Annotated in this window: 49 protein-coding genes (1 of these 49 cut by a window edge); 31 read left to right on the top strand and 18 right to left on the bottom strand. The window is 65.8% G+C overall.

Features of this window, described 5'->3' with window-relative positions:
* Window positions 1–629, top strand: the 3' portion of a protein-coding gene (gene glf / locus QOL82_RS22110) for a UDP-galactopyranose mutase (RefSeq protein WP_283444485.1). It extends 526 nt beyond the left edge of the window; only the last 629 of its 1155 coding nucleotides appear in the window; the start codon falls outside the window, past its left edge; its stop codon occupies window positions 627–629.
* 24 nt (window positions 630–653) lie between these two features.
* Here the strand turns inward: glf and QOL82_RS22105 are convergent, their stop codons facing one another.
* Complete coding sequence (locus QOL82_RS22105; protein ID WP_283444484.1) at window positions 654–845, bottom strand: hypothetical protein; 192 nt, start codon at window positions 843–845, stop codon at window positions 654–656.
* A 139-nt stretch (window positions 846–984) separates the two neighbouring features.
* On the opposite strand from QOL82_RS22105, the gene QOL82_RS22100 reads away from it, so the two are divergent.
* Entirely contained in the window at window positions 985–1716 is a 732-nt protein-coding gene (locus tag QOL82_RS22100; RefSeq protein ID WP_283444483.1) for a ribonuclease activity regulator RraA, read from the top strand.
* A 22-nt stretch (window positions 1717–1738) separates the two neighbouring features.
* On the opposite strand, the gene QOL82_RS22095 is transcribed toward QOL82_RS22100, so the two are convergent.
* The 6 genes from QOL82_RS22095 to QOL82_RS22070 form a co-directional block, all read right to left on the bottom strand.
* Window positions 1739–4432 (bottom strand): bifunctional diguanylate cyclase/phosphodiesterase, encoded by a 2694-nt coding sequence (locus QOL82_RS22095; protein WP_283444482.1) that lies wholly within the window; start codon window positions 4430–4432, stop codon window positions 1739–1741.
* A gap of 243 nt (window positions 4433–4675) precedes the next feature.
* A complete protein-coding gene (locus QOL82_RS22090; RefSeq protein WP_283444481.1) occupies window positions 4676–6691 on the bottom strand; it encodes an AsmA family protein in 2016 nt (671 codons plus the stop codon).
* A 102-nt stretch (window positions 6692–6793) separates the two neighbouring features.
* The gene (locus QOL82_RS22085; RefSeq protein WP_283444480.1) at window positions 6794–9676 is read right to left on the bottom strand and encodes an insulinase family protein; all 2883 of its coding nucleotides are present in this window, start codon (window positions 9674–9676) and stop codon (window positions 6794–6796) included.
* 193 nt (window positions 9677–9869) lie between these two features.
* Window positions 9870–10268 carry a hypothetical protein gene (locus QOL82_RS22080; RefSeq protein WP_283444479.1) on the bottom strand — a complete coding sequence of 133 codons (399 nt, stop codon included), beginning with the start codon at window positions 10266–10268 and terminating at the stop codon, window positions 9870–9872.
* Between the two features lie 121 nt (window positions 10269–10389).
* Entirely contained in the window at window positions 10390–11814 is a 1425-nt protein-coding gene (locus tag QOL82_RS22075) for a DUF3482 domain-containing protein (RefSeq protein WP_283444478.1), read from the bottom strand.
* Complete coding sequence (locus QOL82_RS22070) at window positions 11811–13262, bottom strand: DUF2868 domain-containing protein (RefSeq protein ID WP_283444477.1); 1452 nt, start codon at window positions 13260–13262, stop codon at window positions 11811–11813. Before QOL82_RS22070 ends, QOL82_RS22075 begins: the two co-directional genes overlap by 4 nt.
* A gap of 132 nt (window positions 13263–13394) precedes the next feature.
* Between QOL82_RS22070 and QOL82_RS22065 the strand changes: the two genes are divergently transcribed.
* The 3 genes from QOL82_RS22065 to QOL82_RS22055 all read left to right on the top strand — a co-directional run bounded on the left by QOL82_RS22065 (window position 13395) and on the right by QOL82_RS22055 (window position 16841).
* On the top strand, window positions 13395–13796 hold the full coding sequence (locus QOL82_RS22065) for a DUF2946 domain-containing protein (protein WP_283444476.1): 402 nt from the start codon (window positions 13395–13397) through the stop codon (window positions 13794–13796).
* A gap of 84 nt (window positions 13797–13880) precedes the next feature.
* Window positions 13881–16232, top strand: a complete 2352-nt coding sequence (locus tag QOL82_RS22060) for a TonB-dependent receptor (protein ID WP_283444475.1) — start codon at window positions 13881–13883, stop codon at window positions 16230–16232.
* Between the two features lie 114 nt (window positions 16233–16346).
* Entirely contained in the window at window positions 16347–16841 is a 495-nt protein-coding gene (locus QOL82_RS22055) for a DUF3237 domain-containing protein (RefSeq protein WP_283444474.1), read from the top strand.
* Between the two features lie 18 nt (window positions 16842–16859).
* Here the strand turns inward: QOL82_RS22055 and QOL82_RS22050 are convergent, their stop codons facing one another.
* Window positions 16860–17411: a MarR family winged helix-turn-helix transcriptional regulator gene (locus QOL82_RS22050; protein ID WP_283444473.1), complete on the bottom strand. Its 552-nt coding sequence runs from the start codon at window positions 17409–17411 to the stop codon at window positions 16860–16862.
* 187 nt (window positions 17412–17598) lie between these two features.
* Between QOL82_RS22050 and QOL82_RS22045 the strand changes: the two genes are divergently transcribed.
* From QOL82_RS22045 to QOL82_RS21990, 12 genes are all read left to right on the top strand, one after another.
* A complete protein-coding gene (locus QOL82_RS22045) occupies window positions 17599–18840 on the top strand; it encodes a flavin-dependent oxidoreductase (protein ID WP_283444472.1) in 1242 nt (413 codons plus the stop codon).
* Window positions 18841–18909: 69 nt separating this feature from the next.
* Complete coding sequence (locus tag QOL82_RS22040) at window positions 18910–20088, top strand: ABC transporter substrate-binding protein (RefSeq protein WP_283444471.1); 1179 nt, start codon at window positions 18910–18912, stop codon at window positions 20086–20088.
* A 243-nt stretch (window positions 20089–20331) separates the two neighbouring features.
* Window positions 20332–21339, top strand: a complete 1008-nt coding sequence (locus tag QOL82_RS22035) for a sulfate ABC transporter substrate-binding protein (RefSeq protein ID WP_283444470.1) — start codon at window positions 20332–20334, stop codon at window positions 21337–21339.
* Between the two features lie 24 nt (window positions 21340–21363).
* Window positions 21364–21945, top strand: a complete 582-nt coding sequence (ssuE, locus tag QOL82_RS22030) for an NADPH-dependent FMN reductase (protein WP_283444469.1) — start codon at window positions 21364–21366, stop codon at window positions 21943–21945.
* 117 nt (window positions 21946–22062) lie between these two features.
* Window positions 22063–23058, top strand: a complete 996-nt coding sequence (locus tag QOL82_RS22025; RefSeq protein ID WP_283444468.1) for a sulfonate ABC transporter substrate-binding protein — start codon at window positions 22063–22065, stop codon at window positions 23056–23058.
* A gap of 9 nt (window positions 23059–23067) precedes the next feature.
* The gene (gene ssuD / locus QOL82_RS22020; protein WP_283444467.1) at window positions 23068–24222 is read left to right on the top strand and encodes an FMNH2-dependent alkanesulfonate monooxygenase; all 1155 of its coding nucleotides are present in this window, start codon (window positions 23068–23070) and stop codon (window positions 24220–24222) included.
* A 10-nt stretch (window positions 24223–24232) separates the two neighbouring features.
* Window positions 24233–25069: an aliphatic sulfonate ABC transporter permease SsuC gene (gene ssuC / locus QOL82_RS22015; RefSeq protein ID WP_283444466.1), complete on the top strand. Its 837-nt coding sequence runs from the start codon at window positions 24233–24235 to the stop codon at window positions 25067–25069.
* An 11-nt stretch (window positions 25070–25080) separates the two neighbouring features.
* Window positions 25081–25827: an ATP-binding cassette domain-containing protein gene (locus tag QOL82_RS22010; RefSeq protein WP_283444465.1), complete on the top strand. Its 747-nt coding sequence runs from the start codon at window positions 25081–25083 to the stop codon at window positions 25825–25827.
* Window positions 25828–26270: 443 nt separating this feature from the next.
* On the top strand, window positions 26271–27152 hold the full coding sequence (locus QOL82_RS22005; RefSeq protein WP_283444464.1) for a TauD/TfdA dioxygenase family protein: 882 nt from the start codon (window positions 26271–26273) through the stop codon (window positions 27150–27152).
* 46 nt (window positions 27153–27198) lie between these two features.
* Window positions 27199–28245: an ABC transporter substrate-binding protein gene (locus tag QOL82_RS22000; RefSeq protein ID WP_283444463.1), complete on the top strand. Its 1047-nt coding sequence runs from the start codon at window positions 27199–27201 to the stop codon at window positions 28243–28245.
* Window positions 28245–29102: an ABC transporter ATP-binding protein gene (locus tag QOL82_RS21995; RefSeq protein WP_283444462.1), complete on the top strand. Its 858-nt coding sequence runs from the start codon at window positions 28245–28247 to the stop codon at window positions 29100–29102. Before QOL82_RS22000 ends, QOL82_RS21995 begins: the two co-directional genes overlap by 1 nt.
* Window positions 29099–29971 (top strand): ABC transporter permease, encoded by an 873-nt coding sequence (locus QOL82_RS21990; RefSeq protein WP_283444461.1) that lies wholly within the window; start codon window positions 29099–29101, stop codon window positions 29969–29971. The genes QOL82_RS21995 and QOL82_RS21990 overlap by 4 nt, the downstream gene beginning before the upstream one ends.
* Window positions 29972–30054: 83 nt before the next feature.
* On the opposite strand, the gene QOL82_RS21985 is transcribed toward QOL82_RS21990, so the two are convergent.
* Together QOL82_RS21985 and QOL82_RS21980 are read right to left on the bottom strand one after the other, a co-directional pair.
* Window positions 30055–30552 carry a hypothetical protein gene (locus tag QOL82_RS21985; RefSeq protein ID WP_283444460.1) on the bottom strand — a complete coding sequence of 166 codons (498 nt, stop codon included), beginning with the start codon at window positions 30550–30552 and terminating at the stop codon, window positions 30055–30057.
* Between the two features lie 311 nt (window positions 30553–30863).
* Complete coding sequence (locus tag QOL82_RS21980; protein ID WP_283444459.1) at window positions 30864–31712, bottom strand: oxidoreductase; 849 nt, start codon at window positions 31710–31712, stop codon at window positions 30864–30866.
* A gap of 261 nt (window positions 31713–31973) precedes the next feature.
* Between QOL82_RS21980 and QOL82_RS21975 the strand changes: the two genes are divergently transcribed.
* Entirely contained in the window at window positions 31974–36113 is a 4140-nt protein-coding gene (locus QOL82_RS21975) for a chemotaxis protein CheB (protein WP_283444458.1), read from the top strand.
* Window positions 36114–36148: 35 nt separating this feature from the next.
* Here QOL82_RS21975 and QOL82_RS21970 read toward each other — a convergent pair whose 3' ends face one another.
* Together QOL82_RS21970 and QOL82_RS21965 are read right to left on the bottom strand one after the other, a co-directional pair.
* Window positions 36149–37477 (bottom strand): M20/M25/M40 family metallo-hydrolase, encoded by a 1329-nt coding sequence (locus QOL82_RS21970; protein ID WP_283444457.1) that lies wholly within the window; start codon window positions 37475–37477, stop codon window positions 36149–36151.
* A gap of 152 nt (window positions 37478–37629) precedes the next feature.
* Window positions 37630–38982 (bottom strand): MFS transporter, encoded by a 1353-nt coding sequence (locus tag QOL82_RS21965; RefSeq protein WP_283444456.1) that lies wholly within the window; start codon window positions 38980–38982, stop codon window positions 37630–37632.
* Window positions 38983–39136: 154 nt separating this feature from the next.
* Between QOL82_RS21965 and cyoA the strand changes: the two genes are divergently transcribed.
* The 8 genes from cyoA (at window position 39137) to QOL82_RS21925 (ending at window position 46793) form a co-directional block, all read left to right on the top strand.
* Entirely contained in the window at window positions 39137–40201 is a 1065-nt protein-coding gene (cyoA, locus tag QOL82_RS21960) for a ubiquinol oxidase subunit II (RefSeq protein ID WP_283444455.1), read from the top strand.
* Complete coding sequence (gene cyoB / locus QOL82_RS21955) at window positions 40185–42188, top strand: cytochrome o ubiquinol oxidase subunit I (RefSeq protein ID WP_283444454.1); 2004 nt, start codon at window positions 40185–40187, stop codon at window positions 42186–42188. The genes cyoA and cyoB overlap by 17 nt, the downstream gene beginning before the upstream one ends.
* Window positions 42181–42816, top strand: coding sequence for a cytochrome o ubiquinol oxidase subunit III (gene cyoC, locus QOL82_RS21950; RefSeq protein WP_283444453.1), 636 nt, complete (start codon window positions 42181–42183; stop codon window positions 42814–42816). The genes cyoB and cyoC overlap by 8 nt, the downstream gene beginning before the upstream one ends.
* The gene (gene cyoD / locus QOL82_RS21945; RefSeq protein ID WP_283444452.1) at window positions 42813–43226 is read left to right on the top strand and encodes a cytochrome o ubiquinol oxidase subunit IV; all 414 of its coding nucleotides are present in this window, start codon (window positions 42813–42815) and stop codon (window positions 43224–43226) included. The genes cyoC and cyoD overlap by 4 nt, the downstream gene beginning before the upstream one ends.
* Window positions 43223–44020, top strand: coding sequence for an SURF1 family protein (locus QOL82_RS21940; RefSeq protein ID WP_283444451.1), 798 nt, complete (start codon window positions 43223–43225; stop codon window positions 44018–44020). The genes cyoD and QOL82_RS21940 overlap by 4 nt, the downstream gene beginning before the upstream one ends.
* Window positions 44001–45365 (top strand): ATP-binding protein, encoded by a 1365-nt coding sequence (locus QOL82_RS21935; protein WP_283444450.1) that lies wholly within the window; start codon window positions 44001–44003, stop codon window positions 45363–45365. Before QOL82_RS21940 ends, QOL82_RS21935 begins: the two co-directional genes overlap by 20 nt.
* Window positions 45355–45891, top strand: coding sequence for a response regulator transcription factor (locus QOL82_RS21930; protein WP_283444449.1), 537 nt, complete (start codon window positions 45355–45357; stop codon window positions 45889–45891). Before QOL82_RS21935 ends, QOL82_RS21930 begins: the two co-directional genes overlap by 11 nt.
* Window positions 45892–46007: 116 nt before the next feature.
* Window positions 46008–46793, top strand: a complete 786-nt coding sequence (locus QOL82_RS21925) for an enoyl-CoA hydratase/isomerase family protein (protein ID WP_283444448.1) — start codon at window positions 46008–46010, stop codon at window positions 46791–46793.
* A 27-nt stretch (window positions 46794–46820) separates the two neighbouring features.
* Here the strand turns inward: QOL82_RS21925 and QOL82_RS21920 are convergent, their stop codons facing one another.
* Window positions 46821–47345 carry a hypothetical protein gene (locus QOL82_RS21920; RefSeq protein WP_283444447.1) on the bottom strand — a complete coding sequence of 175 codons (525 nt, stop codon included), beginning with the start codon at window positions 47343–47345 and terminating at the stop codon, window positions 46821–46823.
* Between the two features lie 164 nt (window positions 47346–47509).
* Between QOL82_RS21920 and QOL82_RS21915 the strand changes: the two genes are divergently transcribed.
* On the top strand, window positions 47510–48148 hold the full coding sequence (locus QOL82_RS21915; protein WP_283444446.1) for a class I SAM-dependent methyltransferase: 639 nt from the start codon (window positions 47510–47512) through the stop codon (window positions 48146–48148).
* A 588-nt stretch (window positions 48149–48736) separates the two neighbouring features.
* On the top strand, window positions 48737–49030 hold the full coding sequence (locus tag QOL82_RS21910) for a hypothetical protein (protein ID WP_283444445.1): 294 nt from the start codon (window positions 48737–48739) through the stop codon (window positions 49028–49030).
* A gap of 7 nt (window positions 49031–49037) precedes the next feature.
* On the opposite strand, the gene QOL82_RS21905 is transcribed toward QOL82_RS21910, so the two are convergent.
* Window positions 49038–49478 (bottom strand): hypothetical protein, encoded by a 441-nt coding sequence (locus QOL82_RS21905; protein ID WP_283444444.1) that lies wholly within the window; start codon window positions 49476–49478, stop codon window positions 49038–49040.
* A gap of 869 nt (window positions 49479–50347) precedes the next feature.
* On the opposite strand from QOL82_RS21905, the gene QOL82_RS21900 reads away from it, so the two are divergent.
* Window positions 50348–51844, top strand: a complete 1497-nt coding sequence (locus QOL82_RS21900; protein WP_283444443.1) for a hypothetical protein — start codon at window positions 50348–50350, stop codon at window positions 51842–51844.
* Window positions 51845–52051: 207 nt separating this feature from the next.
* On the opposite strand, the gene QOL82_RS21895 is transcribed toward QOL82_RS21900, so the two are convergent.
* The 3 genes from QOL82_RS21895 to QOL82_RS21885 form a co-directional block, all read right to left on the bottom strand.
* The gene (locus tag QOL82_RS21895) at window positions 52052–53275 is read right to left on the bottom strand and encodes a type II toxin-antitoxin system HipA family toxin (protein ID WP_283444442.1); all 1224 of its coding nucleotides are present in this window, start codon (window positions 53273–53275) and stop codon (window positions 52052–52054) included.
* Complete coding sequence (locus QOL82_RS21890) at window positions 53272–53595, bottom strand: helix-turn-helix domain-containing protein (protein ID WP_283444441.1); 324 nt, start codon at window positions 53593–53595, stop codon at window positions 53272–53274. The genes QOL82_RS21895 and QOL82_RS21890 overlap by 4 nt, the downstream gene beginning before the upstream one ends.
* 168 nt (window positions 53596–53763) lie before the next feature.
* Complete coding sequence (locus QOL82_RS21885) at window positions 53764–54180, bottom strand: carboxymuconolactone decarboxylase family protein (RefSeq protein ID WP_283444440.1); 417 nt, start codon at window positions 54178–54180, stop codon at window positions 53764–53766.
* A gap of 149 nt (window positions 54181–54329) precedes the next feature.
* On the opposite strand from QOL82_RS21885, the gene QOL82_RS21880 reads away from it, so the two are divergent.
* Complete coding sequence (locus QOL82_RS21880; protein ID WP_283444439.1) at window positions 54330–54974, top strand: hypothetical protein; 645 nt, start codon at window positions 54330–54332, stop codon at window positions 54972–54974.
* Between the two features lie 146 nt (window positions 54975–55120).
* Here the strand turns inward: QOL82_RS21880 and QOL82_RS21875 are convergent, their stop codons facing one another.
* Window positions 55121–55636, bottom strand: coding sequence for a septal ring lytic transglycosylase RlpA family protein (locus QOL82_RS21875; protein ID WP_283444438.1), 516 nt, complete (start codon window positions 55634–55636; stop codon window positions 55121–55123).
* Window positions 55637–55843: 207 nt separating this feature from the next.
* On the opposite strand from QOL82_RS21875, the gene QOL82_RS21870 reads away from it, so the two are divergent.
* Window positions 55844–57016: a GGDEF domain-containing protein gene (locus QOL82_RS21870; RefSeq protein ID WP_283444437.1), complete on the top strand. Its 1173-nt coding sequence runs from the start codon at window positions 55844–55846 to the stop codon at window positions 57014–57016.
* The last annotated feature ends 285 nt before the right edge of the window (window positions 57017–57301 follow it).

The raw sequence follows: 57301 nt of genomic DNA, 5'->3' as shown, positions 1-57301 counted from the left end.
TGCGCTTCAACTACGACGACAACTACTATGCCAGCAAGTACCAGGGCATGCCGCGGGATGGCTATACGGCGATCGTGCAGAAGATGCTGGACCATCCGAATATCAGGCTGCACCTGAACACCCGGATGAACCGCTCGGACGCAGCCGGCTACGACCAGGTGTTCTACAGCGGCCCGATCGACGCCTGGTTCAACTACAGCGAGGGACGGCTGGGGTACCGGACGCTGGACTTCGCCACCGAGCGGCATGACGGCGATTACCAGGGCAATGCGGTGATCAACTACGGCGACGTGGACGTGCCGTACACCCGGATCTCGGAGCACAAGCATTTCTCGCCGTGGGAAACGCACGAACGCACGCTGATCTTCAAGGAGTACAGCCGTTACTGCGAGGAAAACGACACGCCGTATTACCCGATCCGCCTGGCGAAGGAAAAGACCCAGCTTGGGCAGTACATCGAGAAGGCGCAGCAGGAGCGCAACATCACCTTCGTCGGCAGGCTCGGCACCTACCGCTACCTCGACATGCACGTGACCATCGCCGAGGCGCTCGACGTGGTCGAGCGCTTCCTCGACGCCGCCCCGCGCGGCGAGGCGATGCCGGCATTCATGGTCGATCCGCTGGGCTGACGCGATCCGGGCGCCGGCCCGGCCTCAGGCGCGGCCGGACTGGCGTTCGCGGCGGCGTTCGAGCATTTCGTCGCAGTCGTGGACGTCGGCCTGGCGCCGTTCCGCGGGCAGGTACATGACGCCGTCGCTGCTCATTGCAGACAGCGCCGGCGGCTCGTCCGTCAAATGCTGGCGTCGCCGGGCGGGATCGAATCGCAGTATCTTGCAAACGTTCATTCGCGTGTCCTGAACATGAAGAAAATCCAGTATAGACGGCCTGCCGCGCGCTGCCTGTGACATTTTGTATCGGGCAAATGCACGAAAACTGTTTTGCTGGCATATTTCCGTGTTGACCACCAACCAGGAAAGGCATGTCATGGGTATCGAACCAATCCCGCTGGACGAGCGTGTCGTCAGCGTGCTCTCGGGCATCACGACGGCGACGCTGACGACCGTGCTGTTGAAGAAGGGCTTGCGCAATGTCTGGATGCGCGGCGCGATGCCGCTGCGGCCAGGCCATGGGCGACTGGTCGGGCGCGCGTTCACGCTGCGCTTCGTGCCGGCGCGCGAAGACCTGGCGACGCCGGCGTCCTGGAGCGCGCCGATCTCGACCCGGGCCGCGATCGAGGCCATGCCGGAAGGCTGCATCGCGGTGGTCGACGCAATGGGCACGACCGATGCCGGGATTTTCGGCGACATCCTGTGCGCGAGGATGAAGAAGCGCGGCGTGGCCGCGCTGGTCACCGACGGCGTCGTGCGCGACGTCGCGGGCGTGCTGGAAACCTCGCTGCCGGTCTGGTGCCAGGGCACCGCGGCGCCGCCGTCGGTCGCCGGGCTGACCTTCGTCGGCTGGCAGGAAGCGGTCGGCTGCGGCGGCGTCGCGGTCTTTCCGAATGACGTGGTGGTGGTCGATGCCGATGGCGCGGTGCTGATACCCGCGGCGATGCTGGACGACGTGGTCGCTGCCGCGGTGGAGCAGGAGATGCTGGAAACCTGGATCATGGGCGAAGTCGACGCCGGCGCGTCGCTGCCCGGCCTGTATCCGCCCAATGAAGAGAACAAGGCCCGCTACGAGGAATGGGCGGCCGTCAGGCGGCAGAAAGGCTGAGCACGCCGCTGCGGCACGACCGTCACGCGTTTCCGTAGGCGGTCGGGAAGGTGCGCGGCGGCAGCACCGGCTGGCTGTCGCCGGCCGGCAGCGGCCGGGAGATGAAGAAGCCCTGGACTTCGTCGCACTGCAGCGTGCGCAGCAGCCTGACCTGCGCCAGGTTCTCGACGCCCTCGGCCACGACCCGCATTCCCAGCGCATGCGCCATCGTCACGATGGCGGTGAAGAACACCATGCCCTCGGCCGATGTCTCGATGTTGGCGGTGAACGCCTGGTCCACCTTCAGCACGTCGAAATCCAGCCGGTGCAGCTGCGACAGCGATGAATAGCCGGTGCCGAAATCGTCGACCAGGATCTTGATGCCCTGCTTCTGCAGCTGCGACAGGGTGCTGGAGACCGCGGCATCCTCGTCCATGACGGACGACTCGGTGATTTCCAGTTCGATCAGCGAGGGCGGCACCTTGTGCCGCGCCAGCGCTTCGCCCAGCACGCTGCCGACATCGCCGTTCCTGAACTGCTGCGGCGAGACATTGATCGAGACCGGGACCAGCGCGGCGTCATGCTCCGACCAGCGCGCGATCTGGGCGCAGACCTTGTCGATGACGAGGGCGCCCAGTTCGACCACCATGCCGGTGTCCTCGGCCAGGCCGATGAACTCGGCCGGCTCCAGCAGGCCGCGCTCCGGGTGCTGCCAGCGCACCAGCGCTTCCATGCTTTGCGTCATGCCGCTCAGGATGTCGACGCGCGGCTGGTACACCATCAGGAATTCGTCGCCTTCGATGGCGCGCCGCAGTTCAGCCTCCCGGTCCAGCCGGTCGCGCAGCGCATTGTAGAACTTGGCTTCGTAGAACTGGTAGCCGCCCTTGCCATTGGTCTTGACCGAATACATCGCGATGTCCGCCTTCTCCAGCAGCGTCGAGGTGTCGGCGCCGTCGGTGGGGAACAGCGCGATGCCGATCGACGTGCCGACCTGGTGCACGCCCTGGCTCAGCCGGAACGCTTCCCCGAAAGCCGCGCCTATCCGCTCGGCCACATGGGCCGCGTCCATCCGGTGCTCGACATTCTCGATGATGACGACGAATTCGTCGCCGCCGAAGCGGACCACCTTGTCATGCGGCCGCACCGCTTCCTGCAGCCGATGCGCGGCATGCATGAGCAGTTCGTCGCCGGCCGCATGGCCGGCGGTGTCGTTGACCTTCTTGAAACCGTCGAGGTCGATGAACAGCAGCGCCAGGCGCTGCCCCTCCTTCTGCGCATGCTGCAGGGCGTCGGGCAGGTAGCCCTGTATCCAGTGCCGGTTGGGCAGGCCGGTCAGCACATCCTCGTTGCCGCGCCGCTTCAGTTCGGCCACGTGGGCCTTGGCGGCGCTGATGTCGCGCAGCCTGACTGCGAGATTGTCGCCGGAGCGGATGATTTTCAGGTGCGCCCAGCGCAGCCGCAGCGCGGCATTGCCAGGCACGTCGATCTCGTTTTCGTAGACGCCGTTCTCGGACGCCTGGTGCAGGTAGTCGATGAATGCGGCGGTGTCGAGACTGCCGCGGAATGCGGAAATGCTCTTGCCTATCAGTTCCTGCGGCCTGGCATTGAAAAATTCCGCGCCGGGCTGGTTGCAGTCGATGACCATGAAGTCGAGCACCAGGCCCTGGCGGTCGCGCACCGGCTGGATGATATAGAAGCCTTCGCTGCCTTCCTCGGTGGCCAGCCGGTAGGTGGCCTGCGCCATGCCCAGCCGGTGCTTGCGCCAGGCCAGTTCGGCGCTCAGCCCAGACGCCAGCGCTGTCAGCAGCGCCAGCGCGGCGCTGGCCCATGTGCCGTACCAGATCGCGGAGTGGCGGCCTGCATGGTACTGGGCCAGGGTGTCGGCTTCGTCCAGTCCGATCACGGCGACGATCTGGTAATTGGGCACCGGATGCCAGCCGATGAAGCGGGCGCGTCCGTCGTTGAACTGCTGCGCGGGAAGACGCATGCTGCCGCTGGCCTGCGACAGCGCCGGGATGCTGGTGAATCCATGTTCCTCCGGCCCGATCAGGCGCGTGCCGATGCGCACCACTTCCAGCGTGCGGTCGCTGTCGAGCATACCAAGCAGCCCGTGCGTGCCGAGCACGGTGGGGTCATAGTTCGCGGTGAAGAAATGATTGGCGACCGATATCAGCACGACGCCGGAAAACATGCCGTCGGCAGCGCTCAGGCGGCGCGCGATATGCATGACATTGCGCTGTTCCAGCAGGCCGTAGCCGGGCGCACTGACGGACAGCGGATCGGCGACCGTGTTGCGCAGCGCGATGAAGAAATCGCGGTCGTCCACCGGCGCGGGCGAAATCGTCGGGGCGGTCGATGTCAGCGGGATGCCGTCGCGATCGAACAGCGTGACTTCGTACAGTCCGGCCGGCGAAAAGAAACCCTCGGTACGCAGCTTGTGCAGGTCCAGCGCGCCCTTCGCCAGCTGCCATTCGAGGCGGACGTGGCGCGCGACCTGGTCCATTGCGTCGAGGCTGCGGGCCAGGCGGTCGGCATGGGTGCGCGCGAGCGCGCCGGCTTCCCGCAGCGCCCGTTTCTCCACCGCTGACTGCGCTTCCTTCAGGTTTGCCAGCAGCACGCCCCAGCCGATCAGCGCGACCGCCATCGAGAACAAGAGCCAAGTGGTGAATACGCTCGGCGTGCGGCGCACGAACCTCAGCTTGTCGAGCAAGCTTGCCTGCCATGCTTTCTGCTGCAATCGGTCGGCGCGCACTGTCTGGTCCCGTGCAATTGCGTTGCACGACGGTGAAGGGCTGCTGGTTCAGGGCAGCCCGTCCGCCCCGTTTCAGCAATGAGGGGCAGACTCGCGGTCCGCCCGGTCTAACCATACTGCACTTCGCGCTGCCGGCATGCCTCCGGCATCGGTACGACTCTGCTTACCGCAATATAACGGCAGCGCGAGACCTCCGCGCCGCCGCTGCTGCATTCCGTGCTGCCGCGCTCACGGCACCGCTTTCTCATGCGAGTTGGCAGCGGCGCCGCGCTGGCCGGCAGGCGGCGCCACCGGCGCCTTGCGCGCTTCGGCCAGCAGGCTGTTGCAAGGGCTGTCTTCTGTGGGGCCGGCATGCGTCAGCGCGGCCAGGCCGGCCAGCGGCACCGCGATCGTGCCCAGCGCCACCGCGGCGCCTGCGCGCAGCGCGATGGCGGTCTTGTTGACGCCGACGTCCGGATCCTTGAACGTGCCTTTCACATACAGCGGCGAGCGCAGCGAAAAGAGCCGCAGGCCCTTGCTGCGCGGGCGGATATCGAGGTCCAGCGTTTCCTTGGCCAGGCTGATGTTGCCATCGATCTGCACGATCGCATCCTCGGTGTCGAGGATGAACAGCTGCGGCTCCATCAGCCCCTGCCGGATATTGATGTCGGTGGCCAGGCAGTTGAGCTTGACCTGCTTGTCGCCGAAGAGCTTGTTGACCACCACCCGGCCGGCATTCAGGCCCATTGCCTCCATCACGAATTCACTGACGGTGCCGTCGCTCACGAGCGCCTTGACTTCGCCGTTGGCGCCCGCGGCCAGCGCGGCGAACGAGTTGCCGGTGGCGCTCGCCTTGGCGTCGCCGTTGAGCTGGCCGAGGCTGGCGCGCATGGACTCGACCTTGGGGAAGAGTTCGTTGAGCTTGAGGCCGCGCGCCGACACGTTCATGGTGGCCTTCGCCAGCTTGCCGCTGCCGTCGATCTTCAGTTCGGTGGCGATGCGGCCGCCGGCGACGCCGAAATTCAGCGGCGCTAGGGACAGCACGCCCTTGTCCATGACGATGTGGGTGTCGAGATGGTCGATCGGCAGCCGGTCGGAGTGGATGATCTGCTTGCCGCTGAACTTGACGTCGGCATCCATCTTGCCCCAGCGGTCGGTGTTGAACGGCGAGACCGGCAGCACCTTGCCCGGCGGCTGCTTCACTTCGCCCGATTTCTGCTTCTTCGGTTCGTCGCCGGCGCCGACCACCGCGCCGAGGTCTTTCCAGACCAGCTTCTGCGACACGACTTCCCCGCGCAGGATGGGGTGCGGCTCCCGCTCCAGGTATTCGAGCGTGCCGGCGATGTCGCTGCCGCCAACCTGGCCCTTGAAGTTTTCATAGCGCAGCCGCAGGTTGTTGCGGCCCAGCGTGCCGACCACGCGGCCCTCGGTCGAGAACTTCGGCGTACGTGGCAGCAGCACGCCGCCCAGTGGGAACAGGTCGGCCATGCTGGCGCCGAGGATGGACAGGCGCACGTCGAGCGCGCTCGGGTTGGCCGGGTCCGTCAGCGTGCCCTTCGCGGTGATGGTGGTTTCGCCGACGACGACCTTCGCCTCGATCGGATAGGCGACGCCCTTTTCCTGCAGCGACAGCAATGCGCCGCTATGGGCGTTGCCGGTGATTTTCTCGTCGTTGAAAGTGCCGTTGAGCGCCCAGCGCATGCTGTTGTCCGGCTCGGTGTCGACCCGTGCGGTCAGGTCGGCGCGCTTGAGCTGGTCGACATAGCGCACGGTGCCGGCCGTCATTGCGACGCTCTTCAGTTCGAATGACCAGTCCGACTTGCTCTCGCTTTTCGGGAAGTCCCAGTTCTTGCGGCTCTGGCGGTCCTGCTCCAGCACCAGCCGCGGCTCGGACATGATCAGCGAATGGACGCTGACGGTCTTGGTCAGCAATTTGAACGGGTTGATCGTGAAGTCGATCTGCGCAATGCGGGCCATTTCCGGTCCCGTCGATGCCCAGTCCGGGTTGCCCAGCATGACATCCTTGGCCCGCAGGTGCGGCCAGGGCACCAGGCTGCGCCAGCCCTGTTCCTGTCCCGGCCGCTCCCAGCTCAGCGACAGGTCGCCGTTCATTGCGAAGGTGCGTCCGGTTGCCGTCGATACCTTTTCCTCCAGCCAGGGCTTGGCGCGGTTCAGGTTGACCGTCGACAGTATGACCAGTGCAATCACGACGATTGCGACCACGGTCCCAAGCAAGCCGCCCGTTATTTTTAATATACGTTTCATGTCAATGTGACATCACCCTGTTTGTTTAGTTCGGCTTGCACTGATGCTGCAGGGCATTAAGCGGTCAGGGCATGCGCGTGCGCAAACCCTGGCCAGATTCACCTACGCGGCCTCGCCAACCATCGCCATCAGGTCGACCACGGCCAGTCCGGCCAGGTCCTGCGTGGTGTTGCCGGCGAATGCGGCCCGGCTCGGCGCCGTGTTCAGCAGGTGGCGCGCGGCGACGCCCTTGAGCTGCTCGGCGGTGCATTCCAGCACGCCGCGCCGGAACTGCACGCGCATGGCGTCGGTCACGCCCGCCTCGCGCAGCTGCCAGGCCTGCATCGCTTCCTGGTGCGGGCTGCGCGGCTTGTCGAGCTCGCCGATGACGCCGATGATGGCTTCCTCGATGTGCTCGCGGTCCAGCGCCGATTCGATTACCCAGGCGATGGCGCGGGCGAAGTCGTCATAGGTGCCGGCCAGCCGCGGGTCGCGGTAGGAGAGCATCGTGAACACGCCGCTGTGCGCGGCGTAGCGGGCGGTGCCGCCATAGGCGCCGCCTTCCTCGCGCAAGGCCTGGTGCAGCACCTGGTTGGTCATCAGGTTGGCCAGCACCGACAGCACCGGCGCATCGGCATCGCCGAGGCGCGGCACCGACCAGCTGGCGAAGCAGTGGTTGACCTGCGCAGGCGCCACCAGCGCGATGCTGGCGGGCGCAACCGGCGCACGCTCTGGCGCCACGGCCGGAACGGTGGCCGGGTCGGCGCCCGGCACGTCCAGCATCGCGGCCAGCTCGGCGCCATCGCTGCCGACGCCGGCGGCAATTACGCGCACCGGCGCGGCCAGCACCCGCTGGTGCAATGCGGCGAGACGTTCGCAGATGGCCTGCAGGCCATCGTCGCTCTCGATCTGCTGGCCGAGCGCGCTGTAGAAGCGCAGCGACGCGGCGCCGTCGACCGCATCCTGGAAGCGGCGGCGCAGTGAATACGGCAGTTCGGCGGCGATCACCGCATACTGGTCGCCCTGGTCCGCCAGGTCCTGCACCTGATTCTCGGCGATCTGCTCGATCAGGAACGCAATGCGATCGCTTTCATCGAACCGCGCGCTGCGGATCGAGGTCGACAGCAATTCGGCGATCGCCGCCTGCTCCTCGCGCACATTGCGGGACGAGAACGCCAGGTGGATGCGCAGCGATGCGCCGGCCCCCGCCAGCGACTCGTGCGCGTCGAGGTCGACCGAGAACGACGGGGCGAGCTGCTTGCGCCACGAGCCGGCCTGCGCGAAGTCCATCTCGCCGACGCCCAGGTCGGGCAGCAGTTCCGCGTACAGGTCGAGCCAGGGCCAGTCGGCCTCGTCGAACGCCGACACGTCGTAGACCACGCGGGCATAGCTGATGCCGTTCGACGCGATCTCCAGGCCCAGCGTGCGTCGCGTCCCGTCCGGCAGCTGGTGCAGCGGCCGCGGCAGCGGGCTCACGTCGTCCGGCCGGATGCGCGGCAGCACGTCGTTGTTGACCGGCCGGCGCTGGCGCGCCAGCAGCGACTCGGATTCGGTTGCAATGCGCGCGGCTTCGGCCGGGTCCATCGCTTCCTGGCGTTCGGCCAGGCGACGCTGTTCGACTTCGCTGCGGGCGTCGAAATAACGCGCGTCAGGCTCCACGGTGGCGGTCAGCCGGGTCGGCGACGCCAGCAGCTCGCGCACCATCGACTTGAAGAAATCCGGGTCGGCGATCTGCTCTTCCAGCTGCGCCAGCGTCGCTTCGCTGTCGAAGGCGGTCATGATGTCGCCGCCGGCCATCTCGAACGGCAGCGCCTGCAGCAGCTTGCGCATGCCGTACGGCAGCTGGCCGCCCTGGATCTCGCGCTGGGAGAAGCGCAGGTCGCGCAGCGCGGCCCGCAGCACCGCATGCGGCACGCCGGTCTCGGCGGTCTTTTCCAGCGTGCGCCAGATCAGGTCGCGGGCCTTGCCGACCTGGTCGCGCGTGAGGCCTTCCATGCCGAGGTGGAACACCAGCTGGCGGTGGCTCGGGTCCATCCCGTTGAAGGCCGAGGGCCTGCCGTAGCCGGCCGATTCCATCACGTGCAGCAGCGGCGCTGCGGCGTCGCCGACCAGGCCGGCTTCCAGCAGCTGCGCCCGGTAATACGCGGTCGCGTCGGCGGACTCGCCGGCCAGCCAGGCCAGCTGGATGCCGAATTCGTCATCCTTCGCGGTCGGCGACGGGATGCGGATGGTTGTCTCCCTGGGCGCATCCCAGGACGGGGCCAGTTCCGGCATCATGCGCCGGGCCGTGCCCTGCAGCCGGCTCAGCACGTGCTCGGCGATCACCTGCTGCACCTGCAGCGGGTCGATGGCGCCGGCGGTCATGAACACCGCCTGCGACGGATGGTAGTGGCCGGCATGGAATTGCCGCAGGTCCTCGTGGGTCAGCGACGGAATCGCCAGCGGGTCGCCGCCGGACTCGACTTCATAGGTCGTCCCCTTGAACAGGACCGAGTCCATGCCCTGCGCCAGCGCGCGCATCGGGTCGGCGAACGCGCCTTTCATTTCATTGAACACGACGCCGCCGTAGCCGAGCTTGCCGTCCTCCAGCGTGTAGCGCCAGCCTTCCTGCAGGAAGTCGAGGTAATCCAGTTTCGGAAAGAACGCGGCGTCGAGATAGACGCCCAGCAGGTTGAAGAAATCGGCCTTGCTGGTGCTGGCGAACGGGTACACGGTGCGGTCCGGGTAGGTCATCGCATTCATGTAGGTCGCGGTGGAGCGGCGCAGCATCGAAAAGAACGGGTCGCGCACCGGGTAGCGGTTCGAGCCGCACAGCGCCAGGTGTTCGAGGATGTGCGCGCGGCCGTCGTCCTTGTCGGGCACGGTGGGAAACGCGACCAGGAACACCATTTCCGCATCGTCCGTCGCCAGGTGGATGTGCCGGGCGCCGCTGGCCGGATCTTCGTATTCCTTCAGCACTGCCTGCATCGCATTGATGGGGCGGACCCGCTTTTCAATAAACGTCATTAACTATTCCTATCGATATCCAGTTTTATATAGCTTTTATAGCACAGATGCGCCAATGTTTTCCAGCGCAGCAGATGGCTGACAGAGTACATGAGGTTGTGGCGGGCAGTGGCGATACAAGGCCGCGCGGAAACGGTGCGGACAAAAGAAAAGGGCCTTGCGCAAGCAAGGCCCCGGATGACGTCGGCGTGTATCAATAGCCGTAATAGTAACGATGGTGATGTCCACGCCACGGGCGCGGGCTTTCAACGATTACCGCGGCGGGCTGCGGCTGGTAATACACCGGCGCCGGCTGGTAATACGCCTGCGGCTGCGGCGCGGGCTGGTAATACTGCGGCGGCGCTTCGTAGTAGGTCCGGGCCGGCGGGGGCGGCGGGTAGTAGGCCGGCGGAGCCGAATAGACCGGTGCGGCGGCCGCATTGGCGATCACGGAGCCGATGGCCAGCGCGCCAAGCACGCCAGCGGCGATGGCGACGCCGTTCCCGCCATGGCCGCCCCGGTGCCGGCCGCCGTCGGCGTAGGCCGAGGTTGACAGGGAGGTAGCCAGGACGCCAGCCAGGGCTATCGTTGAAATCAGGGTTTTGCTGCGCATGATGGTAGCCTTTCCGTGGAAACCGCCGATGGGTGCGGCGAGGACTTCACTATAGCGGCTGCATTTTTTCGCGGGTCGAATCTTATGCCTTGTTACAAGTTTTTGAATGGCAATTGGAAGGCTAGCGCGGATAAAGGCGCTCCAGCACGCGCGCCATGCATTGCTGCAGCAGCGCCGCCAGCACCGCCGGCTCGGCGCGCAGCGCGGCAGGCAGCGCCGCTTCATGGCTTGCGATTTCCCGTTCCACCTCGTCCTGCCAGAATCCCGGGGCCTCGCTCTCGACGAAGCCGCCGCGGCCGCGGCCGAAGTGGGCGACGGCCAGGTAGCGCAGCAGGCCGGCCACGACCAGCGAGCGCAGGAAGGCATCGGAGAAATGGACGGTGGACGCATTGCGGCCGGTGCGGGTGTTGAACGTCCAGGCCGCGCCGGCGAAGGTCAGCGCGCCGACGATGCCGCCCAGCAGCGCGCCGGCGCCGAAGCTCAGGCCGCCGGAGAGCAGGTCGGCCGACAGCCCGCTGGCGGCGCCCGACACCACCGCGCCAAGCAGGCCCGCCTGCCTGGCATCGACCGGCGTGCGCACCACGTAGGCCTTGCGCACCCGCTCGTTGATGGTCCGCGCCGCGCCGGCGTCGAGCTTGTGAAGGCGCAGCAGGCCGGCGGTGCTGGCCGCGATCGACTGCTCCAGCCGCGCGGTCAGCGCTGTCATCGCCTGGTCTTCGCGGCGGGCGCTGGCGCGCTCGCCGAGGCCGACCGCCTTTGCCACCGATTCCAGCATCGGCCGGCTGGCGGCGGACAGGGGCTCGCTGTCGCGCGCGGCGGCCGCGACCTGCTCGGCGACCAGCGCCATCGCCGCGTGGAAGCGCGCCTCGTTCTCCCGTTCCCATTGCGCCACGAGCCGCGCATGCGCCGGTTTCCTGTCGTCGGCCAGCCAGGCGCCGATGGCGTCGTAGAACACCCGCTCATGCACCCAGCAGCGCGCGAACGCGTCCAGCGCAAGCACCTCGCGGACCGCCGGATAGGCCGCCAGCCCGGTGCGCCAGCGTGCCTGTTCGAGCTGTTCCGCGGCGGCCGGGCGGGGCGGGCCCATCTGGTTCAGCAGCACCAGGACGGGCTTGCCCAGCCATTCCAGCACCTTCATCTCGGCGTCGAGATAGCCGGCGTCCTGCGGGTCCTCGGAGGAGTTGACCAAGTAGAGCACCAGGTCCGCCGCCTCGCGCGCGGTGCGCAGCGCCTGCTGGCTCAGCCAGAACGGCCGGTCGCGGTAACGGTCGATGACTTCGCGCAGCAGCCAGCCTATCGGGTTGTCGGCATTGGCCAGCCGTTTCGCCAGCCGCACCGAGTCGCCGAAGCCGGGCGTGTCCCACAGCAGCAGCGCATCGCCATTCGCGGTTTCCAGCAGCGTATGCGACTCGGAGGCGGTGGTCACATGCGGCGCATCGCGCACCTCGCCGATGTCCATGCCGACCAGCGTCCTGGCCAGCGTGGTCTTGCCGGCATTGGTGTGGGAAATCAGCACCAGCTGGATGCGGGCGGCGTCGTTGCTCATGTGGCGTTCATTCCCGGCGCCAGCAGGCGCTCGATGTCATCCCGGCGGCGCGCCGGGTCGGCGAGGTTGACGACCGCCATCGGCACCTGGCGCAGCGCGCAGAACTGGCGCCACAGCTCGGCGCGCTCCGCCGCGCGGCCGGCGCCCTGCGGACCGAGGCGTTCGAGGTAGCCGGACTCGTCTACCAGCGCGACGACCGTGCCGGCGCGCTTGAGCTGGTCGAGGAAGTCGCCGTGATTCTCCGGCTCCGGCGTGGCGCTGAGCGGGAACAGCGCCGCGCACAGCGCCCCTGCCGGCGGCGCAACGGCCGCGGGCGGCGCGCCATAGGCGGTGGATGCGTCCAGCACCAGGCCGGCCTGTTCGCCCAGCAGCCCGTGCGCGACCTCGGCCAGGCTGCCGCGCAGGCTGTCGCCGACCCGGTAGCTGTACGGGCGCACCCACAGGCAGGCGGGCGCATCCGGCGTGAGGCCGGCGCAAAGCCGCGCGAAATACGGCTGTCCGAGGTCCAGCGGAAAGGCGGCGGCGAGCCGCCTCTCGCGGCGCCAGGCCAGCGCCGCCAGCGCCAGCCGCGGCAGGATCACCAGCAGCAGCAGGGTCGCCGCATACAGGTGGACCCACAACGCGCCAGAGCTGCCCGGCGCCGCTTGCGGGTATTGCAGCGCGCGGACCTGGTCGAGCGTGAAGCCGGGCAGGCGCAGCAGCGCCATGGCCGGCTCGAAAATGAACGACAGCAGCCGATATACCTGCGACGCATCGAGGAAGGTGCTTTCCCATCCGACCTGGTATTGCGCCAGGATGCCGCGCAGGTAAAGCGAGGCGGCCGCGCCCAGCGCCAGCATCGCGGCGGCCAGGTGCAGCGAACGCTTCATCCGCGCCGCCTGCAGCGGCGCGGACAGCCGCAGCCATTCGGCGCCGAACTGCGCGAGCGCCGCGGCCAGCCAGGGCGGCGGCCGGCGCAATGGAAACGGCATCGCCAGCGCGGGCCAGCCGGGAAGGCGCGGCCGGGTCGCTCCGGGCCGAGCCGCCCGCAGCACCGGCCACAGCAGCAGGCCGAGGTAGACGACGAGGTTCCAGAGCAGCATCAGCAGCAGCGGCGCCGACAGCAGGTCCACCCGGTGCGGGTCGCCGATGCGGTCGACCATCACGCCGCACAGCAGCGCCGCGAACGGCAGCACGATCGCCGCCAGCCTGCCCCAGGGCCGCGGCCTGAAAAAGGCGGCGGTCGCCGGCTTGCGCTCGGCCAGCCTGGCGAGAACCTGCGCAGCGCGCCGGTGCAGGAACAGCGCCGGCGTCAGCGGCTGCTTCCTGTCGGTCGCATCCCACTGGGCGAGTTCGCGCGCGCTGCGGCTGGCGTGGCGCCTGTCGTCCTCGCTCAGCACGTCGCGCGCCTGGTCGGCGGTTTCGATCGCCTTCACCAGCAATACGTCGCGTGCAGCCGCTTCGTCCATAACGCCCTTGCCCTTGTTGATCGGACTTTATTGTAGTTTGATTAAGGGCGGCGGATCGCTCCGGATATGCCGCGCCATTGTCGACTGACAAAGTCGCCATCGGGCGCAATCCGGGCTGATATAATTTTTTCCATGCAGATGAACCTTTTCACGCGCCGCTTCGCGGCCTGGGCCGCGTGCCTGGCGATACTGATGTCCGCGCTCGCGCCATCGGTGTCCCATGCTCTGGCGCTGGCACGCGGTTCGGACATTGCGTGGATGGAGATCTGCTCGGTCGCCGGCGTCAAGCTGGTCAAGGCGGATGCCGCGGTGAAGAAGGCCGGTACGCCGGCGTCGCGCGACACGCTGGCGGAGGCGGCCCATTGCCCGTTCTGCAGCACCCATGCCGCGTCGTTCGCGCTGCCGCCGGCGGCAGCGCTGGTCTTCGCCGTCGATTCCGGCGCCCGCATCCGGCCCCTGCTGTTCTACCGGTCGCCGAGTCCGCTGCCGATATGGACCGACGCCCAGTCACGCGCGCCGCCCCGGTTTTCCTGATCCCTGCAAGAAGCTGCCGCCACGACGCCGCATCGCGCATCGTGTCGCAGCCCTCATCAATCGATCATGAATTTCGGAGCACCGATGAAAGCGCCGTCCAACCCGCATGTCAGAACGCAATCCATCCCGTATTGCAAACCCATCGCCGCGTCCCTGCTGGCCGCATTGTCCGCCGGCGCGTTCGCGCAGCAAGCCGCCGATTCCCCTGTCCGTGAACTTGGCACGGTGACGGTGACCAGCGGCCAGCCGACCTCGCTGCCGTCGCAGATACCCACCACGATGGAAGGCGTCACCGGCCAGCAGGTCGAGCAGACCGTCAATGCGACCGACAGTGAAGATGCGCTGAAATACTTTCCCAGCCTGCTGGTGCGCAAGCGCTACGTCGGCGACTACAACCACGCGGTGCTGTCGAGCCGCGCGTCCGGCACCGGCAACAGCGCGCGATCGGCCGTCTACGCCGACGGCATCCTGCTGTCGAATTACCTGGGCAACGGCGCGACCTATGCGCCGCGCTGGGGACTGGTCACGCCGGAGGAAATCGAGCGGGTCGACGTGATGTACGGGCCGTTCTCGGCCGCCTATCCGGGCAACTCGGTGGGCGCGGTGGTGGACTTCGTCACCCGCATGCCGCGGCAATTCGAGGCGCATGCAAAGGCCAGCTACTTCACCCAGCCATTCGACCTGTACAACACCCATTCCACGTTCAGCGGCCACCAGGCCAGCGCGTCGCTGGGCAGCAGGAACGGCGACTGGTCCTGGTTCTTCAATGTCAACCGCACCGACAGCGTCGGCCAGCCGCTGACCTTCGCCACCCGCACCCCCGGCACCGCGGCGCCGGCGGCAAACGCGCGTGCCGTGACCGGCGCCGTGCCCGAGTTCGACCGCAACGGCGCGCCGTGGCTGATCCTCGGCACCGCCACCCAGTACCACACGGTGCAGGACCATGCGAAGGCCAAGCTGGCCTACGATCTCTCGCCGACGCTGCGGGCCAGCTATACGCTGGGCTACTGGCAGAACACTTCCACCGGGCGCGCCGACAGTTACCTGCGCGACGCGTCGGGCGCGCAGGTCTACAGCGGGCCGGTCAGCATCGGCGGCCGGGGCTACACGCTGGGCGCGTCCGACTTCGCCGTCAGCAACGAGTCGCTGCAGCACGTGATGCACGGGCTGTCGCTGAAGTCGAACACGCAGGGCGTCTGGGACTGGGAAGCCGCGGCCAGCCTGTACCGCTACGACCGCGACCAGCTGCGCACGTCCGGCGTGGCCCTGCCGGCGGCGCTGTCCGGCGGCGCCGGCACGCTGCAGGACCAGGACGGCACCGGCTGGAGCACGCTGTCCCTGAAAGGCATATGGCGGCCGCAGGGCGTGAGAGGCGAGCATGTCGTCGACGTCGGCTACCAGCAGGATACCTACAAGCTGCGCATACTCCGCACCAACCTGGCCGGCGACTGGCGCGACGACGATGCCGGCACGCCGGCCAACGACGTGGGCGGCCGCACGCAGCTGCGCAGCCTGTATGCGCAGGACCGCTGGGACTTCGCGCCGAACTGGCGCGCGGTGCTGGGCGCGCGGCTGGAGAACTGGACCGCGGACCGCGGCTTCACCCGTTTCTCGGCGGGCAGCGCGGCCAATACCGCCTATGCGGCGCGGGACGAAAACTTCATCTCGCCGAAGGCCGCGCTGTCCTACCAGTGGAGCGCGGACACGGTGTTCAAGGCCTCGGCCGGCCGGGCGGTGCGCATGCCGACGGTGGCGGAGCTGTACGGCGCGACCTCCACCATCAATTCCCGCTTCGTCAACGACCCCAACCTGGCGCCGGAGAAATCCTGGACCACCGAACTCAGCGCCGAAAAGGACCTGGGCAATGCGCTGCTGCGCGTCACCCTTTTTTCGGAAAACGTGAAGGACTCGCTGTATTCGCAGACGACCTTCGATACGGCGGCCAATGCCAACATCAGCCGCGTGCAGAACGTCGGGCGCATCCGCACCCATGGCGTCGAGCTGGCGTTCAGCGGCACGGATGTCATCGCCAGGGGGCTGGACCTGTCGGGCAGCATCACGTACGCCGATTCGCGCATCAGGGAGAACAGCGGCTTCGTCGCGACGCCGGGCGACACGCTGGGCAAGGTGCAGCCGCGGGTGCCGTTCTGGCGGGCCACCGCGCTGGCCAGTTACCGCTTCACGCCGGCGCTGACGGGTACGCTGGGCGCCCGCTACAGCGGCACCCAGTACTCGACGCTCAACAATGCCGATACGAACGGCTACGCCTACATGGGCTCGAGCCGCTATTTCACGACCGACCTGCGGCTGCGCTACCAGGTGGCCAAACAGTGGACGGCGGCATTCGGCGTCGACAACCTGAACAATGACAAGTACTGGAACTTCCACCCGTATCCGCAGCGTACCTACGTGGCGGAACTGAAGTTCGACCTGTAGCCTGGCCGGCAATCGCCTTGCGCTCTTGCCATGGCCCGGAACTATTTTGCAGAATGGGGTTTTCGCCTTGACGGATGCAGGCGTCAATCTTTACCGACCACAGGAGACGCAGGCATGGACACCGTATCGAACATTCCCCCGGGCAGCGCGGCGCAGGCGCCGGCGCTGCGCCATCTGTGCCGCATCACCGCCCGCGTGTCGGCGCTGGTGACGCTGGGCGAAGGGCCTTACGGCGAACGGCGCTACGTGCCCATCGTCGGCGGCGAGGTGGAAGGCGAGACGCTGTCGGGCGAAGTGCTTGCAGGCGGCGTCGACTGGCAGATCCAGCGGCGGGACGGCACGCTGGACATCAGCGCGCAATACGTGATCCGCACCAGCGAAGGCGACCTGATCGAGGTCGAGAGCCGCGGCTACCGTCATGGACCGGCCGACGTGATGGCGCGGCTGGGCAGGGGCGAAGCGGTTTCGGCGGACGACTACTATTTCAGGACGACGCTGCGTTTCCAGACCAGCGCGCCGAAATGGCAAAGCCTGAACTCGGTGCTGGCGATCGGCAAGGCGATGCGTCGCCCGGATGCGGCGGTGCTGGAAGTCTTCCTGGTAGGCTGACCGGCGCCAGGGCCTTCGCTAGGCCTTCGGGCCGATGCACAGCTTGCCGAGCAGGTTGCGCAGCTGCTGCCGCTCGTCGGCGCTCAGCTGCTGGGCGACGCGGTCGTCATGCTCCCTGACGGCGGTCTTGTATTTCTTCAGCTGCCGCTGGCCGTCCGGCGTCAGGCGCAGCATGTACGACCGGCGGTCGCCCGAGTCCTGGCGCTCCACCAGGCCGGCCTGCTCGAAATTGTCGATGATGGACACGACGCCCGAGCGGGCGATGCCCATCACCTCGGCAAGCCGCGTCTGCGATATGCCGGGATTGCTGCCGATGATGACCAGCGAGGAAAAACGCTGCGGCGTGATGCCTTCGACGCCGAGCGTGGCGGCGAAATCGTCGTAGATCGAGAGCTGGGCGCGCCGGACCGCGTAGCCGGTCAGCTCTTCCAGCACGTCGTAATCGATCCCCTCGATCCGCGCATTGAATGAGGGCGCGCCCGCCTCGCCCTGCACGCGCCTGGCCTCGCCGGTCCTGTGCCGTTTTCCCGGCGTGTTTTTTTTCGGAATGGACGTGTCGGCAGGTTTCACGGAAAGGCTCTGGGAGAGGGGCTGTGCCGCATTGTAACCGCTGATTTTCCGGAAACGCCGGCGCGGCGCCGCCCGTTTGGCGTGCGTAAAACAGCGCTTGTGTTCTCTAAAATAACTGTTATACAGTGTAACAATACAAACTGGCGACGGCGCCCGGCGCGCTGTCCCGGAGTTCCTGGAGGAAGACATGAAAGTAGCAATCGCCGGCGGCGGCATCGGCGGACTGACGCTGGCGCTGATGCTGCACGAGCGCGGGATCGATGTGCACGTCTACGAAGCGGTCGGCGAGATCAGGCCGCTGGGCGTGGGCATCAACCTGCTGCCGCATGCAAGCCAGCAGCTATGCCGTCTGGGACTGGAAAGCGTGCTGGCCGCGCAGGGCGTGGAAACGTCGACGCTTGCGTATTTCAACAAGTTCGGCCAGGAAATCTGGCGCGAGCCGCGCGGCCGGGCCGCCGGCTACGACACGCCGCAGTACTCGATCCATCGCGGCGAATTGCAGATGTCGCTGCTGCAGGCCGTGCAGGAGCGGCTGGGCGCGGACCGCATCCATTGCGGCCACGCGTTCCGGTCCTTCGAGCAGGTGGCGGACACGGTGCTGTCCACGTTCGTGCGGCAGGCGGACCAGGCCGAGGTGCAGGTCGAGTCCGACGTGCTGGTGGGCGCCGACGGCATTCACTCCGCGGTGCGCCGCTTCATGTACCCGCAAGGCGACCAGCCGCGCTTTTCGGGCCGCATGCTGTGGCGCGCGGTGACGCAGGCCGAGCCCTTCATGGACGGCCGCAGCATGTTCATGGCGGGACACCAGGACCAGAAGTTCGTCTGCTATCCGATTTCCGAGCCGCTGCGCAAACAGGGGCGTTCCCTGCTCAACTGGATCGCGGAACTGCGGGTGCCCGACGGCGAACCGCCGAAGTCCGACTGGAACCGCAAGGTCGACAAGGCCGTCTTCAGCAAGCCCTTCGACAGCTGGAAATGGGGCTGGATCGATATCCCGGCGCTGATCGACGCCGCCGAGGTGGTCTATGAATTCCCGCTGGTCGACCGCGACCCGCTGCCGCGCTGGACCTTCGAGCGCGTGACGCTGATGGGCGACGCCGCCCACCCGATGTACCCGATCGGCTCGAACGGCAGCGCGCAGGCGATCCTCGACGCGCGCTACCTGGCCGACTGCCTGAGCGGCGAGGACGGGCTGCTCTACGCGCTGCGCGAATACGAGGCGGAGCGGCTGCCGCGCACCACCGGCATCGTGCTGCGCAACCGGATGAACGGGCCGGAGCAGGTGATGCAGCTCGCCGAGCAGCGCGCGCCCGATGGTTTTTCCGACATCGCCGACGTGGTGCCGCGCTCGGAACTCGAAGCCATCTCGCTGCGCTACAAGCGCCTGGCGGGCTTCGACAAGGACACGCTGGTGCAGGCGCAGCGTTAATCGACGGGGCGGGCCCGGATGCCCGGACACAGCGTTAAACAACAATGACAACGGAGACAGGAAATGAACATGATCAAGGAAAACACCGGCCCGCGGCGCAAGCTTGCGCTCGCCGTTTCGCTGCTGGGCATGGGGCTGGCAGGGTCGGCGCATGCGGACATCACCGTCGGCGTCATCCTGTCGCTGACCGGCGCGGCCGCGTCGCTCGGCAAGCCGGCTGAAAACACGGTCCGCGTCTGGCCCACCGAGATCGGCGGCCAGAAGGTCAGGCTGGTCATGCTCAATGACAATAGCGATGCGACCGAGGCGTCCAAGCAGGCGTCGAAACTCATTACCGAGGAAAAGGTGGACGTGATCGTCGGCCCTTCGATCACGCCGCCATCGATCGCGGCGATGGAAGTGGCCGGCCGCAACGGCACGCCCATCATTGCGCTGGGCGGCGGCAATGCGATCGTCGAGCCGCAGGAAGGCCCGCGCAAGTGGGCGTTCAAGATGGCCGCGCCGGAGTCGCTGTCGGTGGAGAAGGCCATCGAGCACATGAAGGCGCACAAGGTGAAGAATGCCGCGGTGATCGCGGTGACCACCAGCTATGGCGAAGGCTTCCTGAAGGCGTTCAGCACCCAGGCGCCGGCCGCCGGCATCAAGATCACGGCCACCGAGCGCATCGGCGCGCAGGATGTCTCGGCGACGTCGCAGGTGCTGAAGGTGATGGCGGCCAACCCGGACGCGGTCTACATCTTCAGTTTCGGCACGCCAGGCGCGACGCCGCATATCGAGCTGGCCAAGCGCGGCTACAAGGGCGCGATCTACCAGACCCACGGCGTGGCGAACGCGGACTTCCTGCGCATTGGCGGCAAGGATGTCGAGGGCTCGTTCATGGCGGTGGCGCCAGTGCTGGTGGCCGAGCAGCTTGCGGCCGGCAATCCGGTCCGCAAGCCGGCAATGGACTACGTGACCCAGTACGAAGGGAAATACGGCGAGAACACCCGCTCCCAGTTCGGCTCCACCGCATGGACCGCGCTCAACTGGCTGCAGGCGACGGTGCCGGTGGCGCTGAAGAAAGCCCAGCCCGGCACGCTGGAATTCCGGCAGGCGCTGCGCGATGCGCTGGAAGGCATGAAGGAAGTGGTGAGCCCGGAAGGCGTCTTCAACATGAGCGCGGCCAACCATAACGGCCTCGATGCCCGCGGGCAGGTGATGGTCCGCATCGACGGCGGCAAGTGGAAACTGGTGGACGACGCCAAGTAAGCAGGCGTCGAAGCCGCGGGAGCGGGGAAATCGGGCAGCCTTCCCACTTGCATGCCCGCAACCGGCCGCTCGCGGAGGAAGCGCGGCCCGCGTTCTCCCGCAGCCGCCGCTTCATGCACCCTTTTTCCCCAGCGCGGTCCTGTTAGTTGAAAACCGCATAAGGCCGCACGAAATAATTCGTTCGCTATCGCGAGCCCCTTCGATAACCTTCAGGTTCGGAAAACGAATTCATGAAGGGTTGTCATGTTGCTTAAGAAATTGTCCGGCCTTGCCCTCGTTCTCGCCCTGGTCGCGCCGGCGCTGCAGGCAGCCGAAGTCAGCCTGCTCAACGTGTCCTACGATCCGACGCGCGAGCTCTACCAGGACGTCAATGCCGCGTTCGCGAAGCAGTGGAAGGCCAAGACCGGCGACGACGTGAAGGTCAAGCAGTCGCATGGCGGCTCGGGCAAGCAGGCGCGCTCGGTCATCGACGGACTGGAGGCCGACATCGTGACGCTGGCCCTCGGCTATGACATCGACGCCATCGCCGAGCGCAAGATACTCGCGGCCGACTGGCAGAAGCGGCTGCCGCACAACGCCGCGCCCTATACCTCGACCATCGTGTTCCTGGTCAGGAAGGGCAATCCCAAGGGCATCAAGGACTGGAACGACCTGGTGAAGCCCGGCATTTCCGTCATCACGCCCAATCCCAAGACGTCCGGGGGCGCACGCTGGAATCACCTTGCGGCCTGGGGCTACGCACTGAAGCAGCCGGGCGGCAGCGAGGCGAGCGCAAAGGAATTCCTCGGCAAGCTGTACAAGAACGTGCCGGTGCTGGACTCCGGCGCGCGCGGCGCAACGACGACCTTCGTCGAGCGCGGCATCGGCGACGTGCTGATCGCCTGGGAAAACGAGGCGATCCTCGCGATCAAGGAACTCGGCCCGGACAAGGTCGAAGTGGTGGCGCCGACGGTCAGCATCCTGGCCGAACCGCCGGTCGCGGTGGTCGACAAGAATGTCGACAAGCATGGCACCCGCAAGGCGGCCGAGGCGTACCTGCAATACCTGTACACCGACGAAGCGCAGGAAATCATCGCGAAAAATTACTACCGCCCGGCGACCGAAAAGGCGGCCGCAAAATATGCGGCGCAGTTTCCCAAGGTGAAGCTGTTCACGCTGGCCGACGTCGCCGGCGACTGGGCAAAGGCGCAGAAAACGCATTTTGCCGACGGCGGCGTGTTCGACCAGATCTACCAGCCCGGCAAGAAGTAATCCGTTGACGATCGCGGAACCGACATGACCATATTGCTCCTTGCAGGCAGTCCGTCCGCGCCATCGCGCTCGACACGGCTGCTGCACCACACTGGCGAGAAACTGGCGCTGCTAGGGCATCGGACGCGCCAGCTGCAGGTGCGGGACCTGCCGGCCACCGCGCTGCTGCAAGCCGACTTCGGCCATGCCGGCCTGGTCGCGGCCTGCGCGCTCGTCGCCGACGCCGATGCGCTCGTGATCGCCACGCCTGTCTACAAGGCAGCATACAGCGGCGTGCTCAAGGCTTTCCTGGACCTGCTGCCGCAGGACGGGCTCAAGGGCAAGCTGGTGCTGCCGCTGGCCACCGGCGGCAGCCAGTCGCACATGCTGGCGCTGGACTATGCGTTGCGGCCGGTGCTCTCGGCGCTCGGCGCTCGGCATGTGCTGCCCAGTATTTACGCAACCGATGCGCAGGTGGTGTGGACCCAGCCGGGCGGGCTGACGCTCGACGCCGATATTGCCCGCCGCATCGCCGAGGGCGTCGACCTGCTGTCGGACGCGCTGCCGCTGCCGCCGCCGCCGGCTTCCCCCGCCAACGCCCTGGCCGGGCTGCGATGTAGCGCGTAAGCAGCGTCCGCTTTTCGCCGTTTCCCCTCCTGCCGTCTGAAGCCGTTTGAATGTCGGCCGCGCCGTGGCCGCATCGGGGGGACGCTTTGTCCAAATTTCACAAGATCGGGGATCACCATGAACAAAACACAGCAATCGCGTCTGGCCAAGCGCCGCACCCTGGCGCTGCTGTCGGCCGCCGCCGCAGGCGCACTGGCCGGCTCGCTGGGCACGCTCGCCCATGCGCAGGAAAAAGGCGTGCTGCGCATCGGCTATCAGAAGTACGGGACGCTGACGCTGCTGAAGGGACGCGGCACGCTGGACAAGCGGCTTGCGGCGCAAGGCATCACGGTGAAGTGGATCGAGTTTCCAGCCGGCCCGGTGCTGCTGGAAGGGCTCAATGTCGGCAGCATCGACTTCGGCACGGTCGGCGAAGCGCCGCCCATCTTTGCGCAGGCCGCTGGCGCCAACCTGGTGTACGTCGCCAACGAACCGCCAGCGCCGCGCGCCGAAGCCATCGTGGTGCCGAAAGGGTCGGCGCTGAAGACGGTGGCGGACCTGAAAGGGAAAAAGGTCGCCCTCAACAAGGGATCGAACGTGCATTACCTGCTGGTGCAGGCGATCGAGAAGGCGGGGCTGCAGTACAGCGACATCACGCCGGTCTACCTGCCGCCGGCCGATGCGCGCGCCGCGTTCGAGCGCGGCAGCGTCGATGCCTGGGCAATCTGGGACCCGTTCCTGGCCGCGGCCGAAAAACAGATCGGCGCGCGCGTCCTGGCCGACGGCACCGGGCTGGTCTCGAACCACCAGTTCTACCTGGCGTCCCGCCCGTATGCCGACCGGCATGCCGATATCGTGCAGGTGCTGATCGAGGAACTGGCCCGGGTGGACGAATGGGGCCTGGCCAATCCGAAGGAGGCGGCCGCGGTGCTGTCCGCGCAGACCGGCCTGGACGCCGGCACGGTCGACCTCGCGGTGGAACGCTACGCCTACGGCGTCAAGCCGGTGACGGCCGCCGTCATCCAGGAACAGCAGCGCATCGCCGACACGTTCTTCAAACTCAAACTGATTCCCAAGCCGCTGCGCGTCGCCGATATCGTCTGGCGGCCCGTGGCTGCGCAATCAAGCAAATAGGACAGCCACATGACTCCCAATATTTTCTGGTTCCTCCCTACCCACGGCGACAGCCGTTACCTCGGCACCACGCAGGGCGCGCGTCCGGTCGACCATGACTACCTGCGCCAGGTCGCGGTGGCGGCCGACACGCTGGGCTATGAAGGCGTGCTGCTGCCCACCGGCCGTTCCTGTGAAGACGCCTGGGTGGTCGCGTCCAGCCTGATCGGCGAAACCCGCCGGCTCAAATTCCTGGTGGCCGTGCGCCCCGGGCTGTCCACGCCGGGCCTGGCGGTGCGGATGGCGTCGACCTTCGACCGCCTGTCCAACGGCAGGCTCCTGATCAATGTCGTCACCGGCGGCGACGAGGCCGAGATGCTGGCCGACGGCCTGCATGCGGACCACGCGACCCGCTATGAAATATCGGATGAGTTCCTGCGCATCTGGCGGGCGTCGCTGGCCGGCGAGGGCGGCGCGCAGGGCTTCGACTTCGAGGGCAAGCACATTACCGTCAAGGGCGCCAAGACGCTGTACCCGCCGGTGCAGAAGCCTTATCCGCCGCTGTATTTCGGCGGCTCGTCGGAAGCCGCGCATGCGCTGGCCGCCGAGCAGGTCGACGTCTACCTGACCTGGGGCGAACCGCCGGCCGCGGTGGCGGAAAAGATTGCCGACATCCGTGCCCGCGCAGCGAGCCACGGCCGGACGCTGCGCTTTGGCATACGCCTGCATGTGATCGTGCGGGAAACCAGCGAGGCCGCCTGGAAGGCCGCCGAGGAGCTGATCAGCCATGTCGACGACGATGTGATCGCCCGCGCGCAGGCGGCGTTTTCAAAGATGGATTCCGAGGGCCAGCGCCGCATGAGCGCGCTGCACGGCGGCCGCCGGGACAAGCTGGAAGTCTCGCCCAACCTTTGGGCCGGCGTCGGCCTGGTGCGCGGCGGCGCAGGCACCGCGCTGGTCGGCGACCCGGAAACCGTCGCCGCGCGGATGCGCGAATACCAGGAGCTGGGCATCGAGACCTTCATCCTGTCCGGCTACCCGCACCTGGAGGAGTCCTACCGGTTCGCCGAGCTGGTGTTCCCGCTGCTGGGCAAAGGCAGGGCCGCGGTGAACGACCAGAACCTGTCGGGCCCGTTCGGCGAAGTGGTCGCCAACGGGCTGTATCCCAAAGCGTCGCAGAGCTGAGGAAGCCGCGATGAGCGCCTATCCTGCCCCTGCGGCCCTGGTCCGTCGCAAGCAAGGCCGGCTGCCGTCAGGCGCCGCCTGGCTCAAGCCGCTGGCGCCGTGGGCGGTGCCGGCGCTGCTGCTTTGCGCATGGCAGGCCGCAAGCCAGTTCGGCTGGCTGTCCAGCCGCGTGCTGCCGGAGCCGATGGCGGTCCTGCGCGCGTTCGTGACGCTGGCGCAGTCGGGCGAGCTGGCCCGCCATGTCGGCGTGAGCCTGGGCCGCGCCATCTATGGCTTCGTCGTCGGCGGCGGCCTGGGCCTGCTGCTGGGCCTGCTGACCGGCACGTTCCGCAGCGCCGAGACGCTGCTGGACACGACGCTGCAGATGGTGCGCAACATCCCCGCGCTCGCGCTGATCCCGCTGGTCATCCTGTGGTTCGGGATCGACGAGACAGCCAAGCTGTTCCTGGTCGCGATCGGCGTGTTCTTCCCGGTCTACCTCAACACCTTCCATGGCATACGCTCGGTCGACAAGGGCCTGGTCGAAATGGCGCGCAGCTACGGCCTGTCGGGCTGGCCGCTCTACCGCGACGTGATCCTGCCCGGGGCGCTGCCTTCCATCCTGGTCGGCGTGCGGTTTTCGCTGGGCCTGGTCTGGGTGCTGCTGATCGTGGCCGAAACGATATCGGCGCAATCCGGCATCGGCTACATGACGATGAATGCCCGCGAATTCCTCCAGACCGACGTGGTGCTGGTCGGCATCCTGCTGTATGCGCTGCTGGGCAAGCTGGCCGACATCCTGTCGCGCGGGATGGAGCGTTACTGGCTGCGCTGGCATCCCGGCTACCAGCACGGCAACCGATCATGAAGGAACACACGATGCAGACAATGCAGGAAGGACAGGCTGGCGCCGACGCAGCGCGACGCGGCATCGCTGTCAGCGTTCAGGGGCTGGGCAAATCCTATGGCGCCCGCCAGGTGCTGCGCGGGATCGACCTGACGCTGGCCGCAGGAGAATTCGTCGCGGTGGTCGGGCGCAGCGGCTGCGGCAAGAGCACGCTGCTGCGCCTGATCGCGGCGCTGGAAACGCCTGCCGCGGGCGCGGTGCGGTTCGGCGACGGCACGGCGCTGCCGGAGACGCGCGTGATGTTTCAGGATTCCCGCCTGCTGCCGTGGAAGAATGTCGCCGACAACGTGGCCTTGGGCTTGTCGCGCCATGTCGATGTGCGCCCGGTGCTGCAGCAGGTCGGGCTGGAAGACCGGGCGCACGACTGGCCGTCGGTCCTGTCCGGCGGCCAGCGCCAGCGGGTGGCGCTGGCCCGTGCGCTGGTGCACGACCCCCAACTGCTGCTGCTGGACGAGCCGCTGGGCGCGCTCGATGCGCTGACCCGTATCGAGATGCAGCAGGTGATCGAGCGGCTGTGGCGATCGCGCGGCTTCACCGCGCTGCTCGTGACCCACGATGTGCAGGAGGCCGTGGCGCTGGCCGACCGCGTGGTGCTGATCGAGGACGGCGAGATCAGCATGGACTGCAGGATAGACCTGCCGCGCCCGCGCTCACGCGGCAATCCGCTGTTCGCCAAGCTGGAAGAGGACATCCTGTCGCGGGTGCTGCAGCCCGCGTGAGGCCGCGCAGAGTGCGCCTGTAACGATAGGGGCAGCGCGCCGTCCGACGCGATGCTTCGAAGGTCTGCAGCGATGCTCGATATTAATCCCGCTTCACAATGCGCCATGAAAATCCGTAGGGTGTAATAAGCGCAAGCGCATTACACCACTGGCCAATCAACGACGATCATGTGTTCGCAACGACTGGCGTAATGCGCTTTGCTTATTACACCCTACGAGCTGCGATGACGAATCGGAATCATTGATTTCACCCGGTACGCGATGACCTGGGATTCGTATAACGCGATGGCGCGCCCGCTTGTCGGCATCGCCGCAAAGCCGGGCGTTCATGCCGATCGCCATTGTTAGAAAACGCATATCGATCCTCGATATGCTTCGTTCCAGCCTTGCCATCCAGCCCATACACTGGTCTTCCTTTTCCATGTCACACGGGAAGCCCAACCATGTCCGCTGTCATTGCCCAGGCTGTTGAAAGCCAATTCGAGGTCGTCCCGTTCGAAGCGCCGCTGGGCGCCGAGATCATCGGGCTGGACCTCACGCGTCCGGTCGACGATGTCGCATTCGCGCGCATCCATCGGGCGCACCTCGATCACCATGTGCTGGTGTTTCGCGACCAGCGCATCACGCCGTCCCAGCAGGTGGCGTTCAGCCGCCGCTTCGGTCCGCTGCAGATCCACGTGCTGCGCCAGTTCCAGCTTGCCAGCAATCCCGAGATCCTGATCGTCTCGAACATCAGGGAAGATGGAAAGCCGATTGGCCTGGGCGACGCAGGCCAGTTATGGCATTCCGACCTGTCTTACAAGGAGCATCCCAGCCTCGGCTCGATGCTGCATGCGCAGGAACTGCCGGAGGAGGGCGGCGACACGCTGTTTGCCAACATGCACCTGGCATGGGACACGCTGCCTCTCGAGTTGAAACGCATCGTCGAAGGCAGGAAAGCCGAGCATAGCTACCTGGCCAATTACGCCGAGCTGCAGCGGCGCAGCCCGTGGCGTCCCAACCTGACGGCCGCGCAGATTGCGGAAGTGGCGCCGGTGCTGCACCCGGTCGTGCGCACGCACCCGGAGACCGGCCGCCGCGCGCTGTTCGTCAGCGAGCATTTCACCACCCGCATCGAAGGCCTGCCGGAAGACGAGAGCCGCGACGTGCTGGACCGGCTGTTCGCGCACAGCGTGCGGCCAGAGCATATCTACCGTCACCGCTGGCTGCCGCATGACATGGTGTTCTGGGATAACCGCTCGCTGATGCATCTTGCCGCCGGCTGCCCGGAACACTGCCGCCGCAAGCTGTACCGCACCACGATAGAAGGCGACGCGCCTTACTGAGCCGCCTGTCAGAACCTGATCCGAACACATGTAACCAGGAACCACGATGCCATTGCAAAACCCCCGTCCACGCCGCCACGCACTTCCCACCCTGTCCACACTGATCGGCAGCGCCCTTGTCGCCGGCGCCTGCATGGCGATGGCCGTGCCCGCGCACGCCGAGGGCAAGATCCGCGTTGCGGAACAGTTTGGCGTTGTTTACCTGCTGCTCAACGTCGCGCAGGAACAGAAACTGGTGGAAAAGCAGGGCAGGAAGGATGGCCTGGACATCCAGGTCGAATGGACCAAGCTGTCCGGCGGCGCCGCGGTCAACGACGCGCTGCTGTCGGGCGCGATCGACATTGCCGGCGCCGGCGTCGGGCCGCTGCTGACGATCTGGGACCGCACCCGGGGCAGGCAGAACGTGAAGGGCGTGGCCTCGCTGGGCAATTACCCGTACTACCTGGTCAGCAACAATCCCAACGTGAAGACCATCGCAGACTTCAGCGAGAAAGACAGGATCGCGCTGCCGGCGGTGACGGTGTCGGTGCAGGCCCGCATCCTGCAGATGGCCGCGGCCAGGCAGTTTGGCGAGAAGGCGTTCAACCGCTTCGACAAGCTGACCCAGGCGGTGCCGCATCCCGACGCGGCAGCTGCGGTGATCGCCGGCGGCACCGAGATCAATGCGCACTTCGGCAACCCGCCCTACCAGGACCAGGAGCTCGCGCAGAACAAACAGGCCCATATCGTGCTGAACTCGTATGAAGTGCAGGGCGGACCCAGTTCGGCGACCGTGCTGTATGCGACCGAGAAATTCCGCAACGACAATCCGAAGACCTATCGCGCTTTCACGGCGGCGCTGGCGGAAGCAGCGCAGTTCATCAAGGCCAACCCGGAGGCGGCAGCCGACATCTACCTGAAGATCAACAAGAGCAATCTCGACCGTGCGCTGCTGCTGTCCATCATCAAGAGCCCGCAAGTCGAGTTCAAGGTGGCGCCGCAGAACACGCTGGGCCTGGCGCAGTTCCTGCACAGGGTCGGCGCGATCAGGAACAAGCCGGAAAGCTGGAAAGACTATTTCTTCGACGACCCGGTCACCGCGGGAGGCAGCTGATGAATACGCGCAAGCCGCAATCGCTGCAGGTCGTCGGTTCGCACGCCGGCCTGCCGGAGCCGCTGCTGCAGGTGCAGGACGTGTCGCTGGAATACCGCAGCGCCGCGCGCACCGTGCGCGCCACGCACCGCGTCAGCTTCGACGTGCACCGCGGCGACCGCTTCGTGCTGCTGGGACCGTCCGGCTGCGGCAAGTCTTCGCTGCTCAAGGCGGCTGCCGGCTTCATCGCGCCGGTGGAAGGCCGTATTGCGCTGAATGGTGAAACGGTGAGCGGCCCCGGACCGGACCGGGTCGTGGTGTTCCAGGAATTCGACCAGCTGCCGCCATGGAAGACGGTCAGGGAAAACGTGATGTTCCCGCTGCTGGCGAGCCGCCGGCTGGGCCGGCGCGATGCCGAGGCCCGTGCGCTGCACTGGCTGGAAAAGGTCGGACTCGCGCCGTTCGCCGACGCGTATCCGCATACGCTGTCCGGCGGCATGAAGCAGCGGGTGGCGATCGCGCGGGCGCTGGCCATGCAGCCCGAGGTGCTGCTGATGGACGAGCCGTTCGCCGCACTTGACGCGCTGACCCGCCGCAAGATGCAGGAGGAGCTGCAGCTGCTGTGGGAGGAACTGCGCTTCACGCTGCTGTTCGTCACGCATTCGATCGAGGAGGCGCTGGTGGTGGGCAACCGTATCCTGCTGCTGTCGCCGCACCCCGGCCAGGTCCGCGCCGAACTCAACAGCCACCAGTTCAACCTGCATAGCGCGGGCAGCGACGCCTTCCAGCGGGCCACTCAGCGCATCCACGGCATGTTGTTCGACGAGGCCGCCGCCGCGCCGGCGGTTCAGGCGCTGCACCGGAGCGCCGCATCATGAGCGCCATCCTGGAGCCGCCCGTCCGCAGCGAGTATGAGCGCCCGCCGGAGCCATTGCGCGACGTGGCGCTGGAACGGCCGCTGAAGGGATGGGAACGGGTATGGCAGCATGGCTGGCTCAGGAAGGGCCTGCTGCTGGCGGCGCTGGCGCTGCTGTGGGAAGCGGCGGCCCGCTGGCAGAATAACGACCTGCTGCTGCCGACCTTCCTGCAGACCATGCGCGCGCTGTGGGAGGGCGTGGCCAGCGGCGAATTGCCCGGCAATGTCGCCACGTCGATGGGCGTGCTGCTGCAGGGGTATGCGGCAGGCGTGGCCCTGGCGTTCGTGCTGACCTCGCTGGCGATATCGACCCGCATCGGCCGCGACCTGCTGGAAACGCTGACCTCGATGTTCAACCCGCTTCCCGCGATCGCCCTGCTGCCGCTGGCGCTGCTGTGGTTCGGGCTGGGCCGCTTCAGCCTGATCTTCGTCATCGTGCATTCGGTGCTGTGGCCGCTGGCGCTCAATACCTACGCGGGATTCCGCGGCGTGCCGGAGACGCTGCGCATGGCCGGCCGCAATTACGGCCTGGGCGGGCTGCGCCTGGTGCTGCAGATACTGGTGCCGGCCGCGCTGCCGGCCATCGTGTCGGGTCTCAAGATCGGCTGGGCATTCGCATGGCGCACCCTGATCGCGGCCGAGCTGGTGTTTGGCGCCACGTCAGGCAAGGGCGGGCTTGGCTGGTACATTTTCCAGAACCGCAACGAGCTTTATACCGACAAGGTGTTTGCCGGCCTGGCGCTGGTCATCCTGATCGGGCTGCTGGTGGAGAACGCGGTGTTTCGCACCATCGAGCGGGTGACGGTGCAGCGGTGGGGAATGCAGCGCTGAATGGGCGCGGCGGCGATAGGCCGCGCCGCACCTACATCCCGGAAATGGTTTCCGGGATTTGATTTGCTTAGTAGCTTGGTTGCTTAGTAGCTGAGCGTGCCGTTGGCTTGCAACTGGCCTTTACCCGACACGATGTTCTGGGTGCCGGTCAGCTTGCCTGAACCGGTTGCCGCGGTAAACCGGCCTGTTCCGCGGCTAAAGCTGTAGGTGCCGCCGACGACGGTGAACACGTTAGGCGTGCTAGTCGGCACGAACGAACCGCTGAACGTGCCGTTTAGCGTGTCGCCATTGGCTGCCATCAGGATGATGCTGCCGTCCCTGAAATTGAACACGGGCGCCGTGTCCGATGTCGGCGGCGTTACGCAGTTGGTGCCGGAAATTGCCGTGCGGCCGAGATGGCTGGCATTGCCCTGGCCAGAAATCACGCCGATCATCATGCAGTCGGGGGTAGGGCCTTCACCGAGCGTTTCGTCGATGGTGAAATTGGCGCTGAACGGGCGGGCTACTTGGGCGAATGAAGCGGAAACCGGGAATGCGAGGGAACCGAGGAGGAGGGCGGATAAGGCGGTGGAAAATTTCATGTAGGAATGGGCTGGGTTTTTTTGTGGAAATAGGAGGCTACCGAAACCAGGCCGACCGGCATGTGATTGCAATCAATCAAGGCGGCATCCGGCGCCCGACCGTTGCGTAACGTCCAATCAACTCATGCGTTGCCGTGTATTTCCTTCTGGTCACAGCGTGTCCTTGCTGTCCGGACACAGCTTTCCCTGCCGCATTCCGGCTTGCGATGGATACGGTGCAGCCGGCAAGTGCCGGCAGGCATTTTTGTCCCGTTCCGACGGGATTGAGGCGATGCCCGATTCCCGTCGGCGCTGCCGTCCTGCCCGGTAAGTCAGGCGTCCGGGTAATCGGCGCCCAGCGTCGTCGATTCCCACGCATCGAAGTCGCGGCGCAGCATGTCGACCTTCCTGCGCGCAAGTTCAAGCGCCATCTTGCCCAGTAGCAGGCGCAGCGGCGGGTGGTCCGACAGCGCCGCATCGATGATGGCCTGCGCCGCGCGCACCGGGTCGCCGGCCTGGTTGCCGCTGCGCGCCGACGTCTGCTTGCGGCGCTCGCCTGCGGTGGCAGCATAGGCGTCGATCTGGATCGCCGACTGCTTGATCGACGGCCCGGCCCAGTTGGTTCGGAACGGGCCGGGTTCGACGATCAGCACGTCGATGCCCAGGGGCTTGACCTCGACCGCAAGCGACTCCGACATGCCCTCGACCGCGTACTTGGTCGCGTGGTAGTAGCCGGTCGCGGCAAAGCTGGTCAGGCCGCCGATCGAGGAGATGTTGACGATCAGGCCGCTTTTCTGCTGCCGCATCGCCGGCAACACCGCGCGGGTCATGTCGATCAGGCCGAACACGTTGGTCTCGAACATCGCGCGCACCGCGTCGTCCTCGCCTTCCTCGATCGCCGCGAGATAGCCGTAGCCGGCATTGTTGACCAGCACGTCGATGCGGCCGAAGCGCTGCAAGGCCTGCGCCACCACGTCGGTCACCTGCTCATGCCGGGTCACGTCGAGCGCCGCGGCCAGCGCGTCGTCCTCGTGTCCGGCCATCAGGTCCGCCACCGCGGCCGGGTCACGCGCGGTCACCACGGCCCGCCAGCCGCGCGCAAGCACGAGCTTCGAAAGTTCACGGCCGAAGCCGGTGGAGCACCCGGTGATCAGCCAGACCGGTTTGTCTCGATTCATCATGTTGGTTTCCTGTGTTCGGGTTAAGGGGAGGGAACCATGGATGGATGCGGCGGGACGCCGGAGAGTTCCTCGGTCCCGCAAGTCCCGCGATGGCCTTGCCCGGTGCGGTGCGGAGCGGCATCGCATGCGTGGCGTCGTGCCAGGATTCACCGCGGCGCTGGCGCTGCCCGATGACGCATGCCAGCCGCCCCGGCGTCCGGAACGCCGGGGCGCAAATCAAATCGATCATAATAGGCAGCTTCAGAGCCCGATCCGATCCCCATGGACGACAACGAACAGAAGATCCTGGCGTTCCCGCCGGCCGCGCCAGGCTACACGCCCAGCAAGCTGCCATTTTTCGTGGTCGGCATCGGCGCGTCCGCCGGCGGGCTGGTCGCGATTTCGCGCTTCATCGAGGCCATGCCCGCCGACAACGGCATGGCCTTCGTCATCGTCGTGCATCTGTCTCCCGAGCATGAAAGCCAGCTGGCGGGAATCCTGCAGCGCAAGACCCGGATGCCGGTGCTGCAGGTCACCGAGACGGTGCCGATCGAACCCAACCACGTCTATATCATCCCGCCGAAAAACGACCTGCTGATGAACGACGGTCACCTGCAGCTGGCGCCGGCGGCCCGGCCCAAGAGCTATCACGGCGAAATCGACCTGTTCCTGCGGGCGCTGGCCGAGGTGCATCGGGAGCGGGCGATCGGCATCATCCTGTCGGGCGCGGGCACGGACGGCGCGGTGGGCATCGCGCGGATCAAGGAGAAAGGCGGCATCGCGATCGCGCAGTCGCTCGACGACGCCGAGTACGACAGCATGCCGCGCAGCGCGATCGACACCGGGATGATCGATATCGTCCTGCCGGCGGCCGAGATGCCGCAGCGGCTGGTCGCGCTGGCGCGCAATGCCGGGCAGATCAGGCTGCCCGAAGCAACGCCGCCGGCGCGCCGGGCGGAAGCGGGCGATGGCGCCGGGAGCAAGGAAGAAGCCGAGACCGCGCTGCAGGAAATCATGAAGCTGCTGCGGCAATCCACCGGTCACGACTTCCGCTATTACAAGCGCGCCACCGTGCTGCGGCGCATCGAGCGGCGGCTGCAGATCAACGGCCTGCCGGATGTCGTCGCCTACCAGGGCTTCATCGAGCAGCATCCGGAGGAGACCGGCGCTCTGCTGCAGGACATGCTGATCAGCGTGACCAATTTCTTCCGCGACCGCGCCGCCTTCGAAGCGCTGGAGCGCGACATCATCCCGGCGATCTTCGAGAATGCCGCGCCGGGCGAGCAGATCCGCTGCTGGTCGGTCGCCTGCGCGACCGGCGAGGAAGCGTATTCGATCGCGATGCTGCTGGCCGACCAGAACGCGCTGGCGGCGAAGACGCGCCCGCTGCAGGTGTTCGCGTCCGACATCGACGAGCGGGCGATCGGGTTCGCGCGCCACGGCCTCTACCCGGAGTCGATCGCCGCCGACATCGCGCCGGCGCGGCTGCGCCAGTATTTCACCAGGGACGGCCAGCAGTACCGGATCAACGACAAGATACGCCAGAGCGTGCTGTTCTCGATGCATAACATCCTGCGCGATCCGCCGTTCTCGCGGTTGCACCTTGTGGCATGCCGCAACCTTTTGATCTACCTGGAACGGGACGTCCAGAAGAAGGTGCTCGAGGTCCTGCATTACGCGCTGCAGCCCGGTGGCTACCTGTTTCTGGGAAGCGCCGAGACCGCGGAGATCGCCGGCAGCCTGTTCACCGCGGTCGACAAGAAGCACCGGATCTACCGTGCCACGCCGGCCAGGGTCGCGGGTTACCCTCAGGTGCCGCAGCCGGCGACGACGACGGCGGCGACGCCGGTCAAGACGGGGCGCAACCGCACCGAGCGCAGGAAGACGAGCGCGGAAGAACTGCATCGCCGGTTCGTCGAGGACTTCATGCCGCCCAGCATTCTGATCGACGGCAATGGCGAGATCATCTATGTGACCAGCCAGGCCGGACGCTTCCTGCATTACCCGCATGGCGAACTGTCGAGGAATATCCTGGCGCTGGTGCGCCCGGAACTGCGGCTGGAGCTGAGCGCCGCGCTGTTCCAGGCCAGGCAGACGCATGACCAGATCGCCTCCGCATGGACCAGGATGCAGCAGGGCGACAAGGCGGTGCCGGTGCGCATGGTGGTGCGGCCGGGCAAGGACAGCAGCGTCCCCAAGGACACGACGCTGGTGCTGTTCGAGGAGTCGACCGATGCGGCCGAGGTGAGCGTGCCCGAGACGCCGGCGGAAAATACCGCGATGGCGCACCTGGAAAGGGAACTTGGCCAGACCAAGGAAGAGCTGCAATCGGTCATCGAGCAGTATGAAGCCGCGCTGGAGGACGCGAAGGCGTCGAACGAAGAGCTGCAGGCGATGAACGAGGAACTGCGCTCCGCCACCGAGGAGATGGAGACCAGCAAGGAAGAACTGCAGTCGATCAACGAGGAACTCAATACCGTCAATGCCGAGCTGAAGATGAAGGTCGAGGAAACGTCGAAGGCCAATGACGACCTGGAAAACTTCGTCGCCGCCACCGAGATCGCCACCATCTTCATCGACCGCGGCATGCGCATCAAGCGCTATACCAAGCCGGCGGCCGGTCTGTTCAACCTGATCCCGACCGACATCGACCGGCCGCTGCTCGACATTACCAACCGGCTCGACTACCCGCGGCTGCGCCAGCACATCGAGCAGGTGTTCGAGAAGCTGCAGCCGGTCGAGCGCGAGGTGCGCGGCACCGAGGGGCAATGGTATATCGCGCGGCTGCTGCCCTACCGCACGGCCGAGCATCATATCGATGGCGTGGTGCTGACCTTCATCGACATATCGTGGCGCAAGGCGGTCGAGGAAAGGCTGTACCGCAGCGAGCAGCAGATGCGGCTGATCGCCGCATGCACCCGGGACTATTCGATCACCACGATGGACATGGACGGCAACGTGACCAGCTGGAACAGCGGCGCGCAAAAGCTGTTCGGCTACACCGAGCAGGAAATCAGCGGCCGCTCGGCGTCCGTGCTGTACACGCCGGAAGACAACGCGGGCCAGGTCTTGCAGAACGAGCTGCAGACGGCGCTGAAGGATGGCCGGCTGGAGGACGACCGCTGGCATGTGCGCAAGGATGGCACGCGGGTGTTCTGCAGCGGCATCACCTTCCCGCTGTCCGATGGCGAATTGCGCGGCTACGTGAAGATCGCGCGCGACCTGACCGCCTCCAAGCGCACGCAGGACCAGCGCGACGCCAGCCTGGTATGGGAAAGGCAGGAACGGATCCGGACCGAGCAGGCGGCGCGGGCGCGGGATGAATTCTTCGCGGTGCTGGCGCACGAGCTCAAGCAGCCGCTCAACCTGATCCAGCTCACCGCGGAAATGATGGCCCGGATGCCCGAGGCGGCCGCGCTGCCGGCCATCCTGCGCGGTGCGTCCACCATCAAGCGCACGGTGGAAGGCCAGGCCAGGATCATCGACGACCTGGTGGACCTGTCGCGCCTGCACACCGGCAAGCTGGCCCTGGCGCGCGCGCGCATCAATTTCAGCGACGCGGTCGCCCATGTGGTCGACATGATGATGCCGGATGCGGGCCAGAAGAACGTCGGCCTGGTGCTGGAGCCGGCGCCGGACGACCTGTTCATCGATGCCGACATCGTCCGGATCGAGCAGATCGCCTGGAACCTGCTGAACAATGCGCTGAAGTTCACCCCGGCCGGCGGCAGCGTGCATGTCAGGCTGCGCCGGGAACACGATGTCGCGTGCCTGGAAGTGGCCGACACCGGCAAGGGCATCTCGCCCGAATTCCTGCCCCATGTGTTCGACATGTTCCGGCAGGCCGAGGCGGACGCCGACGCCAGCCGCCAGTACGGCGGCATGGGCATCGGTCTCGCGCTGGTCAGGGAACTGGTGACCAGCCATGGCGGACGGATCGACGTCCGTTCGGCGGGCCCGGGACAGGGAACGACGTTCCAGGTATGGCTGCCGGTGTCGGCCGCGCGCAATGCCGGGGCGCCGGCCGCGTCGGCCGCCGGCAGCAGCCTGGCCGGCAAGCGCATCCTGCTGGTCGATGACGGCGTTGACATGCTCGAGCCGCTGGCCAGGCTGCTCGTCATGGAGGGCGCGGTCGTGGCGACGGCAGGCAGCGGGCCGGATGCGATCACCCTGGCGCGGCAGGCCGGCGAACCGTTCAGCCTGATCGTGTCCGAAATCGGCATGCCGGGCATGGATGGCCATGCGCTGCTGGCCGAACTGCGCAAGCTGCCGGCAACCGGCGTCGCGTCGGCCATTGCGTTGAGCGGCTATGCCCGGCCCGCGGATGTCGATATCGCGCTGGCCGCCGGCTTCGACAGCCACGTCCGCAAGCCGGTGGACTTCGACCAGTTCGTCGCGCTGGCCCGGCGGCTATGCGCCTGATGCCGGGCTAGCGCATCGCCGGTGCGGCGCCAGCCTTACTGGCGCGGCGGGCGTTTTTCCAGCAGCGGCTTGCTGACGCCGTCCAGGCCGGCGAGGCCGACGATGGCCATCAGGGCCTTGCTCGCGCCCAGGTAGGCATTGGTCGGGTCGAACCATTCGTCCTGCGAATGGATGCCTTGCGAAAACCCGCCGGCGCCGACCACCGCGGCCGGGATGCCCAGGCTGATCGGCAGGTTGGCCTCGGTGCTGCGTGCGCCGGCCAGCTTGGGCGTGCCGCCGGTCGCCTTGACCGCCAGCCACAGCGCATGCACGACCGTCGAGTCCGGCGACGGCGAGCCGGCCGGACGCGCGCCGACCTGGGTGATCTCGACCCGCAGCTTGTCGCTGCCCCAGCGCCGGTTTTCCGCGACGACCGCGTCGCGGGCGATCTGCAGCGCCTTGCCTTCGAGCTTCAGCAGTTCGTTGTTGTCATTCGAGCGCATGTCGAGGTCCATGGTCGCATCCGCCGCGATCGAGTTGACCGACGTGCCGCCGGCGATGGTGCCGACGGTGAACGTGGTCTTGGGCGTCTTCGGCGTTTCGAGGTCGCTGATGCCGGCGATGGCGCGGCCCAGTGCGTGGATCGCGCTCGGCAGGCCGAACGCCTGGTAGCTATGGCCGCCCGGCCCCTTGTAGCTGATGCGGTAGCGGTTGCTGCCGGCGGCCTGGTACGAAATTTCTTCGTTGGCGACCGTCGGCGACTCCAGCGCGATGTAGCCGTCGATATCCTTGTGATCCTTGAAGAACTGCTTGATGCCCTTCAGGTCGCCGAGCCCTTCCTCGCCGACCGTGCCGCAGAACCACACATCGCCGACCGTGCGTATCTTCGCGGCCTTGAGCCCGCGCACCACCGACAGCATGGCCGCCAGGCCGCGCGCATCGTCGGCGATGCCGGGCGCATACAGCTTGCCGTCCTTTTCCTTGATGGTCAGGTCCGTCCCTTCCGGGAAGACCGTATCGAGATGGGCCGACAGCATCAGCTTGGGCCCGCCGCCGCTGCCGCGCAGCACGCCGCAGGCATTCGACGCGCTGTCCAGCCGGACGTCGTCCAGCCCCGCCTCCTTGAGCCGGCCCAGGTAGTACTGGGCACGCTGCTGCTCCTTCGAGGTCGGCGACGGGATGACGACGATCGCCTTCTGGTCCGCCAGCGTCGCAGCGTCGTCGGCCTTCAGGAAGTCGAGCGCGGCCCGCACGGACGGCGCTGCGCCCAGCGTCGCGTACAGCGATTCGGTGGAGGAGGGGATATTGACCTGCTGGGCGGAAGCCAGCGTGGAAACGAAAAGAAGCGCTGCGGAGGCGGGGAGACGTGCTGCCGATGATTTCATGCTGGAGACCCGAGTTGGAATCGCCAGATATTACCTTAGGGCGTTGTTGTTCGTGGGGTGGCGGCCCGATGTGGTTCCGGACGGCTGCCCAACGCGGCCGCGGTGCGCGTCCAGCCGGACCAGCTGGAAGCACCCCCTTGAACGAGGCCAGCCTAGTCGCGGATCTCCAACGCCCGGTTCAAACTCAGCGCCGCCAGCGAGCCAACCGCACCCGACAACAGATAAAGGCTCACATACGCCAACCCGAAGTGCGCCGACAGCCCCAGCGCCACCAGCGGCGCGAAACCGGCGCCGACCAGCCAGGCCAGGTCCGAGGTCAGCGCCGCGCCGGTGTAGCGGAAGCGCGCCGGGAAGTTGGCCGTCACGGCGCCGGCCGCCTGGCCGTAGGACAGGCCCAGCAGGCCGAAGCCGATCAGCACGAACAGGTTCTGGCCGGATTCGCCGCCATTCATCAGGCTGGGCACGAAGGCGCTGAAGATCGCGATCAGCACGGCCAGCGCGCCCAGCGTGTTGCGGCGGCCGAAGCGATCCGCGATCAAGCCGGACACGACCACACCGACCAGCGCAATGCCCGCGCCGATGATCTGTATCACTAGGAAGTCGCTGACCGAGCGCAGCGAATACAGCGTGATCCACGACAGGGGGAATACCGTCACCAGGTGGAACAGCGCGTAGCTGGCCAGCGCGGCCAGCGCGCCGATGACCAGGTTACGGCCCTGCGAGCCGACCATCTCGAACACGCCGGTCGGCTGCAGCTCGCGTTCGTCCAGCAGGCGCGCATACTCGGGCGTCGACACCAGGCGGAGCCGGGCAAACAGCGCGACGACGTTGATGGCAAAGGCGACATAGAACGGATAGCGCCAGCCCCATTCGAGGAAGTCCTTGTCGCCCAGCGCCGACAGCAGGAAGGCGAACAGCGAGCCGGCGATGATGAAGCCCACCGGTGCGCCGAGCTGGCCCAGCATCGCATACCAGCCGCGGCGCTTCTCGGGCGCGTTCAGCGCCAGCAGCGATGGCAACCCGTCCCACGAGCCGCCGAGCGCGATGCCCTGGCCGATGCGCAGCAGCGCCAGCAGCAGCAGCGCGACGGTCCCGAGGCGGGCGTATGTGGGCAGGAAGGCAATGCCGGCGGTCGACAGGCCGAGCAAGAACAGCGCCAGCGTCAGCTTGGCCTCGCGGCTGTAGCGGCGCTGGATCGCCATAAAAATCACGGTGCCGATCGGGCGCGCGATGAAGGCAAGCGAGAATACCGCGAACGAATACAGCGTTCCCTGCAGCTGGTCGGCGAACGGGAAGAACACCGACGGGAAGACCAGCACCGAGGCGATGGCATAGACGAAAAAGTCGAAATATTCCGATGCGCGGCCGATCACAACGCCGATCGCGATCTCACCCGGCGCAATATGGCCGTCGCGTGCATTGATATTGCGGGCATCGTCGCCAGCTGAGGAAAGGCTGTTCGGGGCGCCTTGGGGACGCCCTTCGTAGGTTGCCGGTTTTGCCATGATGTCGGTCTTTCGGAAGTGCCAGGTGCGGCCAATGCTCCGAGACTAGCCTGTGACCATGCTTCGGGCAAGGGGGGTGGGACAAAACGTCCAATCGGCAAGAGGCCGAATGCTCGCTACAGTAGCATGTCAGCCATCCTCCGTAAGCTATCGAATGACTTCCTCAATCACCCGTCGCGCGCTCGTCCTGATGCCGCTTGCGCTGCTCTCCGGATGCAACATGGTGGTGATGAACGCCTCCGGCGACATCGCCCGGCAGCAGGGCCAGCTGGTCGTGACCTCCACGCTGCTGATGCTGCTGATCATCATTCCCGTGATCGCATTGACCGTGCTGTTCGCCTGGCGTTATCGCCAGAACAACAAGGCGGCGAAGTATGAGCCGGACTGGGACCATTCCACCCAGCTCGAGCTGGTGATCTGGGGCGCGCCGCTGCTGATCATCATTGCGCTGGGCCTCCTGACCTGGATCAGCACCCACCTGCTCGACCCGTACCGGCCGCTGCAGCGCATCGATGAAACCCGCCCGCTCCGCGCCGATGTCAAGCCGCTGGAAGTGCAGGTCGTGGCGCTCGACTGGAAATGGCTGTTCATCTATCCGGAGCAGGGCGTCGCGACAATCAATGAACTGGTGACGCCGATCGACGTGCCGGTGCGCTTCAAGATCACCGCATCGACCGTGATGAATTCGTTCTATATCCCTGCGCTGGCCGGCCAGATCTACGCGATGCCGGGCATGGACACCACGCTGCACGCGGTGATGAACAAGACCGGCGTCTACGAAGGCTTCTCCGCCAATTACAGCGGCGCCGGCTTTTCGCAGATGCGCTTCAAGTACCACGGCGTCAGCGACGCCGACTTCCAGGCCTGGGTCGCCAAGACCCGCGCCGGCGGCGGCGAGCTGACCCGTGCCGGCTACATGGCGCTGGAAAAACCGACGGTGGCCGACCCGGTCAAGCGCTACGGCAAGGTTACGCCGGCGCTGTACCAGGCCATCGTCAACCGCTGCGTCGACACGGCCGCCGTCTGCATGAACCAGATGATGGCCGCAGACAATGCACGTTCCGGCAAGAGCATCGTCAAGCGCGAGGGCGCGCACCCGGGCGTCGAGGCGCCGGCTAGCGGCATCACCGGCAACGCGCAATCGACGGTGCCAAGCTCGGACGCGCCGCCGTCCCAATCCCCAAACCCCATGAAGAGTCACCATGACAGAGCACACTGACCTGATGAAGCTGCTATTCGGCAGGCTGAGCTGGGACGCGATTCCGCTGCACGAACCCATCCTGATCGCGACGTTTGCCGCGGTGGCGCTGGGCGGCCTGGCCATGCTCGCGCTGATGACCCGCTACCGCCTGTGGGTCCCGCTGTGGCGCGACTGGATCACCAGCATCGACCATAAGAAAATCGGCATCATGTACATCATCCTGGGGCTGGTGATGCTGATGCGCGGCTTTGCCGACGCGCTGATGATGCGCCTGCACCAGGCGGTCGCCTTCGGCGACCAGGCCGGCTTCCTGCCGCCGCATCACTATGACCAGATCTTCACCGCCCACGGCGTGATCATGATCTTCTTCGTCGCGATGCCGCTGGTGACCGGTTTCATGAACTACATCGTGCCGCTGCAGATCGGCGCGCGCGACGTCGCGTTTCCCTTCCTGAACAACTTCAGCTTCTGGATGACGGCGGCCGGCGCCGGCCTGACTATGGTCTCGCTGTTTGTCGGCGAATTCGCCAAGACCGGCTGGCTGGCCTATCCGCCGCTGTCGGGCATACTCGCCAGCCCGGACGTGGGCGTCGACTATTACATCTGGTCGCTGCAGATCGCCGGCGTCGGCACGCTGCTGTCCGGCGTCAACCTGATCGCCACCATCATCAAGATGCGCGCGCCCGGCATGACGCTGATGAAGATGCCGGTTTTCACCTGGACCTCGCTGTGCACCAACGTGCTGATCGTCGCCGCCTTCCCGGTGCTGACCGCGGTGCTGGCGATGCTGGGGCTGGACCGCATGGCCAGCACCAACTTCTTCACGAACGACCTCGGCGGCAACTCGATGATGTACGTGAACCTGATCTGGATCTGGGGCCATCCCGAGGTCTACATCCTGGTGCTGCCCGTCTTCGGCATCTTCTCGGAAGTGGTCTCGACCTTCTCCAGCAAGCGGCTGTTCGGCTATACCTCGATGGTGTACGCGACCGTGGTCATCACCATCCTTTCCTACCTGGTGTGGCTGCATCACTTCTTCACCATGGGTTCTGGCGCCAGCGTCAACTCCTTCTTCGGCATCACGACGATGATCATCTCGATCCCGACCGGCGCGAAGATCTTCAACTGGCTCTTCACCATGTACCGCGGCCGCATCCGCTTCGAGCTGCCGATGATGTGGACCATCGCGTTCATGATTACCTTCGTCATCGGCGGCATGACGGGCGTGCTGCTCGCGGTCCCGCCTGCCGACTTCGTGCTGCATAACAGCCTGTTCCTGATCGCGCACTTCCATAACGTGATCATCGGCGGCGTGCTGTTCGGCCTGTTTGCCGGCATTAACTACTGGTTCCCGAAAGCCTTCGGCTACAAGCTCGACAAGTTCTGGGGCACGCTGTCGTTCTGGTTCTGGGTCGTGGGCTTCTACGCCGCCTTCATGCCGCTGTATGTGCTGGGCCTGATGGGCGTGACCCGCCGGATGAGCCACTTCGAGGACCCGTCGCTGCAGATCTGGTTCCAGATCGCGCTGGTCGGCGCAGTGCTGGTCGCGCTCGGCATCGCCTGCATGCTGGTCCAGTTCGTTGTCAGCTACCTGCGCCGCGATTCGCTGCGCGACCTGACCGGCGACCCGTGGAACGGCCGCACGCTGGAATGGTCGACCTCGTCGCCGCCGCCGGACTACAACTTCGCGTTCACGCCGAAGATCTATGACAACGACAGCTGGGCCGACATGAAGAAGCGTAACTACAGCCGTCCGCTGCAGGGCTTCCTGCCCATCCACATGCCGAAGAACACCGCGGCAGGCTTCATCATCGCCATGCTGTCGGGCCTGGTGGGCTTCGCGCTGATCTGGCAGATGTGGCTGGTGGCGGGACTGGCCTTCATCGCGATGATGGCTGCCATCATCATCCATACCTTCAACTACAAGCGCGACTTCTACATTCCTGCGGACGAGGTTGTCCGCACCGAGGCCGCGCGCACACGTCTGCTGGAAAGCCATGTCTGAGACCATATTGCATCCCGGCGCCCAGAGCGCCGCTCCTGAGGACGTGCAGTTCTATGTGACCGAGCATCATCCGGAAAACGGCACACTGCTCGGCTTCTGGCTGTACCTGATGAGCGACTGCCTGATCTTCGCCTGCCTGTTCGCGGTCTACGCGGTGCTGGGCCGCAGCTATGCCGGCGGCCCGACCGGCGCAGAGCTGTTCGACCTGCCGCTGGTGGCGGTCAACACCGCGCTGCTGCTGCTGTCGTCCATCACCTACGGCTTCGCGATGCTGGAGTCGCAGAAGAAGCGGGTGCGCAGCACCCTGATCTGGCTGGGCGTCACCGGCTTGCTGGGCCTTGGCTTCCTCAGCCTCGAGCTGTACGAGTTCTCGCACCTGATCCACCAGGGCGCCGGTCCGCAGCGCAGCGCTTTCCTGACCGCCTTCTTCACGCTGGTGGGCACCCACGGCCTGCACGTGACCTTCGGCATCATCTGGCTGGTCACGCTGATGTTCCAGGTCGGCCGCCACGGACTGAACGTCGAGAACGGCCGCCGCCTGATGTGCCTGTCGATGTTCTGGCACTTCCTGGACGTGATCTGGATCGGCGTCTTCACCTTTGTCTACCTGATGGGAGTCCTGCCATGAGCGCAAGCACGCACAGCCACGAGCACCAGCATGACGATCACCATGCCCACGGCCACGACGAGCATGCGGGGCACGGCAGCCTGAAAACCTATGCGATCGGCTTCGTGCTGTCGGTGATCCTGACGGCCATCCCGTTCTTCCTGGTGATGAACAAGACCTTCGACAAGTCCAGCACCACCGCCTTCGTGATCCTGGCTTTCGCCGCGGTGCAGATGGTGGTGCACATGGTCTACTTCCTGCACATGAACACGCGGGTCGAAGGCGGATGGTCGATGCTGGCGCTGGTGTTCACGCTGGTGCTGGTCATCATCACGCTGGCCGGCTCGATCTGGGTCATGTACCACCTCAACACCAACATGATGCCCGGCATGGCGCCCGACGGCAGTCACCAGATGCACCAGATGCCATGACAGACGGCATGCCGCGCCAGCGTTCGACGCTGCTGCGGCTGACGCTGCTGGCGCTGTCATTGATTGCCTGCGCCGGCTTCGTGGCGCTGGGTACCTGGCAGCTTTACAGGCTTCAGTGGAAACTGGCCCTGATCGAGCGCGTGGAACAACGGGTGCATGCGGCGCCCGTCGCCGCGCCCGGACCGCAGGACTGGCCGCGTGTCAGCGCCGCGTCCGACGAATACCGCAGGGTGAAGGCCAGCGGCACGCTGCTGACCGGCCAGGCCGTGAAAGTGCAGGCCGTCACTGAACTGGGCAGCGGTTTCTGGCTGCTGGCGCCGCTGCGCGCGGCCGACGGCGCCGTCATCCTGATCAACCTCGGCTTCATTCCCGCCGGTGCCGCGCGCGGCGCGCTGCCGCCGCAGCCTGCTGGCGTGTTCGACGTCACCGGCCTGCTGCGCATGTCCGAGCCGGGAGGGGGTTTCCTGCGCCGGAACGACCCGGCGGCCGGGCGCTGGTATTCGCGCGATGTCGCGGCCATCGCGGCGGCGGGCGGGTTGTCAACGGTCGCGCCCTATTTCATCGACGCCGATGCCGGCAGCGCGTCGCGGCTGGCGAAGCCGGGCGGCGTTGCGCCGGTCGGCGGCTTGACCGTAATCTCCTTCCACAACAGCCACCTGGTTTATGCTCTCACCTGGTATGGGCTGGCGCTGATGATGGCCGGCGCATGCTACTGGGTCGTGCGCGACGAACGCCGGCGCTTCCGCGCCGGCCGCACCGGCCAGGAAGGCGGAGATGGCGGTAAGGACGGCTAGCAACAGTCATGGCGGCGGCAGCGGCGGCGAACGGCCGGACACGGTGACCCGCCGCGCCGCCAGCGTCGAGCATGCGGCCAGCCGGATCAACATGGTCCAGCTGATCCAGCTGCGCTGGTTCGCCGTGGTCGGCCAGATCAGCACGATCGCCTTTGTCAACGTCGGCCTGCGCATTCCCCTGCCCACCGCGCAGATGCTGATGGTGCTGGCCTGCCTGGTCGCATTCAACCTCGGCAGCCAGCTGCGATGGCAGGAAGGCAGCCCGGTCAGCAACCGCGAACTGGTGCTGGCCTTGCTGGTCGATATCGCCAGCCTTACCGCGCTGCTCTATTTCAGCGGCGGCGCATCCAACCCGTTCGCCTTTCTCTACCTGCTGCAGGTAATCCTGAGCGCGCTGCTTCTGGAAGTCTGGTCGACCTGGACCATGGTCGCGCTGACCAGCGCCTGCCTGGCGGGACTGTCGATATGGTCCAGGCCGCTGACCCTTCCTCCCGGCAATGACATCGGTTACTTCAGCCTGTACGTGCAGGGCATGATCATCTGCTTCATCCTCAATGCGTCGCTGCTGGTGGTGTTCATCACCCGCATCAATGCCAACCTGCGCACTGCCGACGCGCTGCTGGCCGACCTGCGCCAGCGCGCCGCGGAAGAGGAACATATCGTCCGCATGGGCCTGCTGGCGTCCGGCGCCGCGCATGAGCTTGGCACGCCGCTGGCCACGCTGTCGGTGATCCTCGGCGACTGGCGGCGCATGCCGGAATTTCGCAAGAACCCTGAGCTGACCGACGAGATCACCGAGATGGAAACCCAGCTGCAGCGCTGCAAGGCCATCGTCAGCGGCATCCTGCTGTCGTCCGGCGAGGCGCGCGGCGAATCGTCGGTGCGCACCACGATCCGCACCTTCCTGGACCAGCTTGCCGGGGAGTGGCGCGCGAGCCGGCCCGTGCATGAATTCGAATACCGGAACCGGCTGCTGCAGGACCTTCCCGTGGTGTTCGACTCGACCCTGAAGCAGATGATATTCAATGTCCTCGACAATGCGCTGGAAGCGTCGCCCGACTGGGTTGCGCTGGAAGCCGGGCGCGACGACGACACGCTGGTGCTGACCGTGACCGATGCCGGCCCCGGCTTCTCCCCCGACATGCTGGCGAATTTCGGCAAGCCCTATCATTCGACCAAGGACAAGCCTGGGCATGGGCTCGGCCTGTTCCTCGTGGTGAATGTGTCCCGCACGCTGGGCGGCACGGTCAGCGCCAGCAATCGCGAAGAGGGCGGCACGAGGGTGCGGCTCACGCTGCCCCTGGCGGCGCTCACGCTGGTGGAAGGAGACGAAGATGCAGGCTGAACGACTGCTGCTCATCATCGAGGACGACGCGGCCTTTGCCCGGACCCTGTCGAAATCCTTCGAGCGCCGCGGCTACCGGGTGCTGCTGGCAAGCAGCCTGGACGAGGCCACCGCGGTGCTGCGGCAGCACAATCCCGCCTACGCGGTGGTCGACCTGAAGCTCAACGGCAATACCTCGGGCCTGACCTGCGTGCAGATGCTGCACAAGCATGACCCCGAGATGCTGATCGTGGTCCTGACCGGGTATGCCAGCATCAACACCGCGGTGGAAGCGATCAAGCTGGGCGCGGTGCAATACCTTGCCAAGCCGGCCAACACCGACGACATCGAAGCGGCGTTCGGCCATGTCGCCGGCATCGAGCCGGTCGAACTGACGAACCGGGCGACCTCGATCAAGACGCTGGAATGGGAGCGCATACACGAAGTGCTGGTCCAGACCGACTTCAATATCTCGGAGACGGCGCGCCGGCTGGGCATGCACCGGCGCACGCTGGCGCGCAAGCTGGAGAAGCAGCGGATCAAGTAGGGGCTGCGGGCAGGGCGGGACGGCATGCGCATTGCGCACTACGCGTCGTGGATTTTATGACACCATGTGTCGATGCGGGCGCATAGAAAGCCCGCCAATCCAACGAGGAGCACGACATGAATCCATCGACCGCACCGGTCCTGCTGCAGCGCGAAGGCGGCATCGCCTGGCTGGTGCTGAACCGTCCGTCCGCGCTCAACGCGCTCGACATGCCGACCGCGAACGCCTTTTTAGCCTGCTGCGAGGAATTGGCCGCCGACCCCAGCGTGCGCGCGGTCGTGCTGAAAGGCGAGGGCAAGGCCTTCGGCGTCGGCGGCGACCTGGCCGCGTTGCGCAACGACCCGGCCGCAACCGCGATGGCCCTGATCGGGCCGCTGCACCGTGCGGTGCTGCTGCTGACGTCGATGGACGCGCCAGTCATCGCCAGCCTGCACGGCAGCGTCGCCGGCGGCAGCATGAGCCTGTCGATGGCCTGCGACCTGGCAATCGCCGCCGATACCACCCGTTTCAACCTCGCCTATGTCAATGTCGCCGCCAGCAGCGACGTGTCCGGCTCCTGGCATCTGCCGCGGCTGGTCGGGCTGCGCAACGCGATGGCAATTGCGCTGCTCGGCGACAGTTTCGACGCCGCCGAGGCATTGCGGCTGGGGCTGGTGAATCGCGTGGTGCCGGCGATCGCGCTGCAGGAGGAAACCGATGCGCTGGCGCGGCGCCTGGCCGGCGGGCCAACGCTTGCGATCGGAAGGATGAAGCGCCTGCTGCGGCAATCGCTGGACAATTCGCTGGAAACGCAGCTGGACCTGGAGCGGGACAACTTCCGCGCCAGCGCCGGCACCGCGGACTTCGCCGAAGCGCTGAATGCATTCTTTTCCAAGCGGGCTGCGCATTTCAGCGCAAAGTGATGAAGCAGGGCGGCGCAGGCGGGCGGCTCAGAATCCGAAATCCTTTTTGGCCTCGTCACGGTTTTCCCGGACCGCATCCGCCTTGTCGGCTTCGGCGGTGCCACGATATTCAAGGATGAGCAGGTATTTGTGTACGCCAAGCACTTCCCGTATCAGGGTGACGGCGACCGGCGCGCCGGCGGCGGTGTACACCACGACGTTCGGCCTTGCCCCCGGGGGCTGCGGCGGCGGTTCGCCGAAAATGCCGTCGACCGCATCGCGAAAGGCTTTCAGATTGTCCTCGCCGGTGGCCGAACGCAGTTCGACCCGGACCAGCTTGTCATTTTCAAAACAATACAGCACCCCGAACAGCTGGGCGCGGGCCAGGCGAAGTTCTTCACGGCGGTTGGCATAGCAGCCCGACGGGTTGCTGACTGCGGTTGCGTTTGGCAGGCGCGCGACCGGGTCGCCCCATTTCATGCCGCGAAAACCTTCCGGCGCCGCGGCGCTGCAGAATGCCGCGGCCAGGTACAACAATAGCGGGGCAAGCTTGGGGCAAGGCGGAAGGCGCATGCGGAAAGTCGCTCTTTCAGGGAAGGAATCTGCGGGTAAGCGCTCGGGGCAGATTCTAGCATCAGCAAAAGACAGTGGAGGCAGCGCCGTGGCCGAGAACTAATCGGACCCGGAGATAGTCAACGCTGGATGCAAATTCGCGGAGCGCGACCAGCAAAATGAGCATGACCTCGATTGCAGGCCAGAGCGGCCTGCGCAGGGAGTCGACCGGCAGCGGCGGCACGTTGAGCGACTGCCAGGTTGCGCAGGGACCAGCGCATTCGCCACCCGGGTTTGGGGCGGACGACAATTTCGACGATGCGGATCATGCCGCGCATTACCTGGCGATCTGCGAATTGCTCCAGCGGCATGCAGGCGACGGCTCGGTGCTGGACATCGGCTGCGGCGATGGCAGGCTATATCACTACCTGACCGAGCATGCAGGCATGCCAGCCTCCTGCTATACCGGGATCGACATCTGCGGCGACGCGGTGCGCCTCGCCGCGGCGCGCTTCCCGGAAGCCCGGATCGGACGGCGCGACTATGGCGCCGAATCGGTCGCAAGCCAGTTCGACTGCGTGATCTTCAATGACTCGCTGCATTGCTTTGCCGATCCGGCAATGGTGCTCGACAAGTGCATCGACAGAAACATGCATGCCTGCTCGGTGCTGATCGTCGCCATGCCCGAAGGCATGCACGAACCGGTTTGGGAATTGCTGGCGCAGCGTTATCGGCTGGTGGACGAGAGGAAGGTCCGCGACGCCTGTGGCAGCGCCTGGGCGGTGCAGACATTCAAGTTGCCGGGCAGCCAGCGGATGTGCTGACTGCGCCCCGGCGGGTCAGGCTCGATTCAGATCTGGTCTTCTATCAAGCCAACCGGCAGTTCTTCGGTCTGCGCGGGCGGCATCTGCCATTGTTCGTCGAAATCATTGTCGATGTTGTAGTCAGTCATGGTGTGCTCCGGTTCGGTTTGATGGGTTTACCTTACGTCGTTATGCCGCGACGCACCATTCCCGAAACTCCATACCTGACGTAGGCATTCTCCGACAAGCGCAAGTTTTATGCTGCGATCGCACATCGCGAGCGGCGGCGATTTCAGCGCATGGCAGGCGGAAGATGCCCGCTCATGCCCCGGCGCATGGATTCATTGCCTGGAATAGGAGGATAGAGACAGGAGAAACAGCCATTACCTGTGGCAATCGATCGAAATTTCCGATCTTTGATGAATTTTATGCGGCAAGGTAACATCTTGCTTGGAACAAACATTGTTAGATGCTGTCTGATTCCCGGAAATGGGACATTGCGGAAAATTATCCCCAAAATGTGTCATTGTTTGCTTTATACCAAGTTCTTTGTTTCTTATTGGTATATTATTAACGTACTGCAACTAAATGACGAGTTTGGAAAAAATCATGGACGAACAGCATCCGCTCACCTCCCAGACCGAGTACAACCCGGACAAGCTCCTGGATGCCCTGTTGGACCGGCTGGTTCTGAAAAATGACGCGGCACTGGCCCGTGCGCTGGAGGTGGCTCCGCCGGTAATCAGCAAGATACGGCACCGCCGGCTGCCCGTCGGCGCGTCCATTCTGATCCGGATGCATGAAGTGTCGAACCTGCCCATCCGCGAATTGCGCGACCTGATGGGCGATCGCAGGCAGAAGTATCGCTTGAGCGATGTCCAGGGCAAGCCCAAGGACATCTGAGGTGTGGTCAGTGCAGGCGCTGCACCAGTTTGGCGCCTGTATTGTCCATTTCCGCCAGCGCTTTACGGAAGAAGCTGCTTTCCTGCAAGCTGGACGTGTCGATGCGCTCGGTGCCTGTGAGGGTAATTTCATCGCACAGATGTTCGATCACGTCGGTGAGAAACCATTCGCCGAAGCGCTGTATGTCATGTGAAGCCAGGTCGCCCATGTCGATCAGGTTCAGCGCCTGCGACCAGCCGACGGTTTCGATCATGACGCCGTTCTCCTGGGCGGTCTTGCGGGACCAGCGCGGATCGTGCGCCATGCGCTGGTGCAGGTCGTCGGCCCGGGCAATACGCTGAATGTCCTCGACGGCAAAACGGACCTCCCTGTCGACCACAACACGAAGCGCTTCATTCTGATACCAGATTGTCAATACCTGTTGTGCTGCGGTCTGAGTCGCATCCATGGTCTTCCTTCTTTAAATTCAAGTAGTCGCAATAACATGCCCAGCGGGGAAACATCGTTGCACGCCTGACCCGTTTACGGTTTCCTAGCGGAAACTTTTAGGGTGGCACTAAAATTTATTTGCAGCTTTAACAGGGATCAACTACGTGGTGCGAAAAGCAAGGACGGTTGCAAACCGATTCGTCATGGAAATCCGGTACGCGCCCGTCGCAGAACTATAGCAGCAGTTTTTCCGATTGGAAGAACAGCTTATTTCGAATAGTCAAGATGGCAATGCCGCTTTTTTACTAATAAAAGGCGGTTTAATCGTCTTCCAGAGGGAACGCGTTTCAGGCCCTGAATCTCGTCTCCGGAAGGCAGGTGAAAGCCTGTTGTTTTTTTGTTGTAAAACCCGCCCGGGAGGGATTAACGAACGGTCATTGTGGGGGTAGTATTGCGACCATTACCATGCCGAATTGATATTAACGATCAGATCGTCAATTCGGTACGCAGAGGCGCGCGGCTTCCGGTACACTCCGGGTTCCGCTGCGATAAGTAATTTAAAGACAAAGACCCGGAATAGGAAATACCGGACAATGTCGGACTTGATGTTACTGACAGGCCGGCAGCGAATAAAGTGTTTGGCAATAGACGTGGCTGGCGCTGCGCCGGACGTCCATGCCAGATACCGACGCGTCGATGCGTCTGGCTATGGCCAGGCGTGCATGCGCTGAACCAGTCCGGTTCACCCTGGCAGCGGGCTGTTAGCCATTATTTCCAGGTTATCGACCTGCTCGATGGACTGCCGCAACGAGGCGGCCATCCGTAAGCGAATTAAAGAGTGCGGTGCTGCAATGTCACCCGCGTTTGAACCACCCGTTAAATTAAGCCATGCCTGATAAAATCGAAAAATCCGCTGCACCAAAAGTCATTAAATGGACAGAAGAAGAATGGGCGAGCGTCGCCAACCATCTTTTTGGTCAAAAAGGCGCCGTCCTCCTGTCTTCGCCACGGCTTGAAGAAATCCGCGCCAAGGACGTTTTCCTGGCGCAGGAGGCTTTGCCGGAAGACCGTCATCGCAAGCTGATTTCGATCGCCCAGGGATTCCAGGGCATACGCGACCGCCTCAGCACCATCTTTCAGGGCATGAGCCACGAGCAGGGCCTCGCCGAAAGCACGCCAGCGCCGGAAGCCCCGGCCCCTGCGGCCCCGGCCGAGGCAGCGACCGAGCGCCGGCCCGCAGTCGAAAGCGCGCCCCGCGCCACGCCTCCGGCTGAGCCGGTCGCCGCGGTCGAGGCGGAAGCCGCGCCAGCCCCGGCCGCCGAAGCGGTCGCAGAGCCAGACGCCGCGCCGGCTAGCGCCGCTCCCACCGCTCCCGCCGTTCAGCCTGTCGCCGAAAGTGCGCAGCCGGAACAACCTTCGCAGCGCCGTCAGGATGCCGCTAGCCCCGCGCAGCAGGCACGCGAGCGCCACAAGGAGCGGATGAACGAGAACCGGGCGCAGCCCCAGGGCCAGCCCCAACCCCAACCCCAACCCCAACCGCAGCCCCAGGTGCAAGCCCAGGTCCAGCCGACTCCGGTGGCGCCGCAGGTGCAACCGCCCGCCAGTTTCCTGGAAGCGTCGCGCCCGTTTGTCGCCATGGTGTGCGAAGAGATGGCGCTTGCGCTGGTCAAGGTCCTGGCCACTAAGGGCGGCGACCAGCAATTCGGCGCCATGATCCAGAAGGCGCTGGCGCAATTCGCGCCCGCACAGAACAGCGGCGGCGCGCCCCGGCAGGAGCGTCAGGAACGGCAGGAGCGACAGGAACGGCAAAACCAGCCGCGCCATGAACGCGCTCCCCAGCCGCAGTCGTTCAACACGGTCATCGACACCCCGGAACGCGCCCCATTGGTGGATGGTGTCGACGACGACGGCGGCCATCCGGCGGAAGTGCAGCCCCTGTTCGACCCGAAGCTGCCGCCATCGGCCAACAGCGACTTCAAGCCGACAATCGGCTTGGTGGGTTCCAATATGCGTGAACTCGACGACCTGCAGCTGCTGTACCCGCAGCTGCGCCTGACCGTGGTTGCGCCGGATGCGGTGCGCAGCGCCGACGTGTTCCGCCAGTGCCAGCGCATCATCGGCCTGCGCGAGGATGTTGCCCAGCCTGTCGATGAACTGCTGCGCCGCCTGCTGCGCAACCGTTATATCCGCATTGCCGGCGGCATTCCCCGCGTGCGGGAGCAGCTCAACTCATGGCTCCACAATCCGAACTCGATCAACGCAGAGCCGCGTCCGCATGTGCCGCGTGGCCCCAAGGGTCCGGGACAAGGCCAGGGCCAGGGGCAAGGGCAGGGCGAGGGCGGCGGCAAGAAGCGCCACAACCGTCATCTTCGCTCCACGCGCTGAGCCGCTGAGCCGCTGAGTTGAAAGGAGGGCGCTCCGGCCGGATGCGCTCCCCGGGCGTTCCGGGCCGCATCGACCGTGATGCGGCCTTCTGCGTGCGCAGCCCTTTGCAGGCTGGCGCGCCGCCGGGACGTCCATTCTTCAATTTCCCCAATTTGTCCTTTATCCCCAGAGTGATGCGCATGGCCTGAGCCGGCTATCGTCCCTGGTTCATGCCATGCGCAGGCAATTCCGGCCGACCGCTTCCGCAATTCGCTTGCGCGTGGCGGGACGTATCGGGTAGTCCCGTGCCATCTTTACAATGCCGGCTGCCACGGCGCTCATTCGCGCAATGGCGGCTTCGGCGCGGCCAGGGTCCAGGCTGTTGCTGCTGGCCAGCCGCAAAAGGTGCGACCTTCCCGGGTACCTGCCTTCGCCCTCGATATCCATCTGGTGCTCGCCTCCCGGGCCGTCGCTGAAGGTGAGGTCGTAGCACGGGGCCAGCCTCCACGAAAAACGATCGTCCATCCGGTAGGAAAAATTCTTCACATGGTCGTCGCGGTTATGGAAGATGACATTGAACACGCATCGTTCATAAGCCTTTTCCACTTCGCGTTCGCTGTGCGTCATCGCGCGGGTATTGCGCAGCAGCGTCTGGTAACTGGCTGAAGGAATACGAAAGTCCGCATGCAGCACACCGGCCAGCGTATGCACCGGCACCCGCATGCCGTCCTGCCGGTCGAAGCGTTCGATGGCGAACGCAGCCAGGCCGCGGCCGAGGTCGAAGCAGGCGGTGCGCGGCATGTCCAGGCCGCAGTCGCGCGCCAGCCGGGCATACAGCGCTTCGATCGCACAAACTTCCTTGTGCTCTCCCCGGGCCGGGAATTTGACCAGCCATGGCGTGCCCGCGGCCGATGGCAATGTGCTGATGCGGCCGCTGCCAGGATCGTATTGCACCAGCGCCTTGGGCCGCGCGCCCTGCGGCGAGCCGCCGATGACCGCCAGCTGCGTCAGCGCGGCGACATCCTGGTCTTCGACATCCGCCCTGACTTCGCGGGCGAGCGTCAGCAATGCAACATCGTCCGCCGGCAGCGCAACGTCGGTGGCAGGCTCGAAGGCCAGCGCGCCCATCGCGCGTTCGCCGAGAAAGGCCAGCCGGTCCAGCGGCGATATCTGGTGCGGCAGATAGCCGAGCCTGGCCAGCACCTGGTCCATCAGGCGCAGGCCCCAGCCGTCGGGCAAGGCGTCGGCGATCAGGCCCGGCAGGCGGAACTGGTAAGCCGGGAAATCCCCGTAGGCCTGCGCACGCAGCTTCAGGTGCCGCGGCGAGAATTCAATGTTCCTCGCCAGTGCGGCAGCCGAATATTCGAAAAGCAAGGCGCGGCCATTATCGGCCAGCGTTCCGAGCGGCCACTTTTCGCCCCAGCCGCAAAAGAGGACCGTGATTTTTTTCATGCCGGGGGTTTCGGCGTCGTGGCGCGGGGCGCGCGGCGGCGGCCGGGCTTTTCGGCCTGCTCCATCTGCTCGATCGAACGGATCTGCAGCACAAATAGCGGCTGCAGCTGGTCAGCCAGGCCCAGCGCCATCACGGCGCGGACGAAGTTTTCCAGCGTGCAGCGGCCATGCGCTTCGATCAGCTTGACCGTGCTGGCGCTGATGCCGGCGCGCTGCGCGAGTTCGGACTGCGACAGGCCAAGCGCCAGCCTTTGCGCCTGCAGCCGACGGCCGAGTTCGGCGCGTATTTCATGTTCCGCGGCAAATCCGAAATCCAGCATTACAAGTCCAGGCCATGGAAAGCGCCAAGCCTAGCATTAAAACAGCTATGTGGATTAAATTTAAGCTATTAAGCAGAAAATAGAGATTTAATGGGTTATTTTTAATCCGTTAGCTATTACCTTCGCCTCGGCTTCCACGACCGCCGTCCTGTGAAAACCGCTCTCCCGCTACTCGCCCTCGATCTCGATCTCGACGCCAGCGTCCTTCAACACGGTGCCGGCGGTGCGAAAGGCTTCAAGCGCGGCGGGCGCGCCGGCATAGATCGCCGACTGCAGCAGGATTTCCTGCAGCTCCCGCGCGCTGACGCCGTTATTGATCGCGCCGCGCACGTGGACCGCCAGCTCATGCTGCCGGCCAAGCGCGGTGAGCATCGCAACGGTAATCATGCTGCGCGACTTCGCATCGAGTCCATCGCGGCCCCATACGCCGCCCCATGCCGCTTCCGTCACGAACTTCTGGATCGGCTTGTTGAACGCGTCGACGTTATCCAGCGACTTTTGCACGTGCGCTTCGCCGAGCACTTCGATCCGCTTGGCAAGACCCTTGGCAAATTCGGGCGTATTGAATTCTTCAGGTAAATTCATGGTTGCTCCATGGTTTTTCGTGCCGCAATGTTAACAGAAGCTTATGCGGCCAACCCTTGCGCCTGCGCTATCCGCCAGCCGCCGCAGCCGGAACCATCACCGGGCGCCGGCCTCTGATTCATTCGACAACAAACAATCAGGAACATGCCATGTCTATCGGTACCGATTTCGGAAGGATACTGGAGCAGTACAGCGATCCCTCTACCCAGGCAAACCAGCCGCAGGTCGAACAGGATTTCGACCATGTTGCGCAGCATGCCGCACCGGAAGAGCTGGAGCAGGGCCTGAGCCACGCATTTCGCTCCGATCAGACGCCGCCGTTCGGCAACATGGTCGGCCAGATGTTCGGGCAGGCTGACTCCGGCCAGCGCGCCGGCATGCTGAACCAGCTGATCGGCGCGCTGGGACCGGCCGTTATCGGTTCCATCCTCGGCGGACGCGCCGGCGGCATGGGCGGCTTGGGAGGCCTGGGCGGTCTCGGCGGTGCGGGCGGCCTGGGCGGCGCGGGTGCGGGCGGTCTTGGCGGTCTCGGCGGCTTGCTGGGCAGCCTGCTTGGCGGCGGCGCAGCGGGCGCCGGCGCGGAGGCGCAGCAACCGCCCCAGGTGTCGCCGCAGGACGCGGAGCGCATGACGCCGGAGGAAGTGCAGGAGCTTGCCGCACAGGCCGAACAGCAGAATCCCGGCATCATCGACCAGATGAGCCGCTACTATGCGCAGAATCCGCAGCTGTTCAAGGCATTGGGCGGCGCGGCGCTGGCAGTAGCGCTCGGGCAGATGGCACAGCGGCGGCGCTAGATTCAGCCGGCACGCCCCGGCATGCTGTCAAACAGGCTTGCCGGGGAGCAGCGACCGTCGCCGCGCCCTGCGTGCGGTAGGCGCCGGAATCCGGTCTTCGAGCGGACGCGGCCGTACCGGCAGGCACTGCGCGGCCCGTGCCGTGATCAGTCGCCCTGCCCGGTCGCCCCGGCGCCGGCCTTCACGCTGCCGTCCGGCTGCGGGACCGTAATCGGCCTGACGACCACCGGCGCCACGCCATCCTCCTTCATGTCGAGTTTTTCCGCGACTTTCGGCGTAACGTCGACGATGCGGTTCGCGACGTACGGACCACGGTCGCGTATCTCGACGACGGCGCTCTTGCCGCTGTCCAGGTTGGTCACCCGGGCTTTCGTTCCCAGCGGCAGCGTCTTGCTGGCGGCGACGTTGGCCGACGGGTCCATTCGCGTGCCGTCCGCCATCTTCCTTCCCTTGAATTTCCCGGCGTAATACGACGCCTTGCCCCTGACCGCCTTCCCGCTATGGTCGAGCGCTGTCTTCCTGGCAGCCTTCGCGGCCGGCTTGGCAGGTTTCGCAGCCGCCTTGGCAGGCTTCGCAGCCGACTTCTTCCTGGCCTCCGGCGCATGGGATGCGGAATGATGCGGCGTGGCCGCTTGCGCCGTCGCCGCGAGACAGGCCGCCATGCAAATAACGCTCAATGATCGATAGGTAATTGCCATCATTGAAATTCGATCGATTCCGGCCGCGGAAGTTCAGGAGCGTGCCAGCGAGCAAGTTGGTAGCGCTAAGTTTGTGACTAACCGGCTTTTCCACGTGGCAACTTGGTACAATCGCTGCCGACGACCGGGAACGTCGTCGATCCAGAGCGTCCTACCCAAGAAAACGCCCCCATGCCCAATGACATTGCCTCCCTGATCTTGGCGCTCACCGTGAGCATGTGCACGATGGCCGTTGCGCTGCCCGCCGTCATGGGACAGGTCAATGCGGCTGCCCGGCGCGCGCAGGTCGGCGTCTGCATGCAGGCGCTGGGCTGGGTGCTGCTGCTTGTTTCCAGCATGGTGGCGGGCGGTTCGTGGACCGACCGGCTGCTTTCGACCTTGTCCATGGCAGGCATCGCCGGCGGGCTGGCGCTCAATGCCACCGCGTTCAACCTGTGGTGCGGCCGCAGCCCGTCGGCGCGGATGCCGGCGGTGGTCGCCGTCGTGCTCACCGTCGGCTATGCGCTGGGTTTTTCCAGCTATGCATTCCGCGTCAGCTGGGCCAATGGCCTGCTGGCGCTGCAGATGACGATGGTGGCCGTCACGCTGGCGCGCAAGCCGCTGGTGCCGGTCGGCGGATGGCGCTGGCTGCTGGTGCTGGCGCTGGCGGCGCAGGTCGTCGTCACCGCCTGGCGCGGCGCGCTTGCCGCCTTCGATACAATGGCCTTTCCCTCGTTCATGGCGCCGCATCCGATCAACCTGCTGTTTGCGCTGGTCGCCAATGCGACCGCGGTGCTGTCCCTGATCGGCATCCTGCTGGCCCACCGCGACGAGGCGGCCCGCGCGCTCGAGCGGCTGGCGACGCTGGACGGCATGACCGGCGTGCTGAATCGCCGCGCATGGCTGGCCCATGCCGGCGTCGAACTGGCCAACGCCGCGCGCTACGGCCACCGGCTCGGGGTGCTGCTGATCGACATCGATCATTTCAAGGAGGTCAACGACAGCCGCGGGCACGAGGCGGGCGACCATGCGCTGCAGTTCTTCGCCAGGGCACTGCAGAGCGCGTGCCGGTCCGGCGACCTGGTGTGCCGCTATGGCGGCGAGGAATTCTGCGTGCTGATGAACCGGGCCGACCTGCTGTCCACGCAGGCATTCGACCGGCGCATACGGGCCTACCTGGCCGAAGCGGCGCCGCGCGAAATCGGCTATCCGCTCAATTACAGCGCCGGCATTGCCGTCAGCTCGGCGAGCGACGACACGCTGGACGCGATGCTGCGGCGCGCCGACGTCGCGCTGTACAGCGCCAAGGCGCTCGGCCGCGGATGCACGCTGGACGCCGAGGCGCTGCACATGTCGGCGACATAGCGGCATGGCGCACATTGCCCGGCCCGGCCGGCTGTGGCAGCATAGGCTTTCCACTGGCATAGCGACGGCGACAAGGTCAACTACCCCGGCCTGAGACTCACCTTGGAATGCTTTCTAAGTTCCAAGCTCTGAAAGCGGCAGAAGCAGACAAGCATAGGGTAAGCACGAAACGGTCTGTCGCGAAGGAGTAATCCTGAAGCTGCGTTGCACCATCGTCGAAGGAAGAGCACCGAAAGGTGCCGTAACAAGGCCCGTAAGGGCAGAATTTTAGGAGAAGGACGTGGC

The sequence above is a fragment of the Noviherbaspirillum suwonense genome (genome assembly GCF_900182955.1).
GTDB lineage: Bacteria > Pseudomonadota > Gammaproteobacteria > Burkholderiales > Burkholderiaceae_D > Noviherbaspirillum_A > Noviherbaspirillum_A suwonense.
Note: the sequence above shows the minus strand (reverse complement) of the source record. Positions and strands in the feature narration are given on the sequence as shown.

Coding starts and splice junctions, on each gene's coding strand:
- QOL82_RS22105 (WP_283444484.1), bottom strand. CDS start 845: ATGAACGTTTGCAAGATACTGCGATTCGATCCCGCCCGGCGACGCCAG.
- QOL82_RS22100 (WP_283444483.1), top strand. CDS start 985: ATGGGTATCGAACCAATCCCGCTGGACGAGCGTGTCGTCAGCGTGCTC.
- QOL82_RS22090 (WP_283444481.1), bottom strand. CDS start 6,691: ATGAAACGTATATTAAAAATAACGGGCGGCTTGCTTGGGACCGTGGTC.
- QOL82_RS22085 (WP_283444480.1), bottom strand. CDS start 9,676: ATGACGTTTATTGAAAAGCGGGTCCGCCCCATCAATGCGATGCAGGCA.
- QOL82_RS22080 (WP_283444479.1), bottom strand. CDS start 10,268: ATGCGCAGCAAAACCCTGATTTCAACGATAGCCCTGGCTGGCGTCCTG.
- QOL82_RS22075 (WP_283444478.1), bottom strand. CDS start 11,814: ATGAGCAACGACGCCGCCCGCATCCAGCTGGTGCTGATTTCCCACACC.
- QOL82_RS22070 (WP_283444477.1), bottom strand. CDS start 13,262: ATGGACGAAGCGGCTGCACGCGACGTATTGCTGGTGAAGGCGATCGAA.
- QOL82_RS22065 (WP_283444476.1), top strand. CDS start 13,395: ATGCAGATGAACCTTTTCACGCGCCGCTTCGCGGCCTGGGCCGCGTGC.
- QOL82_RS22060 (WP_283444475.1), top strand. CDS start 13,881: ATGAAAGCGCCGTCCAACCCGCATGTCAGAACGCAATCCATCCCGTAT.
- QOL82_RS22055 (WP_283444474.1), top strand. CDS start 16,347: ATGGACACCGTATCGAACATTCCCCCGGGCAGCGCGGCGCAGGCGCCG.
- QOL82_RS22045 (WP_283444472.1), top strand. CDS start 17,599: ATGAAAGTAGCAATCGCCGGCGGCGGCATCGGCGGACTGACGCTGGCG.
- QOL82_RS22040 (WP_283444471.1), top strand. CDS start 18,910: ATGATCAAGGAAAACACCGGCCCGCGGCGCAAGCTTGCGCTCGCCGTT.
- QOL82_RS22035 (WP_283444470.1), top strand. CDS start 20,332: ATGTTGCTTAAGAAATTGTCCGGCCTTGCCCTCGTTCTCGCCCTGGTC.
- ssuE (WP_283444469.1), top strand. CDS start 21,364: ATGACCATATTGCTCCTTGCAGGCAGTCCGTCCGCGCCATCGCGCTCG.
- QOL82_RS22025 (WP_283444468.1), top strand. CDS start 22,063: ATGAACAAAACACAGCAATCGCGTCTGGCCAAGCGCCGCACCCTGGCG.
- ssuD (WP_283444467.1), top strand. CDS start 23,068: ATGACTCCCAATATTTTCTGGTTCCTCCCTACCCACGGCGACAGCCGT.
- ssuC (WP_283444466.1), top strand. CDS start 24,233: ATGAGCGCCTATCCTGCCCCTGCGGCCCTGGTCCGTCGCAAGCAAGGC.
- QOL82_RS22010 (WP_283444465.1), top strand. CDS start 25,081: ATGCAGACAATGCAGGAAGGACAGGCTGGCGCCGACGCAGCGCGACGC.
- QOL82_RS22005 (WP_283444464.1), top strand. CDS start 26,271: ATGTCCGCTGTCATTGCCCAGGCTGTTGAAAGCCAATTCGAGGTCGTC.
- QOL82_RS22000 (WP_283444463.1), top strand. CDS start 27,199: ATGCCATTGCAAAACCCCCGTCCACGCCGCCACGCACTTCCCACCCTG.
- QOL82_RS21995 (WP_283444462.1), top strand. CDS start 28,245: ATGAATACGCGCAAGCCGCAATCGCTGCAGGTCGTCGGTTCGCACGCC.
- QOL82_RS21990 (WP_283444461.1), top strand. CDS start 29,099: ATGAGCGCCATCCTGGAGCCGCCCGTCCGCAGCGAGTATGAGCGCCCG.
- QOL82_RS21985 (WP_283444460.1), bottom strand. CDS start 30,552: ATGAAATTTTCCACCGCCTTATCCGCCCTCCTCCTCGGTTCCCTCGCA.
- QOL82_RS21980 (WP_283444459.1), bottom strand. CDS start 31,712: ATGATGAATCGAGACAAACCGGTCTGGCTGATCACCGGGTGCTCCACC.
- QOL82_RS21975 (WP_283444458.1), top strand. CDS start 31,974: ATGGACGACAACGAACAGAAGATCCTGGCGTTCCCGCCGGCCGCGCCA.
- QOL82_RS21970 (WP_283444457.1), bottom strand. CDS start 37,477: ATGAAATCATCGGCAGCACGTCTCCCCGCCTCCGCAGCGCTTCTTTTC.
- QOL82_RS21965 (WP_283444456.1), bottom strand. CDS start 38,982: ATGGCAAAACCGGCAACCTACGAAGGGCGTCCCCAAGGCGCCCCGAAC.
- cyoA (WP_283444455.1), top strand. CDS start 39,137: ATGACTTCCTCAATCACCCGTCGCGCGCTCGTCCTGATGCCGCTTGCG.
- cyoB (WP_283444454.1), top strand. CDS start 40,185: ATGACAGAGCACACTGACCTGATGAAGCTGCTATTCGGCAGGCTGAGC.
- cyoC (WP_283444453.1), top strand. CDS start 42,181: ATGTCTGAGACCATATTGCATCCCGGCGCCCAGAGCGCCGCTCCTGAG.
- cyoD (WP_283444452.1), top strand. CDS start 42,813: ATGAGCGCAAGCACGCACAGCCACGAGCACCAGCATGACGATCACCAT.
- QOL82_RS21940 (WP_283444451.1), top strand. CDS start 43,223: ATGACAGACGGCATGCCGCGCCAGCGTTCGACGCTGCTGCGGCTGACG.
- QOL82_RS21935 (WP_283444450.1), top strand. CDS start 44,001: ATGGCGGTAAGGACGGCTAGCAACAGTCATGGCGGCGGCAGCGGCGGC.
- QOL82_RS21930 (WP_283444449.1), top strand. CDS start 45,355: ATGCAGGCTGAACGACTGCTGCTCATCATCGAGGACGACGCGGCCTTT.
- QOL82_RS21925 (WP_283444448.1), top strand. CDS start 46,008: ATGAATCCATCGACCGCACCGGTCCTGCTGCAGCGCGAAGGCGGCATC.
- QOL82_RS21920 (WP_283444447.1), bottom strand. CDS start 47,345: ATGCGCCTTCCGCCTTGCCCCAAGCTTGCCCCGCTATTGTTGTACCTG.
- QOL82_RS21915 (WP_283444446.1), top strand. CDS start 47,510: ATGACCTCGATTGCAGGCCAGAGCGGCCTGCGCAGGGAGTCGACCGGC.
- QOL82_RS21910 (WP_283444445.1), top strand. CDS start 48,737: ATGGACGAACAGCATCCGCTCACCTCCCAGACCGAGTACAACCCGGAC.
- QOL82_RS21905 (WP_283444444.1), bottom strand. CDS start 49,478: ATGGATGCGACTCAGACCGCAGCACAACAGGTATTGACAATCTGGTAT.
- QOL82_RS21900 (WP_283444443.1), top strand. CDS start 50,348: ATGCCTGATAAAATCGAAAAATCCGCTGCACCAAAAGTCATTAAATGG.
- QOL82_RS21895 (WP_283444442.1), bottom strand. CDS start 53,275: ATGAAAAAAATCACGGTCCTCTTTTGCGGCTGGGGCGAAAAGTGGCCG.
- QOL82_RS21890 (WP_283444441.1), bottom strand. CDS start 53,595: ATGCTGGATTTCGGATTTGCCGCGGAACATGAAATACGCGCCGAACTC.
- QOL82_RS21885 (WP_283444440.1), bottom strand. CDS start 54,180: ATGAATTTACCTGAAGAATTCAATACGCCCGAATTTGCCAAGGGTCTT.
- QOL82_RS21880 (WP_283444439.1), top strand. CDS start 54,330: ATGTCTATCGGTACCGATTTCGGAAGGATACTGGAGCAGTACAGCGAT.
- QOL82_RS21875 (WP_283444438.1), bottom strand. CDS start 55,636: ATGGCGGCCTGTCTCGCGGCGACGGCGCAAGCGGCCACGCCGCATCAT.
- QOL82_RS21870 (WP_283444437.1), top strand. CDS start 55,844: ATGCCCAATGACATTGCCTCCCTGATCTTGGCGCTCACCGTGAGCATG.